The 56,849-nt window shown below is 61.7% G+C and carries 51 protein-coding genes, 1 tRNA gene and 2 rRNA genes (2 of these 54 cut by a window edge); 34 read left to right on the forward strand and 20 right to left on the reverse strand.

Annotated elements, in window-relative coordinates:
- From I6L48_RS03915 to I6L48_RS03990, 16 genes are all read left to right on the forward strand, one after another.
- Window positions 1–2,340: ribosomal RNA gene (locus tag I6L48_RS03915) — 23S ribosomal RNA — on the forward strand (it extends 549 nt beyond the left edge of the window).
- An 81-nt stretch (window positions 2,341–2,421) separates the two neighbouring features.
- A 5S ribosomal RNA gene (gene rrf / locus I6L48_RS03920) occupies window positions 2,422–2,536 on the forward strand.
- Window positions 2,537–2,583: 47 nt separating this feature from the next.
- Window positions 2,584–2,659, forward strand: a tRNA-Thr gene (locus I6L48_RS03925).
- Window positions 2,660–2,869: 210 nt separating this feature from the next.
- Window positions 2,870–4,135, forward strand: a complete 1,266-nt coding sequence (locus I6L48_RS03930) for a cytosine deaminase (protein ID WP_113069291.1) — start codon at window positions 2,870–2,872, stop codon at window positions 4,133–4,135.
- 87 nt (window positions 4,136–4,222) lie between these two features.
- Complete coding sequence (gene crcB, locus I6L48_RS03935) at window positions 4,223–4,600, forward strand: fluoride efflux transporter CrcB (protein WP_010672354.1); 378 nt, start codon at window positions 4,223–4,225, stop codon at window positions 4,598–4,600.
- Window positions 4,601–4,665: 65 nt separating this feature from the next.
- Window positions 4,666–5,418, forward strand: coding sequence for a bifunctional demethylmenaquinone methyltransferase/2-methoxy-6-polyprenyl-1,4-benzoquinol methylase UbiE (ubiE, locus tag I6L48_RS03940; RefSeq protein ID WP_010672355.1), 753 nt, complete (start codon window positions 4,666–4,668; stop codon window positions 5,416–5,418).
- 8 nt (window positions 5,419–5,426) lie between these two features.
- Entirely contained in the window at window positions 5,427–6,035 is a 609-nt protein-coding gene (locus I6L48_RS03945; RefSeq protein ID WP_114523029.1) for an SCP2 domain-containing protein, read from the forward strand.
- The gene (gene ubiB / locus I6L48_RS03950; RefSeq protein ID WP_201985742.1) at window positions 6,035–7,675 is read left to right on the forward strand and encodes a ubiquinone biosynthesis regulatory protein kinase UbiB; all 1,641 of its coding nucleotides are present in this window, start codon (window positions 6,035–6,037) and stop codon (window positions 7,673–7,675) included. Before I6L48_RS03945 ends, ubiB begins: the two co-directional genes overlap by 1 nt.
- A gap of 39 nt (window positions 7,676–7,714) precedes the next feature.
- Window positions 7,715–7,963 carry a Sec-independent protein translocase subunit TatA gene (gene tatA / locus I6L48_RS03955; protein WP_010672358.1) on the forward strand — a complete coding sequence of 83 codons (249 nt, stop codon included), beginning with the start codon at window positions 7,715–7,717 and terminating at the stop codon, window positions 7,961–7,963.
- A gap of 3 nt (window positions 7,964–7,966) precedes the next feature.
- On the forward strand, window positions 7,967–8,422 hold the full coding sequence (tatB, locus tag I6L48_RS03960) for a Sec-independent protein translocase protein TatB (RefSeq protein ID WP_201872758.1): 456 nt from the start codon (window positions 7,967–7,969) through the stop codon (window positions 8,420–8,422).
- Window positions 8,419–9,171, forward strand: a complete 753-nt coding sequence (tatC, locus tag I6L48_RS03965) for a twin-arginine translocase subunit TatC (protein ID WP_010672360.1) — start codon at window positions 8,419–8,421, stop codon at window positions 9,169–9,171. The genes tatB and tatC overlap by 4 nt, the downstream gene beginning before the upstream one ends.
- Window positions 9,172–9,282: 111 nt before the next feature.
- On the forward strand, window positions 9,283–10,068 hold the full coding sequence (locus I6L48_RS03970; protein WP_049636359.1) for a TatD family hydrolase: 786 nt from the start codon (window positions 9,283–9,285) through the stop codon (window positions 10,066–10,068).
- Between the two features lie 3 nt (window positions 10,069–10,071).
- The gene (hemB, locus tag I6L48_RS03975; protein ID WP_039041081.1) at window positions 10,072–11,091 is read left to right on the forward strand and encodes a porphobilinogen synthase; all 1,020 of its coding nucleotides are present in this window, start codon (window positions 10,072–10,074) and stop codon (window positions 11,089–11,091) included.
- 221 nt (window positions 11,092–11,312) lie between these two features.
- Window positions 11,313–13,355 (forward strand): oligopeptidase A, encoded by a 2,043-nt coding sequence (gene prlC, locus I6L48_RS03980; protein WP_042864699.1) that lies wholly within the window; start codon window positions 11,313–11,315, stop codon window positions 13,353–13,355.
- 234 nt (window positions 13,356–13,589) lie between these two features.
- Window positions 13,590–16,157, forward strand: a complete 2,568-nt coding sequence (locus I6L48_RS03985; protein WP_039041083.1) for a bifunctional diguanylate cyclase/phosphodiesterase — start codon at window positions 13,590–13,592, stop codon at window positions 16,155–16,157.
- Between the two features lie 60 nt (window positions 16,158–16,217).
- On the forward strand, window positions 16,218–16,967 hold the full coding sequence (locus I6L48_RS03990) for a class I SAM-dependent methyltransferase (RefSeq protein ID WP_029313422.1): 750 nt from the start codon (window positions 16,218–16,220) through the stop codon (window positions 16,965–16,967).
- 70 nt (window positions 16,968–17,037) lie between these two features.
- On the opposite strand, the gene I6L48_RS03995 is transcribed toward I6L48_RS03990, so the two are convergent.
- From I6L48_RS03995 to rhlB, 3 genes are read right to left on the reverse strand one after another with little or no spacing between them, the layout of a single operon-like run.
- Window positions 17,038–17,298, reverse strand: coding sequence for a Rho-binding antiterminator (locus I6L48_RS03995; protein ID WP_069784334.1), 261 nt, complete (start codon window positions 17,296–17,298; stop codon window positions 17,038–17,040).
- A gap of 12 nt (window positions 17,299–17,310) precedes the next feature.
- Window positions 17,311–18,801: a guanosine-5'-triphosphate,3'-diphosphate diphosphatase gene (gene gppA, locus I6L48_RS04000; protein ID WP_049636360.1), complete on the reverse strand. Its 1,491-nt coding sequence runs from the start codon at window positions 18,799–18,801 to the stop codon at window positions 17,311–17,313.
- A gap of 13 nt (window positions 18,802–18,814) precedes the next feature.
- Complete coding sequence (gene rhlB / locus I6L48_RS04005; RefSeq protein WP_049636361.1) at window positions 18,815–20,104, reverse strand: ATP-dependent RNA helicase RhlB; 1,290 nt, start codon at window positions 20,102–20,104, stop codon at window positions 18,815–18,817.
- Between the two features lie 113 nt (window positions 20,105–20,217).
- Here rhlB and trxA point away from each other — a divergent pair, with 113 nt between their 5' ends.
- From trxA to fre, 5 genes are all read left to right on the forward strand, one after another.
- Window positions 20,218–20,544 carry a thioredoxin TrxA gene (gene trxA, locus I6L48_RS04010; RefSeq protein WP_010672369.1) on the forward strand — a complete coding sequence of 109 codons (327 nt, stop codon included), beginning with the start codon at window positions 20,218–20,220 and terminating at the stop codon, window positions 20,542–20,544.
- A gap of 207 nt (window positions 20,545–20,751) precedes the next feature.
- Window positions 20,752–22,017, forward strand: a complete 1,266-nt coding sequence (gene rho, locus I6L48_RS04015; protein WP_010672370.1) for a transcription termination factor Rho — start codon at window positions 20,752–20,754, stop codon at window positions 22,015–22,017.
- Window positions 22,018–22,123: 106 nt separating this feature from the next.
- Entirely contained in the window at window positions 22,124–23,131 is a 1,008-nt protein-coding gene (locus tag I6L48_RS04020) for a hypothetical protein (RefSeq protein WP_045522595.1), read from the forward strand.
- A 33-nt stretch (window positions 23,132–23,164) separates the two neighbouring features.
- The gene (gene ubiD, locus I6L48_RS04025; RefSeq protein ID WP_010672372.1) at window positions 23,165–24,634 is read left to right on the forward strand and encodes a 4-hydroxy-3-polyprenylbenzoate decarboxylase; all 1,470 of its coding nucleotides are present in this window, start codon (window positions 23,165–23,167) and stop codon (window positions 24,632–24,634) included.
- A 155-nt stretch (window positions 24,635–24,789) separates the two neighbouring features.
- Window positions 24,790–25,488: an NAD(P)H-flavin reductase gene (gene fre / locus I6L48_RS04030; RefSeq protein ID WP_010672373.1), complete on the forward strand. Its 699-nt coding sequence runs from the start codon at window positions 24,790–24,792 to the stop codon at window positions 25,486–25,488.
- 138 nt (window positions 25,489–25,626) lie between these two features.
- Here the strand turns inward: fre and I6L48_RS04035 are convergent, their stop codons facing one another.
- Window positions 25,627–25,884 (reverse strand): accessory factor UbiK family protein, encoded by a 258-nt coding sequence (locus I6L48_RS04035; protein ID WP_010672374.1) that lies wholly within the window; start codon window positions 25,882–25,884, stop codon window positions 25,627–25,629.
- A gap of 301 nt (window positions 25,885–26,185) precedes the next feature.
- Here I6L48_RS04035 and I6L48_RS04040 point away from each other — a divergent pair, with 301 nt between their 5' ends.
- Window positions 26,186–28,603, forward strand: coding sequence for a VolA/Pla-1 family phospholipase (locus I6L48_RS04040; RefSeq protein WP_113069285.1), 2,418 nt, complete (start codon window positions 26,186–26,188; stop codon window positions 28,601–28,603).
- 288 nt (window positions 28,604–28,891) lie between these two features.
- Here the strand turns inward: I6L48_RS04040 and glpG are convergent, their stop codons facing one another.
- Both glpG and glpE read right to left on the reverse strand, forming a co-directional pair.
- Window positions 28,892–29,725 (reverse strand): rhomboid family intramembrane serine protease GlpG, encoded by an 834-nt coding sequence (gene glpG / locus I6L48_RS04045; protein ID WP_049636383.1) that lies wholly within the window; start codon window positions 29,723–29,725, stop codon window positions 28,892–28,894.
- Between the two features lie 29 nt (window positions 29,726–29,754).
- A complete protein-coding gene (glpE, locus tag I6L48_RS04050; protein ID WP_005307320.1) occupies window positions 29,755–30,078 on the reverse strand; it encodes a thiosulfate sulfurtransferase GlpE in 324 nt (107 codons plus the stop codon).
- A 163-nt stretch (window positions 30,079–30,241) separates the two neighbouring features.
- Between glpE and I6L48_RS04055 the strand changes: the two genes are divergently transcribed.
- On the forward strand, window positions 30,242–30,835 hold the full coding sequence (locus I6L48_RS04055) for a LysE family translocator (protein WP_010672378.1): 594 nt from the start codon (window positions 30,242–30,244) through the stop codon (window positions 30,833–30,835).
- Here I6L48_RS04055 and I6L48_RS04060 read toward each other — a convergent pair.
- The 6 genes from I6L48_RS04060 to I6L48_RS04085 form a co-directional block, all read right to left on the reverse strand.
- On the reverse strand, window positions 30,814–31,659 hold the full coding sequence (locus I6L48_RS04060; RefSeq protein ID WP_113069283.1) for an AraC family transcriptional regulator: 846 nt from the start codon (window positions 31,657–31,659) through the stop codon (window positions 30,814–30,816). The genes I6L48_RS04055 and I6L48_RS04060 overlap by 22 nt on opposite strands.
- Before the next feature lie 82 nt (window positions 31,660–31,741).
- Complete coding sequence (locus tag I6L48_RS04065) at window positions 31,742–32,443, reverse strand: ABC transporter ATP-binding protein (protein ID WP_010672380.1); 702 nt, start codon at window positions 32,441–32,443, stop codon at window positions 31,742–31,744.
- Between the two features lie 10 nt (window positions 32,444–32,453).
- Window positions 32,454–33,227 carry a high-affinity branched-chain amino acid ABC transporter ATP-binding protein LivG gene (livG, locus tag I6L48_RS04070; protein WP_010672381.1) on the reverse strand — a complete coding sequence of 258 codons (774 nt, stop codon included), beginning with the start codon at window positions 33,225–33,227 and terminating at the stop codon, window positions 32,454–32,456.
- The gene (locus I6L48_RS04075; protein WP_039041002.1) at window positions 33,224–34,492 is read right to left on the reverse strand and encodes a high-affinity branched-chain amino acid ABC transporter permease LivM; all 1,269 of its coding nucleotides are present in this window, start codon (window positions 34,490–34,492) and stop codon (window positions 33,224–33,226) included. The genes livG and I6L48_RS04075 overlap by 4 nt, the downstream gene beginning before the upstream one ends.
- Window positions 34,493–34,574: 82 nt before the next feature.
- Window positions 34,575–35,501, reverse strand: a complete 927-nt coding sequence (gene livH / locus I6L48_RS04080; RefSeq protein ID WP_010672383.1) for a high-affinity branched-chain amino acid ABC transporter permease LivH — start codon at window positions 35,499–35,501, stop codon at window positions 34,575–34,577.
- 66 nt (window positions 35,502–35,567) lie between these two features.
- Window positions 35,568–36,689, reverse strand: coding sequence for a branched-chain amino acid ABC transporter substrate-binding protein (locus I6L48_RS04085; RefSeq protein ID WP_039041003.1), 1,122 nt, complete (start codon window positions 36,687–36,689; stop codon window positions 35,568–35,570).
- A 435-nt stretch (window positions 36,690–37,124) separates the two neighbouring features.
- Here I6L48_RS04085 and I6L48_RS04090 point away from each other — a divergent pair, with 435 nt between their 5' ends.
- The gene (locus tag I6L48_RS04090; protein ID WP_216987788.1) at window positions 37,125–38,129 is read left to right on the forward strand and encodes a substrate-binding domain-containing protein; all 1,005 of its coding nucleotides are present in this window, start codon (window positions 37,125–37,127) and stop codon (window positions 38,127–38,129) included.
- A gap of 83 nt (window positions 38,130–38,212) precedes the next feature.
- Here I6L48_RS04090 and norR read toward each other — a convergent pair whose 3' ends face one another.
- Window positions 38,213–39,739, reverse strand: coding sequence for a nitric oxide reductase transcriptional regulator NorR (norR, locus tag I6L48_RS04095; protein WP_139737139.1), 1,527 nt, complete (start codon window positions 39,737–39,739; stop codon window positions 38,213–38,215).
- 170 nt (window positions 39,740–39,909) lie between these two features.
- Here norR and norV point away from each other — a divergent pair, with 170 nt between their 5' ends.
- From norV to I6L48_RS04135, 8 genes are all read left to right on the forward strand, one after another.
- The gene (norV, locus tag I6L48_RS04100) at window positions 39,910–41,394 is read left to right on the forward strand and encodes an anaerobic nitric oxide reductase flavorubredoxin (RefSeq protein ID WP_216987789.1); all 1,485 of its coding nucleotides are present in this window, start codon (window positions 39,910–39,912) and stop codon (window positions 41,392–41,394) included.
- Window positions 41,391–42,557 (forward strand): NADH:flavorubredoxin reductase NorW, encoded by a 1,167-nt coding sequence (gene norW / locus I6L48_RS04105; protein ID WP_216987790.1) that lies wholly within the window; start codon window positions 41,391–41,393, stop codon window positions 42,555–42,557. Before norV ends, norW begins: the two co-directional genes overlap by 4 nt.
- Before the next feature lie 51 nt (window positions 42,558–42,608).
- Window positions 42,609–42,947 carry a DUF1971 domain-containing protein gene (locus I6L48_RS04110; RefSeq protein WP_167826497.1) on the forward strand — a complete coding sequence of 113 codons (339 nt, stop codon included), beginning with the start codon at window positions 42,609–42,611 and terminating at the stop codon, window positions 42,945–42,947.
- A 122-nt stretch (window positions 42,948–43,069) separates the two neighbouring features.
- Complete coding sequence (locus I6L48_RS04115; RefSeq protein WP_216987791.1) at window positions 43,070–44,287, forward strand: 4Fe-4S binding protein; 1,218 nt, start codon at window positions 43,070–43,072, stop codon at window positions 44,285–44,287.
- 189 nt (window positions 44,288–44,476) lie between these two features.
- A complete protein-coding gene (tnaC, locus tag I6L48_RS20945; RefSeq protein ID WP_223302601.1) occupies window positions 44,477–44,548 on the forward strand; it encodes a tryptophanase leader peptide in 72 nt (23 codons plus the stop codon).
- Window positions 44,549–44,751: 203 nt separating this feature from the next.
- The gene (tnaA, locus tag I6L48_RS04125) at window positions 44,752–46,218 is read left to right on the forward strand and encodes a tryptophanase (RefSeq protein ID WP_010672391.1); all 1,467 of its coding nucleotides are present in this window, start codon (window positions 44,752–44,754) and stop codon (window positions 46,216–46,218) included.
- Window positions 46,219–46,287: 69 nt separating this feature from the next.
- Window positions 46,288–47,502, forward strand: a complete 1,215-nt coding sequence (locus tag I6L48_RS04130; RefSeq protein WP_216987792.1) for an aromatic amino acid transporter — start codon at window positions 46,288–46,290, stop codon at window positions 47,500–47,502.
- A 198-nt stretch (window positions 47,503–47,700) separates the two neighbouring features.
- Entirely contained in the window at window positions 47,701–48,921 is a 1,221-nt protein-coding gene (locus I6L48_RS04135) for an aromatic amino acid transporter (protein WP_216987793.1), read from the forward strand.
- 93 nt (window positions 48,922–49,014) lie between these two features.
- Here the strand turns inward: I6L48_RS04135 and I6L48_RS04140 are convergent, their stop codons facing one another.
- On the reverse strand, window positions 49,015–49,419 hold the full coding sequence (locus tag I6L48_RS04140; protein WP_010672394.1) for a hypothetical protein: 405 nt from the start codon (window positions 49,417–49,419) through the stop codon (window positions 49,015–49,017).
- A gap of 104 nt (window positions 49,420–49,523) precedes the next feature.
- Here I6L48_RS04140 and I6L48_RS04145 point away from each other — a divergent pair, with 104 nt between their 5' ends.
- The gene (locus tag I6L48_RS04145) at window positions 49,524–49,700 is read left to right on the forward strand and encodes a hypothetical protein (protein WP_154670450.1); all 177 of its coding nucleotides are present in this window, start codon (window positions 49,524–49,526) and stop codon (window positions 49,698–49,700) included.
- Window positions 49,701–49,757: 57 nt separating this feature from the next.
- Here I6L48_RS04145 and I6L48_RS04150 read toward each other — a convergent pair whose 3' ends face one another.
- The 5 genes from I6L48_RS04150 to glyQ form a co-directional block, all read right to left on the reverse strand.
- Window positions 49,758–50,531 carry a hypothetical protein gene (locus I6L48_RS04150; protein WP_069784347.1) on the reverse strand — a complete coding sequence of 258 codons (774 nt, stop codon included), beginning with the start codon at window positions 50,529–50,531 and terminating at the stop codon, window positions 49,758–49,760.
- Between the two features lie 165 nt (window positions 50,532–50,696).
- Window positions 50,697–51,461, reverse strand: coding sequence for an EAL domain-containing protein (locus tag I6L48_RS04155; RefSeq protein ID WP_113069281.1), 765 nt, complete (start codon window positions 51,459–51,461; stop codon window positions 50,697–50,699).
- Window positions 51,462–51,688: 227 nt separating this feature from the next.
- Entirely contained in the window at window positions 51,689–52,390 is a 702-nt protein-coding gene (locus I6L48_RS04160) for a hypothetical protein (RefSeq protein WP_216987794.1), read from the reverse strand.
- 305 nt (window positions 52,391–52,695) lie between these two features.
- Window positions 52,696–54,765: a glycine--tRNA ligase subunit beta gene (glyS, locus tag I6L48_RS04165; RefSeq protein ID WP_216987795.1), complete on the reverse strand. Its 2,070-nt coding sequence runs from the start codon at window positions 54,763–54,765 to the stop codon at window positions 52,696–52,698.
- A gap of 9 nt (window positions 54,766–54,774) precedes the next feature.
- Window positions 54,775–55,704: a glycine--tRNA ligase subunit alpha gene (glyQ, locus tag I6L48_RS04170; RefSeq protein WP_010672400.1), complete on the reverse strand. Its 930-nt coding sequence runs from the start codon at window positions 55,702–55,704 to the stop codon at window positions 54,775–54,777.
- Between the two features lie 187 nt (window positions 55,705–55,891).
- Between glyQ and I6L48_RS04175 the strand changes: the two genes are divergently transcribed.
- Window positions 55,892–56,470 (forward strand): DNA-3-methyladenine glycosylase I, encoded by a 579-nt coding sequence (locus I6L48_RS04175; protein ID WP_113069267.1) that lies wholly within the window; start codon window positions 55,892–55,894, stop codon window positions 56,468–56,470.
- Window positions 56,471–56,525: 55 nt separating this feature from the next.
- Here I6L48_RS04175 and I6L48_RS04180 read toward each other — a convergent pair whose 3' ends face one another.
- Window positions 56,526–56,849, reverse strand: the 3' portion of a protein-coding gene (locus I6L48_RS04180; protein ID WP_113069265.1) for a cysteine hydrolase family protein. 237 nt of this gene lie beyond the right edge of the window; the window shows 324 of its 561 coding nt (coding positions 238–561); its start codon lies off the right edge, out of view; the stop codon is at window positions 56,526–56,528.

Here is a 56,849-nt window from a genome sequence, read left to right on the forward strand (position 1 = left end):
GTACCTTTTGTATAATGGGTCAGCGACTTACATTTTGTAGCGAGGTTAACCGTATAGGGGAGCCGTAGGGAAACCGAGTCTTAACTGGGCGTCTAGTTGCAAGGTGTAGACCCGAAACCGGGTGATCTAGCCATGGGCAGGTTGAAGGTTGAGTAACATCAACTGGAGGACCGAACCCACTAACGTTGCAAAGTTAGGGGATGACCTGTGGCTGGGGGTGAAAGGCCAATCAAACTCGGAGATAGCTGGTTCTCCCCGAAAGCTATTTAGGTAGCGCCTCGGACGAATACTACTGGGGGTAGAGCACTGTTTGGGCTAGGGGGTCATCCCGACTTACCAACCCCATGCAAACTCCGAATACCAGTAAGTACTATCCGGGAGACACACGGCGGGTGCTAACGTCCGTCGTGAAGAGGGAAACAACCCAGACCGCCGGCTAAGGTCCCAAAGTTCTGGTTAAGTGGGAAACGATGTGGGAAGGCTCAGACAGCTAGGATGTTGGCTTAGAAGCAGCCATCATTTAAAGAAAGCGTAATAGCTCACTAGTCGAGTCGGCCTGCGCGGAAGATGTAACGGGGCTCAAACCAGGCACCGAAGCCGCGGATTCACACTAAGTGTGAGTGGTAGGGGAGCGTTCTGTAAGTCTGCGAAGGTGTGTCGAGAGGCATGCTGGAGATATCAGAAGTGCGAATGCTGACGTAAGTAACGATAAAGGGGGTGAAAAGCCTCCTCGCCGGAAGACCAAGGGTTCCTGTCCAACGTTAATCGGGGCAGGGTGAGTCGACCCCTAAGGTGAGGCCGAAAGGCGTAATCGATGGGAAGCAGGTTAATATTCCTGCACGACTTGTAATTGCGATGGGGGGACGGAGAAGGCTAGGTGGGCCAGGCGACGGTTGTCCTGGTGAAAGTGCGTAGGTGGTGTTTCTAGGCAAATCCGGAGACACAACACTGAGACACGAGACGAACGCACTACGGTGCGGAAGCCATTGATGCCCTGCTTCCAGGAAAAGCCTCTAAGCTTCAGATTACAAGTCATCGTACCCCAAACCGACACAGGTGGTCGGGTAGAGAATACCAAGGCGCTTGAGAGAACTCGGGTGAAGGAACTAGGCAAAATAGAACCGTAACTTCGGGAGAAGGTTCGCTCTTGATGGTGAAGTCCCTTGCGGATGGAGCTGTCGGGAGTCGCAGTGACCAGATGGCTGGGACTGTTTATCAAAAACACAGCACTCTGCAAACACGAAAGTGGACGTATAGGGTGTGACACCTGCCCGGTGCCGGAAGGTTAATTGATGGGGTTAGCGCAAGCGAAGCTCTTGATCGAAGCCCCGGTAAACGGCGGCCGTAACTATAACGGTCCTAAGGTAGCGAAATTCCTTGTCGGGTAAGTTCCGACCTGCACGAATGGTGTAACCATGGCCATGCTGTCTCCACCCGAGACTCAGTGAAATCGAATTCGCCGTGAAGATGCGGTGTACCCGCGGCTAGACGGAAAGACCCCGTGAACCTTTACTACAGCTTGGCACTGAACATTGAACCTACATGTGTAGGATAGGTGGGAGGCTTTGAAGGCGTGACGCCAGTTGCGCTGGAGCCGTCCTTGAAATACCACCCTTGTATGTTTGATGTTCTAACGCAGGGCCCTGAATCGGGCTCGCGGACAGTGCCTGGTGGGTAGTTTGACTGGGGCGGTCTCCTCCCAAAGAGTAACGGAGGAGCACGAAGGTTGGCTAATCCTGGTCGGACATCAGGAGGTTAGTGCAATGGCATAAGCCAGCTTAACTGCGAGACGGACAGGTCGAGCAGGTACGAAAGTAGGTCATAGTGATCCGGTGGTTCTGAATGGAAGGGCCATCGCTCAACGGATAAAAGGTACTCCGGGGATAACAGGCTGATACCGCCCAAGAGTTCATATCGACGGCGGTGTTTGGCACCTCGATGTCGGCTCATCACATCCTGGGGCTGAAGTCGGTCCCAAGGGTATGGCTGTTCGCCATTTAAAGTGGTACGCGAGCTGGGTTCAGAACGTCGTGAGACAGTTCGGTCCCTATCTGCCGTGGGCGTTGGATGATTGAAGGGAGTTGCTCCTAGTACGAGAGGACCGGAGTGAACGAACCTCTGGTGTTCGGGTTGTCACGCCAGTGGCACTGCCCGGTAGCTAAGTTCGGAATCGATAACCGCTGAAAGCATCTAAGCGGGAAGCGAGCCCTGAGATGAGTCATCCCTGACCCCTTGAGGGTCCTAAAGGGCCGTTGGAGACCACAACGTTGATAGGTGGGGTGTGTAAGCGTAGCGATACGTTGAGCTAACCCATACTAATTACCCGTGAGGCTTAACCATACAACACCCAAGAAGTGTTCTAAGGCTTGTAGCAAATACGAACGAATTACTTACATCAGCTTTTTCAGATTGAAGATTTTGCCTGGCGGCAATAGCGCAGTGGAACCACCTGACCCCATGCCGAACTCAGAAGTGAAACGCTGTAGCGCCGATGGTAGTGTGGCATTCGCCATGCGAGAGTAGGACACTGCCAGGCACCCAATTTTAGATTACGCATTGAGCGTGGTCTTTACCGGTTAGTGTGCTGATATGGCTCAGTCGGTAGAGCGCATCCTTGGTAAGGATGAGGTCCCCAGTTCGATTCTGGGTATCAGCACCATTAAATAAAAAAGCCTCCCAATCGGGAGGCTTTTTTGTGTCTGCCTTTCAGCCATCCATCGCAAATTGCAGTCCTGCAATGTCACACCTTCTTGCTGACATCCCTTCCCTTTCTATCCCGTATGCATTCCGAGCGGCGCTTCTCTATTAAAGGGATCCGGGCTAAGTTGTGGATTGGCAAAGACAACCACGCTTTCGAAGGGGAAAGAACATGCTGATTAGGAATGTGCGTCTGGCGGGCAGGGAAGGGATGTGGCAAATCCTGTGTCAGGGAGGCGTGATCCGGGCCATCGAGCCCATGAGCACTCAGCTGCTCTCTGCTCGCGAGCTTGATGGTGAGCAAGGCCTTGTCATCCCCCCCTTTATCGAGCCTCACATCCATCTTGATACCACCCAGACGGCTGGCGAGCCGAGTTGGAACCTCTCCGGCACCCTGTTCGAGGGGATTGAACGCTGGGCTGAGCGCAAGGCGCTGCTGACCCATGAGGATGTGAAACAACGCGCCATCCAGACACTGAAATGGCAGATTGCCAACGGCATCCAGTTTGTCCGTACCCACGTGGATGTCTCCGACCCCAATCTGGTTGCTCTGAAGGCGATGCTGGAGGTGCGGGAGGAGATGAAGGAGTGGGTGGAGCTGCAGATAGTGGCCTTCCCACAGGAGGGGATCCTCTCCTACCCCAACGGCAAGGCATTGCTGGAAGAGTCCCTCAAGCTGGGGGCCGACGTGATTGGTGCCATCCCCCATTTCGAGTTTACCCGGGAGTACGGGGTCGAAAGTCTGCACTACGTCTTCGATCTTGCGGAGAAATATCAGGTTTTGGTGGATGTGCATTGCGACGAAATCGATGACGAACAGTCCCGTTTTATCGAGACGCTGGCAACCCTGACCTACGAGCGCGGCATGGGCCATAGGGTGACCGCCAGCCACACCACCGCCATGCATTCCTATAACGGTGCCTATGCGTCGCGACTGTTCAGGCTGCTGAAGATGGCGGACATCAACTTCGTCGCCAATCCGCTGGTGAACATTCACCTGCAGGGGCGCTTTGACAGCTATCCCAAGCGCCGTGGCATCACCCGGGTGAAGGAGATGCTGGAGGCGAACATCAACGTCTGCTTCGGCCACGACGACGTGTTCGATCCTTGGTATCCCATGGGCACGGCCAACATGTTGCAGGTGCTGCACATGGGGCTCCATGTCTGCCAGATCATGGGCTATGAACAGATCAACGACAGTCTCAAGCTCATCGGCAACCACAGCGCCCGCACCCTGAACGTGCAGGATCGCTACGGCATCGAGGTGGACAAGCCCGCCAACCTGCTGATCCTTCCTGCTGAGAATGGTTTCGATGCGGTGCGCCGCCAGGTGCCGGTGCGTTATTCCATCCGCCATGGCAGAGTCATCGCCGATACTCGCCCGGCCGAGACGACCCTCCATCTTGTGAATGCAGAATCGGTAGACTTTCGCCGCTAGGGTCTAGCCGGGTCGATTAATTGCCCGGCTGTCCCCTGCTGCCGACATTTTGCATAATGCCAACCTGACACTCTTGGAGCCTGCTTGATGCAAACCTGGTTATTTGTCGCTGCCGGAGGCGCCTTCGGTGCCTGCCTGCGTTTTGGCATCGCCGAACTGATGGCCTGGCTGCTGGGACGCCACTTTCCCTATGGCACCCTGGTGGTCAACGTGGTCGGTTCCTTCATCATGGGGATTGCCTATGCCCTGATCAGCCATGGTCACGTGGTGGAACATCCGATGAAGCCACTGCTGATGGTGGGTATCCTCGGCGCCCTGACCACCTTCTCCTCCTTTGCCCTCGATACGGTCGTGCTGGCCCAGCAAGGTGCCTATCTGAAGGCGCTGCTCAATATCGGTCTCAATCTGTTCCTCTGTCTGGCCATGGTCGTGCTGGGGATGCAGTTGGTCGCAAGCCGGGTTTGAGGTGTCCGCACGCCATCGGCTCTGGTAAACTGGCGGCCATTCTTTGCTCTATGGGTATTTGAGGGATGTCGGAACAGACTACTACTACGCATTTTGGCTATAAAACCGTGGCAGCGACCGAGAAGGAAACTCTGGTTGCCGGTGTCTTTCATTCGGTAGCGGCCAAGTATGATCTGATGAACGATCTGATGTCGTTCGGCATCCATCGCCTCTGGAAGCGCTTTACCATCGACTGCTCCGGTGTCCGCAAGGGACAGAAGGTGCTGGATCTGGCTGGCGGCACAGGGGATCTGACCGCCAAGTTCTCCCGCATCGTGGGTGAGACCGGCCAGGTGGTCCTGGCGGACATCAACGACTCCATGCTGAAAGTGGGCCGCGACAAACTGCGCAACCTGGGGGTGGCCAACAACGTCTCCTACGTGCAGGCCAACGCCGAGGCGCTCCCGTTCCCGGACAACCACTTCGACGTCATCACCATCGGCTTCGGCCTGCGCAACGTCACCGACAAGGACAAGGCGCTCGCCTCCATGTTCCGGGTGCTCAAGCCGGGTGGCCGCCTGCTGGTGCTGGAGTTCTCCAAGCCGGTGAGCGAAGTGATCGCCAAGCTGTATGATCTCTACTCCTTCAAATTGCTGCCGAAAATGGGCGAAATCGTCGCGAATGACAGCGAAAGTTACAAATACCTGGCGGAATCGATCCGCATGCACCCGGATCAGCAGACCCTGGCAGGCATGATGGAGCAGGTCGGTTTCGAACAGGTCGAGTTTTACAACCTGACCCAGGGCGTGGTTGCCCTGCACCGCGGTTACAAGTTTTAAGGTCGCCTATGCCGATGGATGCCATGGTCACCGCGGTGATCGAAACCAGCCTCAACCAGTTGCTGGCTCTGGACAAACAGAGCCCGGAGCGGCTGCGCAAGCTCGCGGGCAAGGTGCTCAAACTGGAGCTGCGCGAGCTCAAGCCGCTCTGGTTTGTCTTCTCGGAGCGCCGTCTGGATGTGCTGGCCAGGTTTGAAGGGGAGGCGGATGCGGTGCTGAGTCTCTCCCTGACCGCCCTCGGCCTGCTCAAGGAGCCTTCCGCCCTGACCCGCTACATCCGCGAGGAGAAGCTGGACCTGAGCGGTGACCCCCAGCTGGTGCAGGCATTCAGCGCCCTGCTTGGCGAGCTCGATATCGACTGGGAAGAGGAGCTGTCCCGCTACACCGGCGACGTGGTGGCCCACACCCTGTGCAGTGGTGCCCGTCAGGCTCGCCGTTTTGTGGGGCGAGAGTTGTGCCGTTCCCAGCGTCAAGTGGCCGAGTATCTGACCGAGGAGGCGAGGCTTGCCCCGGGTCCGCTGGAAGTGGCGAGCTTCAATGACGATGTCGAAGAGCTGGCCCAACAGATGAAGGCGATCGAGTTGCGGCTTGCCCGCCTCGAACAGCAGGTGAGCTGATGACCCCGAAGGAGTTCAAACGCCTCTATCGCATCGTCAGCATCCTGCTGGAACAGGGCATCGACGAGCTGGTGCCCGCCCGTTATCAGCCCTGGCCTGGCCGTCTGGCCCGTCGCAGTCTGTTCTGGCTCAAGAACAAGCAACAAGGCATGAGCCGTGGTGCCCGTATTCGCCTCGCCTTTGAGGCCCTCGGTCCCATCTTCATCAAGTTCGGCCAGATGCTCTCGACCCGCCGAGACCTGCTGCCCCCCGACATTGCCGAAGAGCTGGCCCTGCTGCAGGACAGGGTGCCTCCCTTCTGTGGTCAGGCCGCCCGTCGCCAGATTGAAGAGAGCCTGGGTTGCCCCGTCGAGGCCCTGTTCGATGACTTCGATGAGACGCCGCTGGCGTCCGCCTCCATCGCCCAGGTGCACACCGCCCGGTTGAAGGAGAACGGCCGCGAGATCGTCATCAAGGTGATCCGTCCCGATATCGAGCCGGTCATCGAGGCCGACCTGCGCCTGATGCAGGCCCTGGCCCGTCTGGTGGCCCGTTTCGTGCCCCAGAGCGGACGACTGCGCCCCGTCGAGGTGGTGGAGGAGTATCGCAAGACCATACTCGACGAGCTCAACCTGATGCGCGAAGCGGCCAACGCCATCCAGCTGCGCCGCAACTTCATCGGTTCCGAGGCGCTCTATGTGCCCGAGGTGTTCACCGAGCACTGCCGCGAGCAGGTGCTGGTGATGGAGCGGATCTACGGCATTCCGGTCTCCGACATTGCGGCGTTGGAAGCCAACGGCACCAACATGAAGCTGCTGGCCGAGCGCGGAGTGGAAGTGTTCTTCACCCAGGTGTTCCGCGACAGCTTCTTCCACGCCGACATGCACCCGGGCAACATCTTCGTCTCTTTCGAACACCCGGAGAATCCGCTCTGGATCGGCATCGACTGCGGCATCGTCGGCACCCTCAACCGGGAAGACAAGCGCTACCTGGCGGAGAACTTCCTCGCCTTCTTCAATCGCGACTACCGCCGTGTGGCCGAGCTGCACGTGGAGTCAGGCTGGGTACCGCCCGATACCAAGGTGGACGAGTTCGAGTTCGCCATCCGCACCGTGCTGGAGCCTATCTTCGAGAAACCGCTCTCCGAGATCTCCTTCGGCCACGTGCTGCTCAATCTGTTCAACACCGCCCGTCGCTTCAACATGCAGGTGCAGCCGCAGCTGGTGCTGCTGCAAAAGACCCTGCTCTATGTGGAAGGGCTGGGTCGCCAGCTCTATCCCCAGCTGGATTTGTGGCAGACCGCCAAGCCCTATCTGGAGAACTGGATGCATGAGCAGGTCGGCCCCAAGGCGGTGTGGAATGCCATCAAGGAGAAGGCGCCGTTCTGGGCGGAGAAACTGCCGGAGCTGCCGGAGCTGGTTTATGAGACCCTGCGTCAGGCCCGCCATCAGCAGCACCACTTCGACCAGATGTTTGCCGATTTCCGTCGCCACAGTCGCTGTCAGGGGCAGGCCCGCTACCTCTTAGGGGTTGGAGCCAGTCTGCTGCTCGCGGGTGTATTCTTGCTGACCCAGAAACAATACATTGAGTGGGGACAAATCAGCCTCGCTGGCGCCGGGTTATGCTGGCTGCTGGGTTGGTTGCGAACCCGTTCCCATTAAATAACCTGCGCCATCGGGCGCCTATCCGGAGAGAAAGTCATGGGTGGTATCAGTATTTGGCAGTTGTTGATCATCGCAGTCATCGTCGTGCTGTTGTTCGGCACCAAGAAATTGCGCGGTATCGGCGGCGATCTGGGCGCGGCGGTCAAAGGGTTCAAGAAGGCGCTCTCCGATGAGCCGGCCGACACCAAACCCGAACAAAAAGATGCCGAGTTCCCGACCAAGCAGTTGAACGAGACGGCCAGCAACGCCGAAGCCGCCAAGCAGAAAGACAAAGATCAGGCCTAAGCCATGTTCGACATCGGTTTTTGGGAGCTGGTCGTCATCGGCGTCGTCGCCCTGGTGGTGCTGGGTCCCGAGCGGTTGCCGGTCGCGATCCGCACCGCCAGCCACTGGATAAGGCTGATCCGCAGCACCGCCAACTCGGTCAAGGCCGAGCTGGAACAGGAGCTCAAGTTGCAGGATCTGCACAACGATCTGAAGAAGGCCGAACGGTTGCAGATGAACAACCTGAGCCCCGAGCTGCAGGAGTCCATCGAGCAGTTGAAAGCGGCCGCCCAGTCGGTGAATCGTCCCTATCAGGGGGAGAACGAGATCCGCCCGCCTCGGGAGCCCGCCCAGGCTGAGCCAGCCACTCCGGTGGCGGCCCCGGCGCCCACCCCAGAGGTGCCACCGGTCAACAGCCAGCGAGAGAGCGAGCCTGTGCCCGCCAGCGAGTCCGCAGCCAAAGGGGAGGGTAAGCCATGAGTCAGGCAGAACAGCCCCTCATCAGCCATCTGGTGGAGCTGAGAACCCGTCTGCTGCGCGCGATCTCCGCCATCCTGCTGGTGTTCATCGCGCTCATCTACTTCTCCAACAACATCTACGACTTCGTGGCCCAGCCGCTGCTCAGCCAGTTGCCGGCAGGCACCAGCATGATAGCGACGGATGTGGCGACACCCTTCATCACGCCCATCAAGCTGACCCTGGTGGTCTCCTTCTTCGTGGCGATCCCCTATCTGCTCTATCAGGCCTGGGCTTTCATCGCACCCGGTCTGTACCAGCACGAACGGCGGCTGATCCTGCCCCTGGTGGCCTCCAGCGCCGTGCTGTTCTATGCGGGGATGGCGTTCGCCTACTACGTGGTGTTCCCCCTGGTGTTCGGCTTCTTCACCAGTACCGCCCCCGCCGGGGTGACGGTGGCGACCGACATCGCCAGCTACCTGGACTTCGTGCTGACCCTGTTCTTCGCGTTCGGGGTGGCGTTCGAGATCCCGGTGGCCACCATACTGCTCTGCTGGACCGGGGTGACCACCCCCAGGAGCCTGAAGGAGAAGCGCCCCTACGTCATCGTCGGGGTCTTCGTGGTCGGCATGTTGCTGACGCCGCCCGATGTCTTCTCCCAGACCCTGCTCGCGATCCCCATGTGGGGCCTGTGGGAGATAGGTCTGTTCTTCGCCCGCTTCTACGTGAAGAAAGAGGACGAAGAGCAGCAACAAACGGAAGAGGGGAGCTGAGGCTCCCTTCCTCTTTTCATGCATCCGTTCGAGGCGTATGGTAAGGCCCCATCGAGTAGATGGTTTTCAAATGCCTGATATGCACCTCGTTTGTCCGGAACCCCTGACTCCATGATCGACATCGGTTTGAACCTGACCAGCAGCCAGTTCGCAGGCGAACAAGCCGACCTGGTGGAACGCGCGCGCGCCGCCGGGGTGGAAGCTCTGATCCTGACCGGCACCGATCTGGCCGGCAGCCGCGAAAGTGCCGCATTGGCCGCCCGCTGGCCCGGTTACTGCTTCTCCACCGCCGGGGTACATCCCCATGATGCCAAAAGCGTCAATGAGGCGACCCTGCCCGCCCTGCGGGAACTGGCGGCCCTGCCCCAGGTGGTGGCGATCGGCGAGTGCGGTCTCGACTACAACCGGGACTTCTCCCCCCGCCCGGTGCAGGATGCGGTGTTTGACGCCCAGCTGGCGCTCGCCGCCGAGCTCGGGATGCCGGTGTTTCTGCACTGCCGCGATGCCCATGACAAATTCGTCGAGATCCTGCGCCCCTGGTTGCCCCGCCTGCCGGGGGCCGTGCTGCACTGCTTCACCGGCTCCGACGCCGAGCTGGACGAGTGCCTGGCGCTGGGGCTGCATATCGGGGTGACCGGCTGGCTCTGTGACGAGCGCCGTGGCCAGCTGCTGCGCGAGCAGGTGGCCCGCATTCCGGCGGGTCGCCTGATGATAGAGACGGACGCCCCCTACCTGGTGCCGCGGGATCTGAAACCCAGGCCCAAACGCAACGAACCCGCTTTTTTGCCGCACATCGCCCAGGTGGTGGCGGCCTGCCGTGGTGAAGCGCCCGAGGCCTTGCTGGCCCATACCCGGGCCACCTCCGCCGCATTCTTCCAACTTCCGCTTTTGGAGTGATTCATGGCCACAACTCTTCCGGGGGCCTTCCCGGGCCGTCGCCTGCGCCGGGTGCGCAAACATGACTTCAGCCGCCGCCTGGTGCGCGAGAACGTACTGACCGTCGACGATCTCATCTATCCCGTGTTCGTGCTGGAGGGAGAGGGTCAGCGAGAGGCCGTTGCCTCCATGCCGGGGGTGGACAGGCTCTCCATCGATCTGCTGCTCGAAGAGGCCGCCGAACTGGTGGCCCTGGGTGTGCCGGCGGTGGCCCTGTTCCCGGTGACGCCGCTGGAGAGAAAGAGTCTGATGGCGGAAGAGGCCTACAACCCGGATGCCCTGGCCCAGCGGGCGACCCGTGCCCTCAAGGCTCGCTTCCCGGAGCTCGGGGTCATCACCGATGTGGCGCTCGACCCCTTCACCACCCATGGCCAGGACGGCATCATCGATGACGAAGGCTATGTGCAGAACGACATCACCACCGAGATCCTGGTGAAGCAGGCGCTCTCCCATGCCGCCGCCGGGGCCGACATGGTGGCACCGTCCGACATGATGGACGGCCGCATCGGTGCCATCCGCGCGGCGCTGGAGGAGAATGGCTTCGTCAACGTGCAGATCATGGCCTACTCCGCCAAGTACGCCTCCCACTACTACGGCCCGTTCCGCGATGCGGTGGGCTCCGCCGCCAACCTCGGCAAGAGCAACAAGGCCACCTACCAGATGGACCCGGCCAACGGCAACGAAGCCCTGCACGAGGTGGCCCTCGACATAGCCGAAGGGGCGGACAGCGTGATGGTCAAGCCGGGCATGCCCTACCTGGACATCATCCGCCGGGTGAAGGATCAGTTCGGCGTGCCGACCTTCGCCTATCAGGTGAGCGGCGAGTACGCCATGCACATGGCGGCGATCCAGAATGGCTGGCTCAAGGAGAAGGAGTGCGTGATGGAATCCCTGCTCTGCTTCAAGCGGGCCGGGGCCGATGGCATCCTCACCTATTTCGCCAAGCGGGTCGCCCAGTGGTTGAAAGAGGACGCCCGACGCTGAGGCGGGGAGTGTCCATGCCCTCACAATGCCGGCCCTCGGGCCGGCATTGTCGTCTCTGGCAGATGAAGTGCTGGTTTTATGAACAAAATGCCTGAAAAAGTGGGCAACAAGCCCGTCTCTTGGCGGCAAAGGCTTGATAAATGGGGTTTCTGCCTACATCTTAGATGGTCCAAGCAGGCTTCTGGACGGCAGGGGCTGCAGAGCATTTAGAGGTACCGCAGATGACTAACCCTTTGCTGACAATGGACTCGCTGCCTCCCTTCAGCCAGATCCAGCCCGATCAGGTGCAACCTGCCGTGACGCAGGCCATCGCTGATTGCAAACAGAAGATTGAGGACGTGCTGGCCCAGAAGGAGCCTCACACCTGGGACAGCCTGATCGCCCCGCTGGAAGAGGTCAACGACCGCCTCTCACGGATCTGGTCCCCCATCAGCCACCTCAACGCCGTGCAGAACAGCGAGGCGCTGCGGGCGGCTCACGATGCCTGCCTGCCGCTGCTGTCCGAATTCCAGACCTATGTCGGTCAGCATGAAGGGCTCTATCAAGCCTATCTGGCCCTCTCCGAGAGCGATGACTTCCCCCGGCTCGATGATGCCCAGCGCAAGGAGATCCTGAACACCCTGCGCGATTTCCGCCTCTCCGGCATCGGTCTGCCTGCCGAGGCGCAGCAGCGTTACGGCGAGATCCAGGCCCGCCTCTCGGAGCTCGCCTCCCGTTTCAGCAACAACGTGCTGGACGCGACCCAGGGCTGGCACAAGCTGGTGACCGACGAGGCCGAGCTGGCCGGTCTGCCCGCGAGCGCCCAGGCTGCCGCGCGCCAGATGGCCGAACTCAAGGGCAAGGAGGGGTGGTTGTTCACCCTGGACATCCCCTCCTACCTGCCGGTGATGATGTACGCCGACAGCCGCGCCCTGCGTGCCGAGCTGTATGAGGCCTTCACCACCCGCGCCTCCGACCAGGGCCCCAACGCCGGCAAGTGGGACAACTCCGCCATCATGACCGAGTTGCTCACCCTGCGCCGGGAGCTGGCCCGACTGCTGGGCTTTGCCAACTATGCCGAGCTCTCCCTCGCGACCAAGATGGCGGACAAGCCGGAGCAGGTGGTGGACTTCCTCACCGACCTGGCTGCCAAGTCCCTGCCCCAAGGCAAGGCGGAGCTGGAGGAGATCCGCGCCTTTGCCGCCGAGCAGCACGGTCAGGACGAACTGGCGGCCTGGGATCTTGCCTATTACGCAGAAAAGCTCAAACAGCACAAGTTTTCGGTCTCTGATGAGCAGTTGCGTCCTTATTTCCCCGCCGGTCGGGTCGTGAAGGGGCTGTTCGAGGTGGTCAAGCGGGTGTTCGGCATGAAGGTGCGCGAGCGTCTCGGCATCGACACCTGGCACCCGGATGTGCGCTTCTACGACATCTTTGACGCCGATGACGAGCTGCGCGGCAGCTTCTACCTGGATCTCTATGCCCGCGAGCACAAGCAGGGCGGCGCCTGGATGGATGTCTGCCTGGGTCGCCGCTACCGTCAGGACGGCTCCCTGCAAAAGCCGGTGGCCTACCTGACCTGCAACTTCAACGGCCCGGTGGACGGCAAACCGGCCCTGTTTACCCACAACGAAGTGGTCACCCTGTTCCACGAGTTCGGCCACGGCATTCACCACATGCTGACCCGCATCGATGTGGCGGGTGTGGCCGGCATCAACGGCGTGGCCTGGGATGCGGTGGAGCTGCCGAGCCAGTTCCTCGAGAACTGGTGCTGGGAATCCGAGGCGCTGGCCTTCATCTCCGGCCATTACGAGACCGGGGAGCCGCTGCCCGCCGATCTGCTGGAGAAGATGCTGACCGCCCGCAACTTCCAGGCGGCGATGCAGATGCTGCGCCAGCTGGAGTTCGCCCTGTTCGACTTCCGTCTGCACCAGACCTTTGACCCGACCAGAGCGGATCAGATCCCTGCGCTGCTGGCTGAGGTGCGCAGCCAGGTCGCCGTGATGACGCCTCCGGCGTTCAACCGCTTCCAGCACAGCTTCTCCCACATCTTCGCGGGCGGCTACGCGGCGGGCTACTACAGCTACAAGTGGGCCGAGGTACTCTCTGCCGACGCCTTCTCCCGCTTCGAGGAGGAGGGGATCTTCAACCCGGCCACGGGCCACTCCTTCCTGAAGAACATTCTGGAAAAGGGCGGCTCCAGGGAGCCGATGGAGCTGTTCCGTGCCTTCCGTGGCCGGGAGCCCCAGGTGGATGCGCTGCTGCGTCACAGCGGTATCGCCGCGTGAGGTCCCGCCGCCACAGTGGGCCTCGATTGGATGAGCTGCCGCGCCACTGCGGGAGCTTCAAGCAGGTACACATTTGCAGCATAGTGGGATCGAAACGTGATTTTTGATAGAAAAAGGGACCTTTTGGTCCCTTTTTCCAAGCCTTTTTAATATCTTGCGGAGTGCATGTTTGCACTGTCCCCGCCTCTTCAGTAGAGTCGGGTTCTACCTTCCAGGGAGAGAAAGAACCTTGCCATGAGGCGAGCACTCGAGTCTGTCTATCAAATCATCTCCAGCCTGTCTCATTCGAGTGGTCAGGGATATTTTGATGCCTTTGTGAGTGAAATCGCCAATGCGGTGGGGGCTGACTTCGTCCTGGTGTCCGGCAAGGATCAGGCGGGTCTGTTCTTTACCGTGCATGCCGCCTATCCCGCCTCCCTCGACATCAACGCCTACAGCTTCCCCCTCGCCGACACTCCGGGGGAGATCGCCATGCAACAGGGTGAAGCCTGGTTCAGCGATCGCACCCGTCAGCTGTTCCCCCACGCCGCCGTGCTGGAGCGCTGCGAGGTGAGAGCCTATGCCGGCGTCGCGCTCAAGAACGCCGAGGGAGAGACCATCGGCCTGTGCAGCGTCATGTTCAAGCGGGCCATGCCGAGAATGGAGAAGATAGTGGGCCTGCTGCGTCTGCTGGCCCCGCTCGCCGGTCGTGAACTGGCGCTGATGTATCAGCAGCGCCAGAGCCAGGAGCAGCCGGCGCAACCGGAACATCACCACTTCCTGGACACCATGATGTCCCATGCGCCCGTGGGCATCGGCAAGGTGGATCTGGGCGGCAAGATCCTCTGGGCGAACCCGGCCATCGAGAAGATGCTCGGCTACAGCCAGGAGGAGCTGCAACAGCTCACCGTCGCCGAAATCAACCATCCGGACGACTGGCAGACCAGCATTGCGCTCTACGACGCCCTCAAGCGGGGAGAGCGTCCCGCGTTTACCCAGGAGAAGCGTTATCTCCATCGGGATGGGACCGTCCTGTGGGGACGGGTGACGGTGACCCTGATCCGCAACGAGCAGATGCACCCCGACTATCTCATGGTGGTGCTGGAGAACATCGATCCCATCAGGCGCCATGCGGAGCAGCTCAAGCTCTCCCACCGGGTCTATGACAACCTCTCCGAAGCCATTCTGGTGTGCGATGCCGACAGTCGCATCATCTCGGTCAATCCGGCCTTCGAGAAGATCACCGGTTACAGCGAGGAGGAGGCGTGCGGCCAGCGGCCCAGCATGCTCAAGTCCGGACTGCACGATCAGACCTTCTATGCGGACATGTACCACGCCCTGGAGCGGGTGGGGATCTGGCGTGGGGAGGTGTGGAACAAGCGCAAGAACGGCAAGCTCTATCCCCAGCAGCTGATGATCAGCGCCGTGCGGGAAGGGGGCAAGATCAGTCAGTACATCGCCATCTTCAGCGATCTTTCCCAGACCAAGCTGGCAGAGCAGAAGATCGCCGCCCAGGCCAACTACGACAACCTCACCGGCCTGCCCAACCGCTGGCTGTTCGGTCGCTGTCTGGCCCGCTTCTGCGAGCGGGGGGAGCGCTTCGCCCTCATGGTGCTCGACCTCAACAACTTCAAGGCTGTCAACAACAGCATGGATCACCATGTGGGCGACGCCCTGCTGCGGGAGGTATCGGATCGGCTGGTGAGCCGGGTGCGCACCGAGGACCTGGTGGCCCGCATCGGCGGCGACGAGTTTGCCTTCCTGGTGCCCGGCATCGTCAACCGCCGTCAGGCCGAGGTGTTTGCCAAGCAGGTGATCGGCGGCTTTGCCCGTCCCTTCATGCTGGCCAACCAGCACCTCTATGTGACCGCCACCCTGGGGATCACCCTCTGTCCCAATGACGGCGGCGACAGCGACGAGCTCTTGCGCAATGCCGAGCAGGCCCTGTTCGTCGCCAAGCGCCAGGGACGTCCCCTCGGCACCTACAACGCTTCCATGCGGGAAGAGGTGAGCCAGCGCCACCAGATGCAGCACGATCTGGCGGAGGCCATCAAGCTGGGCCAGCTGACCATGGCCTACCAGCCCATCTGGGACAACCGCAGCGGCCGGGTCGCCAAGCTGGAGGCCCTGGTGCGCTGGTATCACCCCCACTGGGGTCAGGTCTCACCGGCGGATTTCATCCCGCTGGCGGAAGAGGCGGGGCTCATCCAGGGGCTGGGTGCCCTGGTGCTGTGGCAGTCTTGCCGGGATCTGGCCAGATTACAGCAGTCCGGCTTCCCGGATCTGCAGATGTCCATCAACCGCTCCACCCTGGAGTTCCAGACCATAGACCCGGAGGCCAACGAGTGGCTCAGGGTGATCCGCCACTTCGAGCTGGATCCGGCGGACATCATCATCGAGATCACCGAATCTCTGCTGATGGAGACCAGCGATCAGCACAGGGTGCGGATCGATGCCCTGCGCGAGGCGGGTTGCAAGCTGGCCATCGACGACTTCGGCACCGGCTACTCGGCACTGAACTACCTGCGTACCTTCCCGGTGGATCTGGTGAAGATCGATCGCTCCTTCGTGCGCCATATTCCCTTCAACGAGCAGGACCGCCTGCTGCTCGACGGCATCATCAACATCGTGCACAACCTCGGCATGCAGGTGGTGATCGAAGGGGTGGAGACCCGGGAGCAGCTCAACTTCCTCTGCCAGAAGGGGTGCGCCTTCACCCAGGGGTATCTGCTCAGCCGCCCGCTGCCCTTCGACGATCTGACCGAGTACCTGAGTCTCAACCGTCAGGGAATGAACCTGGCGAATCTGACCACGGTGAGCTGACCCCCCGCTTCTGCTATCATGCCGGCTTCTGCGCCGTGATGAGTCCATGTTATGCCCCATATTCAGGTTTTCAGTGAAGTGCCCGCCCGCGATGGCGAGCTCGACGCCCTGCGCCAGCGCCTTGCCGACGTGGCGTTTCCCGCTCCCTTCGCCCTGGTGCTGACCGAATCGCGGTTGGAGCTGCGCAAGCTGGACGAACCCAAGCTGGGGGCCGTCTATGTGGACTTCGTGGAAGGGGCGGTGGCCCATAGGCGCAAGTTCGGTGGCGGGCGCGGCCAGTCCATCGCCAAGGCGGTGGGATTGAAGTCGGGAGCCATGCCGACCGTGGTGGATGCCACCGCCGGGCTCGGGCGCGATGCCTTCGTGCTCGCCTCCCTCGGCTGCAAGGTGACCCTGATCGAACGCAGCCCCGTGGTGGCGGCCCTGCTCCAGGACGGTCTGACCCGGGCGGGGCAGGATCCCGAGATAGGCCCCTGGGTGCGCGAGCGGATGCAACTGCTGCAAGGCCCGGCGGTGGAGACCCTGCTGGCGCTGACCGAGCGGCCGGAGGTCATCTACCTGGATCCCATGTTCCCCCACAAGCAGAAGTCGGCGCTGGTGAAAAAAGAGATGCGGGTGTTCCAGTCCCTGGTGGGGGCGGATCTCGACGCGGATGCCCTGCTGCCGGCGGCGCTCAGGATGGCTGACAAGCGGGTGGTGGTGAAGCGGCCCGACTATGCGGGCTGGCTCAACGAGCACAAGCCCAGCATGGCCATCGAGACCAAGAGCAACCGCTTCGACGTCTATGTGATGGCGGCGCTGGCAAGTTGAGTGGCGACTGGCAGGGAGTCTGAGCGTCAAACGAAGAGGGCCAACCTGATCAGGTTGGCCCTCTTGCTATTCATTGGCTGCGGGGTGGGGCGAAGTGGATCCGCTTTTCTTCCCCTTGCCAGACGAGTTCCAGGGTCGCGAGGTCCGCCAGGCTGAGGCGCTCAGCGCGCTCCAGCAGCAGATATTCCACTCCGTCGCTGGCTTCTATGGTGCGGATCCTGTCCGTCCAGGTTCGTCCAGCCCGGTCGGTGATCGTGACGGGCAGTTGCCAGCTTGCGGCGATCTCCAGCCAGTCGTACAGGTCACAGCTGACGGGTTGGTAATCGGCCATGGGGTGTGCGGCTCAGGCTTCCAGCAGCCGGGTGGACCAGCCCATCTTCTGCTGGCGCTCCACCTCGAGGCGCAGCTCGCTGGCGCGCAGGTAGTGCTCGTCCAGCCACCCCTTGGGCAGGGTTAGGGTCAGGGCATCTTCATCGGCTTGCAGCATGAACCTGGGCACAGTGCCCTGGGTACGGCGCATGCAGAGGATGAGGGAGATGCGCAGGATGCGGGCCAACCGGATTGCCTGGCGACCGGTGACGGCGCCCTGTTTCTCCAGCGGCTCCAGCTTGAATTCATCCCGCTGGTTGAACAGCAGGGCCGACAGCAGCTTCTTCTGCGCGGGGGTGAAGCCCGGCATGTCGATGTTGTCGATGATGTAGGCGGCGTGCTGCGGCGCCTTCTTGTACTCGATGCACAGACCGATTTCGTGCAGCAGGGCCGCGTAGCGCAGGATCGGGCGACCGTAGCGCTTGGAGAGGCGCCAGGCCGGCTGCAACTGGGTGAACGCCTCGATGGCGGTGTCGCGGACCCGCTCGGCGTGCTCCTTGTCGAGCTGGTAGCGGCTGATCAGGCTGTCGGCGGTGCGATCCCGGGCATCACAGTCGTGATTGTTGCCTAGCAGGCCGTAGATGAGCCCTTCACGCAGGGCACCGCCCGCCAGGGTCATGCTCTCGATGTCGAGGGTTTCGAAGATGGCGATCAGGATGGCGAGACCGGAAGGAAACACGGTCAGCCGTTCGGCCGCCAGCCCTTCGAGCTGCAACTGATCGAGTCTGCCGCAGGCGATGGCCTGACCCATCAGCTCTTGCAACTTGGGCAGGGTGACCCGCTCGCTCTTGCCCTGGGCCAGCATGATCTCTTGCAGCGCCTGGACGGTGCCGGAGGCGCCGACGCAGGTGCGCCAGCCGAGGACACGGTAGTCCGCAGCCACTTTCTCCAGTACCGCCTTGGCGGCGGCAATGGCCTGGTTGAAGCGCGCCTCGGAGAGCTCGCCATCACCGAAGTGGTTGTTGAGCCAGGTGACGCAGCCCATGTGCAGGCTGTTGAGCAGCTTGGCTTCGCTCTGCTCGCCGATCACCAGCTCGGTGCTGGCCCCGCCGATGTCGATCACCAGCCGGTTGCCTTCCCCTGCCGACGTCCAGGAGACACCTTCATAGATGGTCTTGGCTTCTTCCTCGCCCGAGATGATCTCGATGCTGTGGTTGAGCACCCGTTCCGCTTCGCTGATGAATTCGTCGACGTTGGTGGCCAGGCGCAGGGTGGCGGTGCCCACTACCCGGATATTGTCGGACGGGATGTCCTGCAACTGCTCGGAGAAGAGGCGCAGACAGTCCCAGCCCCGCTCCATGGCGGCACGGTTGAGGCGAAAATCGGCATCGAGGCCGGCGGCGAGGCGTACCTTGCGCTTGACCTTGGTGACGGTGCGCAGGGCACCGGCGACCTCGCGCACCACCAGCATGTGAAAGCTGTTGGAGCCGAGGTCGATGGCGGCATAGAGAGGCGAGTTGTGCAACTTGGCCGATCCCTCAGTTCTTGCGGGGGGGGCGACGACGGTTGTTGCTGTTGCCACCGCCCTGGCGATCCCGCATGTTGCGGTTCACCGGCTGGCGGTTGCGGAACACCCGTTTCGGCGCGGTGACGTCATCCAGCAGCGCCTCGCGGTCATACTTGCTGACCGGGATGGGGTGGTGGATGTACTCCTCGATGGCCGGCAGGTTGAAGGCATAGTCTTCACAGGCCAGGCTGATGGAGTGACCGCTTCTGCCGGCGCGGCCGGTACGACCGATGCGGTGGACATAGTCTTCGGCATCGTCGGGCAGGTCGTAGTTGAAGACGTGGGTCACGTCGGGGATGTGCAGACCACGGGCGGCCACGTCGGTGGCGACCAGGATATCCAGGGTACCCTTGGTGAACTCTTCCAGGATCTTCATCCGCTTCTTCTGCGGCACGTCGCCGGTCAGCAGGCCGACGCGGTGGCCGTCGTTCTCCAGCCAGGCGTGAACGTCTTCACAGACGTGCTTGGTGTTGGCGAAGACGATGGCTTTCTCGGGCCACTCCTCTTCCATCAGGGAGAGCAGCAGCAACATCTTGTCTTCGTTGGAGGGGTAGAAGAGCTCCTCCTTGATCCGCACGCCGGTCATCTGTTCCGGTTCGACCTGCACATGTTCCGGGTGGTTCATGTGTTCATAGGCCAGCTCCTGCACCCGCAGGGAGAGGGTGGCGGAGAACAGCATGCTCAGACGCTCGGTGGCGGGGGGCATGCGGCGGAACAGGAAACGGATGTCCTTGATGAAGCCCAGATCGAACATGCGATCCGCTTCGTCCAGTACCACGACCTGGATGTTGCCGAGATCGATGACCTTGGACTTGAAGTAGTCGATGATGCGACCCGTGGTGCCGATCAGGATGTCGACGCCCTGTTCCAGCACGGCCAGCTGCTTGTCGTAGCCTTCGCCACCATAGGCGAGACCGAGCTTGAGCCCGGTGGAGGCGGACATGCTCTCTGCATCGTTATAGATCTGGACGGCCAGCTCCCGGGTCGGGGCCATGATGATGGCGCGGGGCTGGTTGATGAGGCGCGGCCTGGTCAGCGGATGGGTCAGCAAATAGTTGAATGTCGCCGCCAGGAAAGCCAGGGTTTTGCCGGTCCCCGTCTGAGCCTGACCGGCAAGGTCATGACCTTCAACCAGCAGGGGCAGGGACAGTGCCTGGATGGGCGTACAATAGTGAAATCCCTTTGATTCCAGACCAGCCAGAACTTCGGGTTCGAGGCCCATTTGGGCGAATTTTTCGGTCGTTAGATGTGTTTTGCTCATGGCGGTAGGTTATCAGGTTAGGCTTGCAATAATAAACAGGATCATTTCAAATAGGGCAACTATTGCCTTTGTTGAACCATCAATAAAGCCTTAATTACTGACTGGAGTTGGAGATGAGTGACAAGATTGTTCAGCTGAGCGATGCCAGCTTCGAGGCCGATGTAATCAACGCCGACAGCCCTGTTCTGGTCGATTTCTGGGCCGAATGGTGTGGACCGTGCAAGATGATTGCCCCGATCCTGAACGAAGTTGCTCAGGAATATGAAGGTCGCGTGACCGTGGCGAAATTGAACATTGATCATAACGCCGACACTCCGCCCAAGTACGGCATTCGTGGTATCCCGACCCTGCTGCTGTTCAAGAATGGTGAAGTGGCAGCGACCAAGGTCGGCGCCCTGTCCAAGACCCAACTGAAAGAGTTCTTGGACGGCAACCTGTAATAATCAAGAAGGAGCGCATTGCAATAATGCGCTCCTTGTGTTTTATCACCTAGACGCTCACCCTGATTGGTGCTAGTTTATCGCTCGTTTGCTAACCTTTTTGCCTGACTCTTTGCTTAACTACCAGCCTGGCAAGTCAAATCCGATCAGCATCAATCCAGCAGACTGTCTCCTCATTTCAATCCTTGCTTACAGACTTTCACCACTATGAATCTGACTGAACTTAAGAACACTCCTGTGTCCGAGCTGGTCCAGCTTGGCGAATCCATGGGGTTGGAAAATCTGGCTCGGGCGCACAAGAAAGACATTATCTTTGCAATCCTCAAGGCGCACGCCAAGGGCGGCGAGGATATCTTTGGCGACGGTGTGCTGGAAATCCTGACCGACGGTTTCGGTTTCCTGCGCAGTGCAGACGGCTCTTATCTCGCTGGTCCGGATGACATCTATGTCTCCCCGAGCCAGATCCGCCGCTTCAACCTGCGTACCGGCGATACCATTTCCGGCAAGATCCGGCCGCCGAAAGAGGGCGAGCGCTATTTCGCCCTGCTCAAGGTCAACGACGTCAACTATGACCGTCCGGAAAACTCCCGCAACAAGATCCTGTTTGAAAACCTCACTCCCCTGCACGCCAACGAGCGTCTGCGCATGGAGCGTGGCAACGGTTCCACCGAAGACATCACCGCCCGTGTACTGGATCTGGCATCCCCGATCGGCAAGGGCCAGCGCGGTCTCATCGTTGCACCGCCCAAGGCCGGTAAGACCATGCTGCTGCAGAACATCGCCCAGAGCATCGCCTACAACCACCCGGATTGTGAGCTGATCGTGCTGCTGATTGACGAGCGTCCGGAAGAAGTGACCGAGATGCAGCGCATGGTGAAGGGCGAAGTGATCGCCTCCACCTTCGACGAGCCGGCCTCCCGTCACGTCCAGGTCGCCGAAATGGTGATCGAGAAGGCCAAGCGTCTGGTCGAGCACAAGAAGGACGTGGTGATCCTGCTGGACTCCATCACCCGTCTGGCCCGCGCCTACAACACCGTCATCCCGTCTTCCGGCAAGGTGCTGACCGGTGGTGTGGATGCCAACGCACTGCACCGTCCGAAGCGTTTCTTCGGTGCGGCGCGCAACGTCGAAGAGGGCGGCAGCCTGACCATCATCGCCACCGCGCTGATCGATACCGGCTCCAAGATGGATGAAGTCATCTACGAAGAGTTCAAGGGTACCGGCAACATGGAACTGCACCTCTCGCGCAAGATTGCCGAGAAGCGCGTCTACCCGGCCATCGACATCACCCGCTCCGGCACCCGCAAGGAAGAGCTGCTGACCGCACCGGACGAGCTGCAGAAGATGTGGATCCTGCGCAAGATCATTCACCCCATGGGCGAGATCGACAGCATCGAGTTCCTCATCGACAAGCTGGCTGCGACCAAGACCAACGACGAGTTCTTCGACTCCATGAAGCGTCAACAGAAGTAACAGCCTCTTCAATGACAAAACCGCGGCCCAGGTCGCGGTTTTTGTTTATCTATTTCACGGCTGGCTTAGTAGTATGAAGCCTCGATGTCACAAGGAAAGGGACGTCATGAAGCTGGTGTTGTTCATATGGATGGGTTGGTTGTGGCTGGCGGCCCCGGTGCATGCCGACTCCCCGCCGCAATTGCAGGCTCCCCTGGTGGCGGACGAGGGACTGGAGGGGCATCGGGCATACCTGGACGGCCGCATGGCGCTCGGGCAGTTTGATGCCATGGACTCGTTGCTCGAAACCCTGTCGGTGGGGCAGCGGGAGTTCCTGTTGTTCCAGTTGCTGGGTGAGCTCAAGTCATCGGGCGCACCGAGCCCGGCGCTGCTGGCCTGGGTGCGGGCACAAGCGGCCAAGGCGCCACAATGGCTGGTGGAAGGGAAGGTGGACGGTTTCCTGGTGCAGCTACCCGCCTACGACTTCCCCGCCGAGGCCCGGCTGGTGCTGAGCCACTGGCAGCAGCTGGCCTGGCAGGACAACTATCGCCAGTTGCTGGAGCAGGATCGCTTCGACTTCAAGCAGGTCTACTACAGCCGCAATCCCGAGCTGACACAGCAGCAGCAGGCCCTGCTGGCGGTGCTCGATCGGCAGCCGGTATCCGTGCTGCGTCGGGAGGCGCAGCGGCTTGCCGCCCTCAATCTCTTCCTGCCGGACAACCAGTTGCTGCTGCACTTCATCGAACAGACCGGGGAGACGGCACTCTACCTCAAGCTGTGGCGTCAGCCAGTGGATCACGACAGCCTGACTGCGCTACACACCATTTCCCGCTTTTATTCAGGGCAGGAGGCGAGCGATCTGCTGATCGCCGCCAGCCAGAACAGCCGCCTGATGGTCCCCGCCCTGCACCAGCTCAGCCGCCTCTCCCCCTTGCCGGACGGGGCCCAGCAGTTCCTCCTGGCCGAACTCGGCAAGCACCAGTATGGCGGGCTGGTGGCCGGCCTGTTGTTGCAGATGGACGAGCCCAGGCTCCTGGGTCAATTGGCAAACCGGCTGACGCTTCAGGAGCGGCGACACGCTTCGTCCGTCATGAGGTCCGATACGGGTACACCGGATACGCCGCCAGGGTTATAATGCGGGACCACCTGATCCCGCTGGGGTACTTGCATGAAATACAAGGACTTGCGTGATTTTATCGCGCAGTTGGAACAAAACGGACAGCTCAGGCGCATCAGTCGCGAGATAGACCCCTATCTGGAGATGACCGAGATCAGCGACCGTACCCTGCGTGCGGGGGGGCCTGCCCTGCTGTTTGAGAATCCCAAAGGCTACACCATGCCGGTGTTGACCAACCTGTTCGGCACGCCGGACCGGGTTGCCATGGGCATGGGCCAGCCCAACGTCAGCGCCCTGCGCCAGGTGGGGACCTGGCTCTCCTATCTGAAAGAGCCGGAGCCGCCTCGCGGGCTCAAGGAGCTGATGGAGAAGCTGCCCATCTTCAAGCAGGTGCTCAACATGCCGACCAAGCGGCTCTCTTCGGCCCCCTGTCAGCAGGTGGTGCTGGAAGGGGACGCGGTGGATCTGGATCAGATCCCCATCCAGCACTGCTGGCCCGGGGATGTGGCGCCCCTGGTCACCTGGGGTCTGACCATCACCCGCGGTCCCTACAAGAAGCGGCAGAACCTTGGCATCTATCGCCAGCAGAAGATCGGCAAGAACAAGCTGATCATGCGCTGGCTGGATCATCGGGGCGGCGCCATCGATTTTCGCGAGTGGCAGGAGGCCCACCCGGGCGAACGCTTCCCGGTGGCGGTGGCGCTGGGCGCCGATCCGGCGACCATCCTGGGCGCGGTGACGCCGGTGCCGGACAGCCTCTCCGAATACGCCTTTGCCGGTCTGCTGCGGGGCAGCCGTACCGAGGTGGTGAAGGCGCTGAGCTGCGATCTGGAAGTACCCGCCAGCGCCGAGATCGTGCTGGAAGGCTATCTGGAGCCGGGGGAGATGGCCCCCGAAGGGCCTTACGGCGATCACACCGGCTACTACAACGAAGTGGACGAGTTCCCGGTCTTCACCATCACCCACATGACCATGCGCCGGGATGCCATCTACCACAGCACCTACACCGGCCGTCCGCCCGATGAGCCGGCGGTGCTCGGGGTGGCGCTCAACGAGGTGTTCGTGCCGCTGTTGCAGAAGCAGTTCCCCGAGATCGTGGATTTCTACCTGCCGCCGGAGGGGTGCTCCTACCGGATGGCGGTGGTGACCATCAAGAAGCGTTACCCCGGCCACGCCAAGCGGGTGATGCTGGGGGTCTGGTCCTTCCTGCGCCAGTTCATGTACACCAAGTTCGTGATCGTCTGCGATGACGACATCAACGCCCGGGACTGGAAGGACGTGATCTGGGCCATCACCACCCGGATGGATCCGGCCAGGGACACCACCCTGATCGAGCACACCCCCATCGACTACCTGGACTTCGCCTCGCCGGTCTCCGGGCTCGGCTCCAAGATGGGGCTGGATGCCACCAACAAGTGGCCGGGGGAGAGCAACCGGGAGTGGGGGCAGCCCATCGTCCAGGACGAGGCGGTAAAGCAGAAGATCGATGCCATCTGGGACGAGCTGAAGATCCTCGACTGAGGGATCCCCGATGCGGCGCGGCCATTGTGACGCAAAAGTGCGGTATTGCCGTGCCGAATTGGGTATGCTCGACGGACCTGACCACCAACTGGTCGCCATAAAAACAGTGAAACCATGAGCGAAGCGGGCCGGGCAGGCCCCTCACAAGGACAAGAATGCAACGTATCAAGTGCCGCGTAGAGGAACTGCGCGAATATGTCGACACCATCTGGCACGTGGCGCTGGCGCCGCAGCAGGAGGTGAGCTTCAAGCCGGGCCAGTATCTGCTGGTGGTGATGAGCGATTCGGACAAGCGCCCCTTCTCCATCGCCAACTCGCCGACCCGCTCCGGCGTGCTGGAGCTGCAGATCGGTGCCACTCCCGAGAATGCCTATGCCGGTCAGGTGCTGGCCCGCATGCGCGAGCAGGGAGAGATCGAGGTCGAGCTGGCCGCCGGCAAAGCGTTCCTGCGCGACGAATCCCCCCGACCGCTGATCCTGATGGCGGGCGGCACCGGCTTCTCCTATGCCCGCGCCATCCTGGAATACCTGATCGGCAGTGGCAGCAAGCGTCCGGTGTTCCTCTACTGGGGGGTACGCCAGGCGCACTGGCTCTACGAGCTGGAGCAGATGCAGCAGTGGGAGCGCGACTACGCGCCGCTGACCTTCATTCCCGTGGTGCAGGAGCCCGAGAGCGACTGGACCGGCAGGACCGGGCTGGTGCACAAGGCCATCATGGATGACTTCGTCAGCCTGCATGACTACGACATCTATGTGGCGGGCCGATTCGAGATGGCCGGTGCCGCGCGGGAAGAGTTCAAGGTGCTGGGCGCCGAGCCAGAGCGCATCTTCGGCGATGCCTACGAGTTTATCTGACCACGGCCAACCGCAGTGCGTCGATCTGCCCCCTTATCGTCTTGCGAGAGAGGGGGGATGAGAAACTCGTTGTCCCCATGAAAACGACAAACCCCAGCCTGGCTGGGGTTTGTGCTATCTACGGCGGGTCACGCCGGATCATTCGCCCTTGGCGGCGAGCTGCTGCTCGAGCTGGGCCAGCTTGGCCTCGAGGGCGGTCAGCTTCTCCCGGGTGCGCAGCAGCACCTTGGTCTGCACGTCGAACTCCTCGCGGCTCACCAGATCCAGCTTGTTGAGCTGGGCCTGCAAGACCTGACGGGTCTTTTTCTCCACCTCTTCACCCATGCTGCGAATGCCGGGGGGCAGGGCGTTGTGTATCTGTTTGGCGATCTCTTCCAGTTTTTTCGGGTCGATCATGGGGGTCTCCTTAAGCAATGGCGCCATTCTACCGACAAATCGTCTCCTTTGCCGAGATCGGAGCGGCTTTTTGCGCCATGGATCCCATCGGGCTCTGGTCGGGTCTGGTTGATGCACCCTGGCTGCTACCCTGTGACGCCGGGGATCAATTCCAATTCCTTGATGGTGTACACAAAAAAATCAGATCAGATGACTGACCAGAGGCTTATTAATTGTTGCGTTGCTGTTAATATGATTCGGTCGGGTTTGAACCCTACCCCGTCAGGCTCATCATGGATAACAACATAAAAGAGATAAGGATATGAAGAAAAAGCTAATTTACGCGGCCGTCGTCAGTGCGCTGCTGAGCGGTTGTGGTGGCAGTGACGACAACACAGGCGATACCTCAAGCTATCTCGATTATCTGCTGAGCGGCTCCAATGCAGTCCGACCCAGCGCCCTGGCAGCCCGTGCGACCGACGGTACCCTGAAATTCTCCACGGAAACGGCGGATCTCTCCAACCCGGTGTCCGCCCTCTCCACCCTGGATGGCTGGTCGACTACCCAGGCGATCCAGATCGTGCCGGTGACGGCCTCCGGCATCCAGGTCAAGGCGCCGGCCGCTGCTGAATTCGCAGCCTCCGTGGCACCCCTCTACCTGATGGAGCTGGAGTTTGACAGTGCGGCCCTGCGTCCGAGCGGCGTGAAAAAGGTGCTGACCTACGGGGTGGACTTCGTGGTGGCCGAGACGACCGGCAAGCTGAATCTGGTGCCGCTCAAGCCGCTCAACCCCTCTTCCTACTACATGATAGTGGCGACCGATACCCTCAAAGACAGCACTGGCGCCCCCCTGCGACCGGGTAGCGACTACAGCAACTACAAGACCAGCACCGGCAGCAACGCCCAGGAGCAGACCATCAGCGGCCTGATTGCGCTGCAGGAAGGTCTGTTCAAGACTGCCACCGGTATCACCAGCGACCACGTGATCTTCTCCGACTGGTTCGGTACCCAGTCCGGCGCCGACGTGCTGGTGGCGGTGAAAGGGGCGGCCGCATCCGTGCTCAAGAGCCCGACCCTGGACGCCGCCGCTCTGTGGAAGCAGGACGCCCTGGGCAATACCAGCCTGCCTGGCACCTATACCCTGTCGGTGAGCGGCGGCAGCCCCTTCCTGACCCAGCTGGACGCCGAGAACTTCCTGCCCCAGGAGCAGAAGGATGCGATTGCCGCCGCTTTTGGTGACGGCACTCCACTCCACAATCTGGCCTTGGGTACCACCGTCTACAGCGGTACCGTCAAGCTGCCCTACTTCCTCTCCTCCCCGGCCACCGCCGGCTCCTGGGACAAGGCGAAGACCCAGTCCTGGCACGGTGCCATCCCCAGCCTCTACGCCATCGCGAACGCCCTGAAGGCCCAGGATGCCGAAGTGATCGGCGGCCTGGTGGGGGCGGGTGTGGATCCGGCCCTGCTGGGCGAACTCATCGCCGATCCGAGCCGTCAGGCCGAGCTGCTGGCGGAGGCGAGCAAGCTGATCGGGGTGACCCTCACCTCCGGCGGCAAGGCGCTGGATCCCGAGATGAATATCGGGCGCTTCAACCCGCTGCCGGCACTGGAAGAGGTGCAGTCCGTCCCGATGCGGATCTTCGCCGCCGCACCGCTGGCGAACATCACCGACGTGATCATCTATCAGCACGGCGTCACCTCGGTGAAGGAGAACGCCTATGCCCTGGCCCTTGGCCAGATTGGTGCCGGTGCCCAGGCGAGCAAGAACGTGGCCGTGGTGGTGATCGATCATCCCCTGCATGGTGAACGCGGCTTCGCCCTGACCGGCAGCATGGACTCGGTAACCACCTCCGACAACCCGACCCCCTACCTGAACCTGAGCTACCTGACCGTGGCCCGCGACAACCTGAAACAGAGCGTGGCGGATCTGCTGGGCCTGCGTCTGGCAGTGGGGCTGGCCAATGCCAAGGGCGCCATCGGCACCGCAGGCAGCCTCAAGGTGCACTTCCTGGGTCACTCTCTGGGTGCCATCGCGGGGGCCAACCTGCTGGCGGTGGCCAACCAGTCTGTTGGCAACCCGACGGCAGACGCCCTGTTCAAGTTCGACACTGGCGGCCTGGCCATGCCGGGTGGCGGCATAGCGCCGCTGTTGCTGAACTCGCCGACCTTCGGTCCGACCATCCAGATGAGCGTGCTGACCGCTGGCAGTGCGGCCCTGAAGGCAGCTTTCACCGCCTACGCCCCGAACTGCAAGACGGCAGTACCGACCTGCTTCGTCAACGAGTTCCTGCCGAGCCAGGATGCGGCCACCCAGGCCACGGCGGCCAGCACCCTGCAGAGCTACAGCTTCGCGGCGCAGTCGGTGCTGGATTCGGCAGACCCCATCAACCTGGGGAGCGGTATCGCGGCGGACTTCCCGCTGTTTGCCACCGAAATCGTCGGCGACGGTGCCCTGAGCCTGTCGGATCGGGTGATCCCGAACAGCATCGCCACCGCCCCCCTGGGTGGCACCGAGCCGCTGTTCAAGGTCCTGGCCCTGCAACCGCTGACCGCCACCGGCGCCGCCAACCACAGAGCGGCCCGCTTCGTGGCCGGGGGTCACAGCTCGCTGCTGGCACCGGACGAGAACTTCGATCCGACCGGCGCCGTCACCACCGAGATGCAGACCCAGTTCGGCAGCTTCTTCGCAAGCGGCGGTACCGCGGTCAAGGTGACCGACGGCAGCCTGCTCAAGCAGTAAGCCGGCCGACCAATAAAAACGCCGCCCCTTGGGGCGGCGTTTTTTTATGGCAAATCGGCTCAGGCTGGCCTGTGATGCCTGTCCAGCCAGCCCTGGGCAAGGCCGACCAGCAGGCCCGTGAGCCATGTTGGTGGTCGCTATGGTTGCCGAGCCGTTGCCGGCAACCAGGCCTCACCCCGGCCTGTGGTGTTTGTCCAGCCAGCCCTGGACAAGGCCGACCAGCAGGCCTGCCAGGTGAGCCAGGTTGGTGGTGGCTTTGGTTGCCGAGCCGTTGCCGGCAACCAGGCGTCACCCCGGCCTGTGGTGTCTGTCCAGCCAGCCCTGGGCAAGGCCGACCAGCAGGCCGACCAAATGGGCCATGTTGGCGGTGGGGGTGCCGAGCATGTCCAAGAAGCCGAGCACCAGCCAGACCAGCATGAAGCCCATCAGGGCTGGCGGCATGGCGAGGCCGCAATCCGGTTGCAGCCTGGTTCGCAGCCAGCTGTAGCCGAGCAGGGCATAGACCACCCCGGAGAGGCCGCCAAAGCGCGGGCCGCTGGCAAAGAACTCGGCGATATTGGGCAGGGCCGCCCCGACGATGAGCAGGATGAACAGCTTGCCGCTGCCGAGGCGCTGCTCTATCTGGCCACCGAGATACCACCACCACAACAGGTTGAACACCAGATGCAGCACCGAGAAGTGGATGAAGGCCGGAGTGACGTAGCGCCAGGCCTGCCAGTCGGTGAACTGGGCCAGGGTGGGGTGGAAGGCGAGTTCGTCGAAGATGGGCAGGCCGATGGCATCCAGAGCGTAGATGGCCAGGCAGGCGATGATGACCACCAGGGTCAGGGGGCCCGCCTGGTGGAGGAAGTCGGTGACCGGATCCGTCATCCCCTTGCTGTAGTCGATCCGGGCATCGGCATGGCCGGATTGCCAGGAGGCCTCCATGTAGCGGGGATGATTGGGTTCGCTCAGGAAGCGTTTGACCTCCTGCTGGGCCTGGGCGAGGCGCCGTTCGTCCGCCAGCCAGACCGAGACGCCGAGCTCGGACTGGGTCAGCTCGCACGGAATGCCCAGGGTAGCGAGATAATCCACCAGCGCCTGGGCCATGCGGGCGTCGCCCAGCACCAGCAGCTGGATCATGCCGGTCGAGGAGGAACGACCCGCCTCTGTCATGCGTCCCCCGCCTGGATGGGGAACTCCCTGCGCCAGGCCTCGAAACCGCCATCCAGGCTATAGACCTCGTCATAGCCTTGTTGCAGCAGGTACTGGGCCGCCCCCTGGCTGCTGTTGCCGTGATAGCACATCACGATGACAGGGGTATCGAAGTCCACCTCGTTCATAAAGCGAACCAGGGTGCCGTTGGTGAGGTGGAAGGCGCCGACCGCGTGGGCCGTCTCGAAGGATTGGGGATCGCGAATGTCCACGAGACGGGCTTCGCCTGCGCTCAGCTTCTGGTGGGCATCATGGGCGCTGATATGGGCAAACTGGTCCATTGAGATGTCCTGAAAATGGAAGGTTGAAGGGCAGTTTACCGCAAGCGGCGGTTTGCGCTAAGTGTGCAATGGAGGCGGCATCCAGGGGATCGCAATTTTCTTCAATATCGGGCCGCCCGGGCCGGGTAGGCTCGGGCTTCCCTCAATTGAACGAGCATCATCCATGGAATTCAGTCTGCTGTTATCCATGGCCGGGTTTGCCCTGGCCATGTCCATCTCCCCGGGGCCGGTCAATCTGGTCGCCCTTGGCACCGGCGCCCGGTACGGTTTCACGGCCAGCCTGCGCCACGTGGTGGGGGCCACCCTCGGCTTCATCCTGCTGCTCCTGCTGATGGGGCTGGGTCTTGGCGGTGCCCTGTCCCGCTGGCCTGTGGCGCTGGGGGCCATTCACTGGGGCGGCGTGCTCTTTCTCGGCTGGATGGCCTGGCAGTTGCTGGTGGACAGCGGCGAGGTGGAGGAAGTGGAGGGCGTACCCCCCGCCTTCTGGTACGGGGCCTTGATGCAGTGGCTCAATCCCAAGGCCTGGCTCGCCGCCAGCATGGGGATGGGAGCCTATGGGATCGCGGGCGGCATGAGCCAGATCGCCCTCTTTACCGGCATCTATCTGGTGATCTGCCTCGGCTCCATCGCCTGCTGGGCCTATGCGGGCAGCCGATTGCAGGGGTGGCTGGTCTCTCCTCGCCGGTTGCGCTGGTTCAATCGGGCCATGGCGCTCTTGCTGCTGCTCAGCGCCGCCTATCTGGTGCGCTCGTCCTGAGGGGCGAGCTGCGCTCTGTACTGGCCCGGGGTGGCGGCCACCCGGCGTTTGAACTGGCGCTGGAAGTGGGCCTGATCGGCAAAACCGCTGGCAAGGGCCACTTCCGCCAGGGGCTGCCCCTGGCGCAGCAGGGTGCGGGCGTGGCGAATGCGCTGATCGAGCAGGTAGGCGTGGGGCGTCATGCCGTAGTGGCGGCTGAAGGCGCGCACGAAGTGGGAAGGGGTAAGCCCGGCCACCGCACTCAGCTGTGCCAGGGTGAGGGCGCAAGTACTCTCGTCCTGCATCAGCTCGGCGGCTCGCTGCAGGTGCTGGGGAGGGCGGTCATCCCACTTGGCCGGGGTGAGCCTGGCCAGAAGCTGGCGGCTGAAGAGGTGGCAGGCCACTTCGCGAGCCAGGGGATCCGGCTCCTCCACCAGTTGCCGATGAAGCCGGCAGAGCCCCTGGTAGAGCAGGGGATCCCGGCTTGCGGTCATGTCGAAGGGGCGAAACGCGTTGCCGAGCCCGGCCTCCTCCTGCTGGCGCTGCAACCAGAGGTTGTCGATGTAGAACATCAGATAGGACCAGGGCTGGTCAGCGACGGGATTGCAGGCGTGCACCTCTTCCGGGTTCATCAGCACCAGGCTGCCGCGGCCGACCTCTTGCAGGCTGCGCTGGTTGAGGTAGTGGCTGTGGCCGCCGGTGATGGCGCCGATGGAGAAGTGGGGGTGGCTGTGCTTGTCGTAGCAGACGCGCCGGCCATCCTGCACCGCCCGCGCCTCGATGAAGGGCAGGGCGGGATCGTGCCAGAAGTGGTGCTGATCCTGCGTCGCCCGCGCACGGCTCACAATGTGCTCCTCGGCGGGGGGCTGTTCCCCTGCCGGGCTCGGGGAGCGCGGCAGGGGAAGGGTGACGATGGTTGCTGCATCCTCAGCCGCCGAGATAGGCCTGGCGGACGGCGGGGTTGGCCAGCAGGGCCTCTCCCGTGTCTTGCAGCACCACCCGGCCGTTCTCCAGCACATAGCCGCGATCCGCCAGCTTGAGCGCCTGGTTCGCGTTCTGCTCCACCAGGAAGATGGTCATCCCCTTCTGGCGCAGCTGCTCTATGGTGTCGAAGATCTGCTGGATGACGATGGGCGCGAGTCCCAGGGAGGGTTCATCCAGCAGCAGCAGGCGCGGCTTGCTCATCAGGGCGCGGCCGATGGCCAGCATCTGCTGCTCGCCGCCGGACATGGTGCCTGCCCGCTGCTCCAGCCGCTCGTGCAGGCGGGGGAACAGGGTAAAAATCTGATCCAGCAGGCCGCGCTGCTCCGCCTTGTCGACGAAGAAGGCCCCCATCAGCAGGTTCTCCTCCACCGTGAGGCGGGCGAAGATGCGGCGCCCCTCCGGCACCACGGCGATGTCCTTGCGCATGATGCGGGCGGTGGTGAGGGAGTCTATCTGCTCCCCCTCGAACCAGATGGAACCGCTGCTGGGCTTGGGCTCGCCACACAGGGTCATCAGCAGAGTGGTCTTGCCGGCGCCGTTGGCGCCGATCAGGGTGACGATTTCCCCCTCTTTCACCTCGACGCTGACGTCGTGCAGCGCCTGAATTTTGCCGTAATGGGTCGATACGTTGCGAAGTTCTAACATCTTTTTGTCCTTACGACTCGCCCAGATAGGCCTTGATCACCGCCGGATTGCTGCGGATTTCGTCCGGTTTGCCGTGGGCCAGCGGGGTGCCCTGGTTGACCACGAAGATGCGGTTGGAGATCTCCATCACCAGCTTCATGTCGTGCTCGATCAGCAGCACCGAGACCCCGAACTCGTCCCGCAAGTTGGAGATGAGCTCGTTGAGCTCGTCGGTCTCCTTGGGGTTGAGGCCTGCGGCCGGTTCATCCAGCATCAGCAGCTCGGGCCGGGTCGCCATGCAGCGGGCGATCTCGAGGCGGCGCTGCTGGCCGTAAGCCAGGTTGCCCGCGGCGCGGTTGGCGAGATCCTTGAGGCCCACCTTTTCCAGCCAGAAGGCGGACTGCTCCAGCCCCTCTTTCTCGGCGCGGCGGAAGGAGGGGGTCTTGAACAGGCCGGCGATGAAGCCGGTATTGAGATGCCTGTGCTGGGCCACCAGCAGGTTTTCCACCGCCGTCATCTCCTTGAACAGGCGCACGTGCTGGAAAGTCCGCACTATGCCCTTGCGGGCGATGAGGTGGCCGGGCAACCCCTGGATCTCCTCACCCTTGTAGCGAATGACACCGCCACTCGGGCGATAGAAGCCGGTCAGGCAGTTGAAGATGGTGGTCTTGCCCGCCCCGTTGGGGCCGATGATGGAGATCACCTCCCCCTTTTCCACATCCAGCTTGACGCCGTTGACTGCGAGCAGGCCGCCAAAGCGCATCGACAGATCTGAGACATCCAACAATGGTTGATTGTTGCTCATTTACGCAGCTCCATATGGGGTCGACTCATGGGCAGCAGTCCCTGCGGCCGCCAGATCATCATGAATACCATCAAGAGACCGAACATCAGCATGCGATATTCGTTGAACTCGCGGGCGAGCTCCGGCAGCACCGTCATCACGATGGCCGCCAGCACGACCCCGATCTGGGATCCCATGCCTCCCAGCACCACAATCGCAAGGACGATGGCCGACTCGATAAAGACGAAGGATTCCGGGCTGATGAAGCCCTGGCGGGAGGCGAAGAAGCTGCCGGCAAAGCCCGCGAAGCAGGCGCCTATGGTGAAGGCGGTCAGCTTGATGATGGTGGGGTTGAGCCCCAGGGACTTGCAAGCGATCTCGTCTTCCCGCAGCGCCTCCCAGGCACGGCCGAGCGGCATGCGCAGCAGGCGGTTGATGACGAACAGGGTCGCCACTACCAGCACCAGGGCCATCAGGTAGAGGAAGATCACCTTGTGGTTGGCGTTGTAGGCGATGCCGAAGAAGTCGTGGAAGGTGCCAAAGCCCCCATCCTTGACGGTGCGGTTGAACTCGAGCCCCCCCAGGGTCGGTTTCGGAATGCCGGAGATCCCGTTCGGACCGCCGGTCAGGGTGGTCATGTTGTTGAGCAGGATGCGGATGATCTCGCCAAAGCCCAGGGTGACGATGGCCAGGTAGTCCCCCCGCAGCCGCAGCACCGGGAACCCGAGCAGGAAGCCGAAGGTGGCCGCCAGCAGACCTGCGATGGGCAGACACTCCCAGAAGCTCAGACCGAAGTAGGTGTTGAGCAGGGCGTAGCTGTAGGCGCCGACCGCATAGAAGCCGACGTAGCCGAGGTCGAGCAGACCGGCGAGGCCCACCACCACGTTCAGTCCCAGCCCCAGCATGATGTAAATCAGGGTGAGGGTGGCCAGATCGATGGCGCCGCGAGAGGCCATGAAGGGCCAGCTCACCGCAAACAGCAGCACCAGCACGGCGGTGAGGTTATAGAGCTTGGGGGCCTCTTCGGGGCTTGGCAGCACCAACTTGGTGAAGCCGACGGAGAAGCCGCTGATGGAGGCCTGGAACAGCCGGCTTATCTGGCCGCGCAGCATCTGGAACCAGAAGACGATGGTGGCGCCCCCCAGCAGCCAGGCCAGCGACACATCGAGGCGGCTCACCACCAGCAGGCGGGAGCCATCGGTCTCCAGCTTGAAGCCGAGCAGCCAGAAGGAGAGCACCAGCAGCACCAGGCTGGCGATGCAGGCATGGATAAATTGACGTTTCATCAGACTTTCTCCACTTCCGGACGGCCGAGAATGCCAGTGATGGTCATGAACAGCAGCACGAGGGCATGCATAGATTGGTTTTTCATACCTTCTCGACCTCCGGACGACCCAGGATGCCGGTGGGCATGAAGAGCAACACGAAGATGAGCAGGGCAAAGGCCATCACATCCTTGTACTCGGTGCTGAGATAGCCCGCGGTGAGCGCTTCCACCACGCCGAGCAGCAGGCCGCCCAGCACGGCACCGGGAATGCTGCCGATGCCGCCCAATACCGCGGCGGTGAAGGCCTTCAAGCCCGCCATGAAGCCGAGATAGGGGTTGATGACACCGTAGTACATGCCGAGCAGCACCCCCGCGACGGCGGCCAGGGCGGCCCCCAGCACGAAGGTGATGGAGATGACCACATGGGTGTCTATCCCTAACAGGTTGGCCATCTTGATGTCTTCGGAACAGGCACGGCAGGCACGCCCCATGCGGGAGCGGCCGATGAACTGGGTCAACGCCAGCATGGTGACGAAGGTCACCACGAAGATGATGAGCTGCATGTAGGAGAGGCTGGCCTGGAAGCCATCCTCGCCGCCGAGGGTCCAGCCCCCGGAGATCAGAGTGGGCATGGCGATGTCACGCGAGCCCTGGGCCATCCGCATCATGTTCTGCAGGAAGATCGACATGCCGATGGCGGAGATGAGGGGGATCAGGCGGTTGCCGCCCCGCAGTGGACGATAGGCCACCCGTTCTATGGACCAGCCATAGCTGCCGGTGATGATGATGCTGACCAGGAAGGCTCCCCCCAGCAGCAGCACGGTGCTGTCGATGCCCATCATCATGAGCCCGGCCATCACCATGAAGGCGACATAGGAGCCGATCATGTAGACCTCGCCGTGGGCGAAGTTGATCATGCCGATGATGCCGTAGACCATGGTGTAGCCGATGGCGATCAACGCATAGGTGCTGCCTATGGTCAATCCGTTCAGCAACTGCTGAACCAGATAAAGAAGGTGTTCGGACATACCGCGTTCCCTGTGTACTTGCCCGCAAAGAAAGGAGGGGTGACTCACGTCACCCCGACCGGCAGATTATTTGAGTTGAGTGGAGGTACCGTCGGCGTGCCACTGGAAGACACCGAATTCGAAGCCTTTCAGGTCACCGTTCGGTGCCCAGGTCAGGGGGCCCATCACGGTGTCGATCGGTGCGGCCTTGATGGCGGCAGCGACGGCAGCCGGATCATCCTCGCCCGCCTTGGCGATACCGGCCGCCAGGGCCTGCATGGCGGCGTAGGTGGTCCACACGAACGGACCGGAGGAGTCCTGACCCTTGGCCTTGAACGCTTCTACGATGGGGGCGTTGGCCGGCACCAGGTCATATTTGTTCGGCAGGGTCACCAGCAGGCCTTCGGAAGCCGGGCCGCCGATGGCGGAGATGTCCTTGTTGCCCACGCCTTCCGGACCCATGAACTTGGCCTTCAGACCCTTCTCGCCAGCCTGGCGCAGGATCAGACCCAGCTCGGGGTGGTAGCCGCCGTAGTAGACGAAGTCGACGTTCTCTTTTTGCAGCTTGGCGATCAGGGCGGAGAAGTCCTTGTCGCCGGCGGTGATGCCCTCATAGGCAACGACCTTGACGCCTGCCTTGTCCAGCGCGGCTTTCACGCTGGAGGCGATGCCTTCACCGTACTGTTTCTTGTCGTGGATGACGGCCACGCGCTGGGGTTTGACCTGCTCGATGATGTACTTGGCGGCGGTCGGGCCCTGGTCGCTGTCCAGACCGATGGTGCGCAGGGTCAGCTGGTAACCGCGCTCGGTGATCTTGGGGTTGGTGGAGGCGGGAGTGACCATCAGGACCCCTTCATCTTCATAGATGTCGGAGGCGGGCAGGGTGTTGTCGGAGCAGAGGTGGCCGACCACGAACTTGACGCCGTCGTTGATCACCTTGTTGGCGATGGCCACGGCCTGCTTGGGATCGCAGGCATCGTCATAGATGACGGCTTCGATCTGCTTGCCCTTGATGCCGCCCGCCTTGTTGATCTGCTCGACCGCCATCTTGCCGCCGGTGAACTGCATGTCACCGTACTGGGCGACCGGGCCGGTCAGGGGGCCGGCGATGCCGATCTTGATGGTATCGGCCGCATTGGCCATGGAAACTGATCCAAACAGAGCCAAAGAAACCGCTGCTCTGACTGCCATTTTGCTGAAGTTATGCATTGATTCGTCCCTTAATCAGTGAATTGTTTCATTTTATGCACGTCATTCCGAGCCTGTATCCCGCCAGCCCGGCGATAGATAAGGTTCTATCATTCCTCGCCGGGCAATAACAAGATGTTAAAGATACTAACCGGAGCAGGCGCGAGAGGGGTTTTGTGAAACTAACACGCAGTTTATTGCTGTTTACTGGATTTTAATGTCGTTAATGTGGTGCAACATACAGATAACAAATTGTCATGGTGACAATTTCCAGAGTAAAAAACTGACGATATTTCATTCTGCGTCCGCTCTCATTTTGACCAAAATCCGTTTGCGCAAAAAGAAATGACCGCATAGATTAGCCAGCATTGATAATTCACTGGCAGCGCCCGTTAAAACCAAGCCTTTATTCGGGAAATCTGCTACTGTTCCGCCTTTGTTATTCAGGAGACAGAGATGGCAACTATCAAGGATGTCGCCTCGCGCGCAGGCGTATCCATCTCCACCGTCTCACATGTACTCAATCACACCCGTCGGGTCAGCGAAGACGCAACCCAGAAAGTGCTTGAGGCGGTGGCAGAGCTGAACTACGCGCCCAACTCGGTGGCGCGCAGTCTCAAGATCAATTCGACCAAGACCATTGGCATGCTGGTGACCACCAGTGCCAACCCCTTCTTCGCGGAAGTGGTACAGGGGGTGGAAGCCTACTGCTTCGAGCAGGGTTACAGCCTGATCCTGTGCAACACCGAGAACCAGCCGCCCCGCCAGCAGCACTATCTGCGCATGCTGATGGAGAAGCGGGTCGACGGTCTGCTGGTGCTGGGGACCGATATCGACACCCAGTTCAGGGACATGCTGCGTATCCACAAAAACGTGCCGCAAGTGGTGCTGGACTGGGGCAACGAGTGCGATTTCGCCAACGTGATCAACGACAACGCCCGCATCGGCGCGCGTCTGGCGGTGCGCCATCTGCTGGAGCAGGGCCACACCAACATCGTCTGCATCACCGGCCATCTCGCCAAGCCGACTACCCAGCAACGGCTGGACGGGGTGCGCGATGCCCTGGCTGAACAGGGGATGACCCTGAAAGAAGAGCAGATCATCGAAGGGGACTACGAGAGCCAGAGCGGCTTCGATGCCATGCAGCGCATCCTGGCCCTCACCCCTCGCCCGACCGCGGTCTTTGCCTTCGATGATCCCATGGCCATCGGTGCCATCTGCGCCGCCTGGGAGGCCGGGGTCAAGGTGCCGGACGATATCTCCATGATCGGCTATGACGACGTGGAGATGGCGCGCTTCTCCAGCCCGCCGCTCACCACCATCCGCCACCCCAAGGCCGAGCTCGGTCTGCTGGCGGTGCAGCAACTGGTGAGCCGGATCCGCAACAAGGAGCTGGAAGTGGAGTCCATGACGGTCCAGCCCGAGCTCATCGTCCGTCGCTCGGTCAAGTCCCTGCGCTGACGGCGCCACGGGTGCCATGAACAAGAAACCCCCTCGCCAGCGAGGGGGTTTCTGTTTTTGGGCCCCTATGGTATCTGGGGGCGTCAGGCCTTGAGGCCGAGCCGCCTGGCGAGGCGGTGCAGGTTGCCGCCGTCCAGATCCAGCGCCCGGGCGGTGGCGGCCCAGTTGCCGTCATGGGCGGTCAGGGTCTGCTCGATGAGCTGGCGCTGGAACAGATCGGTGGCGGCGCGAAGGCCCAGGCCGGCAATGGCCGGGGAGGCGGGCTGGCTGACGGTGTCGGCGGGCAGGGATGAGCCCGTCGGTCCCAGGTTGAAGTGATGGGGTTTCAGGGTCGGCGAGGGGCTGCCCTGTTCGGCCCTGGCCAGCACGGCGGCGCGGTGGATGGCGTGCTCCAGCTCCCGCACGTTGCCGGGCCAGTCGTGGCGCTCGAGCAGTTGCAGCGCTTGTGGCTGGATACGCAGCTGCTCCAGCCCCAGGCCGAGCCGGCAGCGTTCGCAAAAATAACCGGCTAGCAGGGGAATGTCGCCTGGGCGTTCCCGCAGTGCCGGGGCGTGGATCGGGAACACGCTCAGCCGGTGGTAGAGGTCGGCCCGAAACTGCCCCTCGACCACCGCCTGTTTCAGATCCCGGTTGGTGGCCGCCAGGATGCGCACATTCACCTTGAGCGGGGTGTCGTCACCGATCCGCTGCAGATCGCCGTATTGCAGCACCCGCAGCAGCTTGGCCTGCAGCGCCAGGGAGAGCTCCCCTATCTCGTCGAGAAACAGAGTGCCCTTGTCCGCCAGCTCGAACTTGCCCGCCCGATTGTGGATGGCGCCGGTGAAGGCCCCCTTCACGTGACCGAACAGCTCGCTCTCGGCCACCGACTCCGGCAGGGCGGCGCAGTTGAGGTAGACCAGGGGGGCATGGGCGCGGGGCGAGCCGCCATGCACCGCCTTGGCGATCAGCTCCTTGCCGACCCCGGTCTCCCCCAAAATCAGCACATTCAGCTCGGAGCTTGCCACCACGTCTATCTCGTGGCGCAACCGGGCCATGGCGGGGGAGCGGCCAATCATCTCGGGCTGGCCCGGCCCATTCTGGGTGGAGGGAGCGAGGGGTTCGCTGCTCTGGCGGGCGAGCCGCTCCAGCAGCAGGGCGTTGTCGAGGGCGGCGGCGGCCAGAGCCCCCACCAGCCGCAGCTCCTCGTCGCTGATGCCGTCGAACTGGGTCGGGTTCATGCCGTCTATGGTCAGGGCGCCGATCAGCGCCTGATCCGAGAAGAGCGGCAGGCCGACGCAGGCGTGTACCTTGAAGTCGTCGTGATCCGGCAGCAGGCCGTCATAGGGGTCGGGCAGGGCGCTGTCGGCAGGGAAGCGCACCACATCCCCGGCGCGGGCGATGGCCTCGAGGCGCGGGTGATCCTTGAGGGCGAAGCGGCGCCCCAGCACGTCCTGCATCAGGCCGTCGATGGCCAGCGGGATGAACTGGCCCCCCTCGTAGCGCAGCAGGGCCGAGGCATCCGAGTTCAGCAGGCTGCGCACGCTCTGGATCAGGCGGTGGAAGCGGTCCTGATGGGAGATGCCGAGTTGCAGGTCGAGGGCGATGCGCGCCAGGCTGTCGGTCGAGATCACGATAATTGTCCAAATGACAGTATGTTTGTGATTTTGACTATAAAGGTCTGGTGTCTTAATGACAACGAGTGATATGCGAAGCCATTAAAAACAATGGGTTACAATTTGGCACGTCCGCTGCATTAGCTGGTTCAGTTGAACATCCACTATTGCATTCGAGGAACTGCCTGATGAGCATTCACGTCAAGAACAACATCCACTGGGTCGGCCAACGGGACTGGGAGGTACGCGACTTCCACGGCACCGAGTACAAGACCCACAAGGGCACCAGCTACAACAGCTACCTCATCCGCGAAGGGAAGAACGTGCTGATCGACACCGTCGATCACAAGTTCAGCCGGGAGTTCGTGCAGAACCTGGCGGCCGAGATCGATCTCGCTTCCATCGACTACGTGGTGATCAACCACGCCGAGGAGGATCACGCCGGCGCCCTGACCGAGCTGATGGCCCGCATTCCCGGCACCCCCATCTACTGCACCCACAACGCCATCGATTCCATCACCGGCCACCACCACCACCCGGAGTGGAACTTCCACCCGGTCAAGACAGGTGACAGCCTGGACATCGGCAACGGCAAGCAGCTGGTATTCATCGAGACCCCCATGCTGCACTGGCCCGACAGCATGATGACCTATATGACCGAGGACGCGGTGCTCTTCTCCAACGACGCCTTCGGCCAGCACTACTGCGACGAGCACCTGTTCAACGACGAGGTGGATCAGACCGAGCTGATGGAGCAGTGCCAGCGCTACTACGCCAACATCCTTACCCCCTTCAGCCCGCTGGTGACCGCCAAGATCAAGGAAGTGCTCGGCTTCAACCTGCCGGTGAGCATGGTGGCCACCTCCCACGGCATCGTCTGGCGCAAGGACCCCACCCAGATCATCCTGAAATACCTGGAGTGGGCCGACCACTATCAGGAAGACCGCATCACCCTCTTCTACGACTCCATGTCCAACAACACCCGCATGATGGCCGACGCCATCGCCCAGGGCATCCACGAGGTGGACCCCGGCGTGGCAGTGAAGATCTACAACGTGGCCCGCCACGACAAGAACGAGATCCTGACCCAGGTGTTCCGCTCCAAGGGGATACTGGTGGGTTCCTCCACCATGAACAACGTCATGATGCCCAAGGTGGCGGGCATGCTCGAAGAGATCACCGGCCTGCGTTTTCGCAACAAGCGCGCCTCGGCCTTCGGCAGTTACGGCTGGACCGGTGGCGCGGTGGACCGGATCCAGACTCGCCTGATGGATGCGGGCTTCGATATCAGCATCTCTCTCAAGGCCAAGTGGCGGCCGGATGGCTCGGCGCTGGCCGAATGCCGCGAGCATGGCCGCCAGCTCGCCCGTCAGTGGGCGTTGCACCCGCTGGACGCACCCCGCCCGATCACCACAACCCAGACAACCGTGACGCCCGTCCCCGCGATGCCTGCTGTTGAGCCGCAAGCCGCAGCGGCCGCCGCCGAATGGGATGACGACCAGGCCATGCTCTGCACGGTCTGCCAGTGGGTCTATGACCCGGCCCAGGGCGAGCCGGATCAGCTGGTGGCGCCGGGCACCCCCTGGGCCCAGGTGCCGGACAGTTTCCTCTGCCCCGGCTGCGGCATTGGCAAGGAGGTATTTGAACCCTGCGCCGTGGAGGCCTGTGTATGAGCGCAGCAACGCAGAGTGACGCCGGCATCAGCCGGGAGATAGTGGTGATCGGCAGCGGCTTCGCTGCCCAGCAACTGGTCAAGAGCCTGCGCAAGCTTAACGCCGAGCAGCCCATCCGCCTCATCACCGCCGACAGCGGCGATGAGTACAACAAGCCCGACTTGAGCCACGTGGTGAGTCGGGGCTGCCCTGCCGCAGCCATGACTCGTCAGAGCGGCAGCGATTTTGCCGAGCAGCAGCGCATCGCGCTGCTGCCCCACTGCCCGGTGCATGGCATCGACCCTGCCCGGCGGTTGGTGCTGACCGAACGAGGGGAATTCCCCTACGGCCAGCTGGTGCTGGCCACCGGTGCCAGTGCGGCGCGCCCCGATCTGCCGGGCAGCGAATCCCTGGTCACCCTCAACAGCCAGCAGGAGTTCGCCGCCATCGAGGCGCAACTGCGCCAGGCCCGCCGCATCCTGGTGCTGGGGGCGGGGCTCATCGGCTGCGAGCTGGCGATGGACATGGCGAGCGCAGGAAAAGAGGTGACGCTGGTGGATCTGGCCGACAGCCCCTTAAGCGCCCTGCTGCCCGCCACCCTGACCCAGCCGCTGCAACAGGCCCTGCGCAGCCAGGGGATCAGCCTGCAGTTCGGGACAGGTCTCGCCAGGATAGATGCCCAGCCGGGGGATGGCTGGCGGGTGACCCTGACCGATGGCCGTACCAGCGAGCAGGATCTGGTGATCGCCGCCATCGGCCTGCGGCCGAATCTGGCCCTGGCCCTCGGGGCCGGGCTGGCAGTGGAGCGCGGTATCCTGGTCGACGATCGGCTGCAGACCAGCGACCCCCATATTTTCGCGCTGGGGGATTGCGTGCAGTGGCAGGGTCAGTTGCTCCCCTTCCTGCAACCCATAGTGCTGGGGGCCAATGCGCTGGCGCGCACCCTGCTCGGGACGCCAACCCCGCTGACCCTGCCGCCCATGCTGGTGAAGGTGAAGACGCCGCGCTACCCGCTGCAACTGGCCGGTCGCACCCGGGGCGAGGACCTTGCCTGGCAGTGCCGCTGGAACAGCCACGGCATGGTGGCCGAGGCGCACGGCGAAGATGGCAAGCTTTGCGGCTTCGTGGTGGGTGGGGATCAGATGAGTGCCGCCTTCCCGCTGCTGCGCCAGCTGCCCCGTTAACCCCTTTCATTGCACCGGCCGGGTCGACTCGGCCACACGAGGAGAACCGATATGGCCATGCAACTGATCCCGTCTCACTGGGTGGTGCGCCGCTCCACTCCCTTCTTTACCCGCGAGAATGTGCCCCAGGCCCTGCTCACCCATCACAACACCGCGGCCGGGGTGTTCGGCCAGCTCTGCGTGATGGAGGGCACCGTCACCTATCACGGCTTTGCCGACGAACAGGCCGAGGAGCCCGAGGTGAGCCTGGTGATCCGGGCCGGGGAGTTTGCCACCAGCCCGCCCCAGTACTGGCACAGGGTCGAGCTGTCGGAGGATGCCCGCTTCAACATCCACTTCTGGGCCGAGCAGGCAGAATCCGACCAGCCGCTGTTCCACAGCCGCAAATAACGGGGTTTAAGGCTGAGGGGGCGGAGCGGGCGAATGCCCCCTCTGCCCATGCAGATCAAAATCATCAACTCAGATGTTGGTTATCCTGCCCCCTCGATTCGGATGAGCACAGTGAGGGAAACATGAGCCTGTTGGAAGCCCTGACCATGACCTCGGGTCTGGTCTATCTGGTTCTGTTGTTGTGGCAGGGCCGCAGCGGTTGGGGTTGGACGCTCTCTCTGTTGTTGGCCGCCGCGCTCTGGCTGCTGGTGGCGGATTCGGTACTCTGGCTCGCACTGGGGCTGGTGGCCACGACCCTGGCGCTCTGGCTGCGCTATCGCCCCCTACTCATGCTGGCCCACATAGACAGTCAACGTCTCAGAATGGCCACCAGGCAGCTATTGCTGCTGTGTTGGGGGTTGGTGGCGGTTCAATATGTTGTTCATATCGGACAGTTGGGGCTGGGGATGACCCCCTGGCTGGTGCGCCCCGATGTGGTGGACGGTTTCCTGCCCATCGCAGGTGGTCTCGGGCTGCGGGCCTGGCTCGGGCAGGGGCTGACGGACCCCCACCACCCGGCGGCCACCGTCACCGTGCTGGTGCTCTCCCTGTCGGCCCTGCTGCTGGGTCGGGCGTTTTGTGCCTGGTTCTGCCCGCTCGGGCTGGTGGGGGAGTGGCTGCACGGCCTGCGCTCGCGCCTGTTGCCGGGGGAGTGGACCCCGCCGCGCTGGCTCGATGCCGTGTTGCGCGGCCAGAAGTTTCTGGTGCTCGGCTTTCTGCTCTTCATCATATTGCTGGCGGTACCCGCCGCCGCCCTGCCCGGCTACCTCGCCAGCCCCTACCATCAGGCGGCGGACATGAAGATGGGGGCCTTCTTCTTCAACCTGACCCTGATCTCGGGCCTGTGCCTTGGCTGGGTGCTGCTGCTCACCGCCACCTTCCGGCAAGGGTTCTGTCGCTATCTCTGCCCCTATGGCGCCTGGTTCGCCCTGCTCGGCCTGCTGACCCCAGTGCGCATTCGCCGCGACCCGGACCGCTGCCTGCGAAGCGCGGGCCACGACTGTGACAAGTGCAGCCGGGCCTGCCCCTCGCGCATCCAGGTGCACCAGCTCATCGCGGTGCAGAGCCTCGAGTGCACCAGTTGCCAGAGCTGCGTGGCCGCCTGCCCCAAGCGGGCCGATGCCCTGCATCTTGGCACGCGAGGGCTGCGACTCGCCCCCCGTCAGCTGCTGGGGCTGCTCTGTCTGTTGCTGCTGGTGTTGCCGCTGCTCGCTTACGGCTTGCTGGATCTCTGGGTCAGCCAGACACCGATCCCTGACCGTTACGAGCTTTTGCAGCGGCTGCCCTGGTTGAGCCACTGAGGGGGGAAAGGGCAAAAGGTGGATGATGGGGGGATCTTTCGGATTGGCGATAACAAGCTGTATAAAAATCCCCCGCCAAATTGTTAGCGCCATCCCACTTTGCTCATATTGCAATTGATCATATAGCGCTCCCCACCATAATGGGTGCTGTTATTTGGCGTTGTTAATATCAATTGGATGAGCAACAACATGAATATCAAGGTCAGCTATCCCAAGTGGTTTACCCTGGACCATAAGATCGCGTTCTTCTTCCCGCTGTAATTCCCCGCAGCGGCGCGGCATGCCTGCCATGCCACGAGCCCGCCTCCATTCCTGAACTGAAATAGCTGCACCCGTCTTCGCCTGTTTATTCTGGCGAGGCGATGTCGTGCACCCATTTCCCAATATTTCCCACCTGCCGGACATTTTATTTTCGGCGGGGGAAGAGACTCATTCTAAATATTTAAATCTGGGGTGTTTATATTATGGAAAACTTCAAGCATCTGCCCGAACCCTTCCGTATTCGTGTCATCGAGCCGGTCAAACGCACCACCCGTGCCTATCGGGAAGAGGCCATTGTCCGGGCGGGCATGAACCCCTTCCTGCTGGACAGCGAAGACGTCTTCATCGACCTGCTGACCGACAGCGGCACCGGCGCCATCACTCAGGACATGCAGGCCGCCATGCTGCGCGGTGACGAGGCCTACAGCGGCAGCCGCAGCTACTATGCCCTGCAACAGGCGGTGCAGGAGATCTTCGGCTACTCCCTGACCATCCCCACTCACCAGGGGCGCGGCGCCGAGCAGATTTACATCCCCGTGCTCATCAAGAAGCGGGAGCAGGAGAAGGGGCTGGATCGCAAGAAGATGGTGGCCCTCTCCAACTACTTCTTCGACACCACCCAGGGCCACACCCAGATCAACTGCTGCGTGGCGAAGAACGTCTACACCAGGGAGGCGTTCGATACCTCGGTCACCGCCGACTTCAAGGGCAACTTCGATCTGGTGAAGCTGGAAGAGGCCATCCTGGAGGCGGGCCCCGCCAACGTGCCCTACATCGTCAGCACCATCACCTGCAACTCCGCCGGGGGGCAGCCGGTCTCCATTGCCAACCTGAAGGCGGTGTACGAGATCGCCAGAAAGTACGACATCCCCGTCATCATGGACTCCGCCCGCTTCGCCGAGAACGCCTACTTCATCCAGCAGCGGGAGCCCGGCTACGCGAACTGGACCATCGAGGAGATCACCAGGGAGTCCTACAAGTACGCCGACGGCCTCGCCATGTCGGCGAAGAAGGATGCCATGGTGCAGATGGGGGGGCTGCTGTGCTTCAAGGATGACAGCATGCTGGACGTCTACACCGAGTGCCGCACCCTGTGCGTGGTGCAGGAGGGCTTCCCGACCTATGGCGGCCTGGAAGGGGGCGCCATGGAGCGCCTGGCGGTGGGCCTGCGAGACGGCATGCGCCAGGACTGGCTGGCCTATCGCATCGGCCAGGTGCAGTACCTGGTGGACGGGCTGGAGGCCATCGGCGTGGTGTGCCAGCAGGCAGGGGGCCATGCGGCCTTCGTGGATGCGGGCAAGCTGCTGCCCCACATCCCGGCGGATCAGTTCCCGGCCCACGCCCTGGCCTGCGAGCTCTACAAGGTCGCCGGCATCCGGGCGGTGGAGATAGGTTCCCTGCTGCTGGGGCGCGACCCCGCCACCGGCAAGCAGCACCCCTGCCCGGCGGAGCTGCTGCGCCTGACCATCCCCCGTGCCACCTATACCCAGACCCACATGGACTTTGTCATCGAGGCCTTCGGCGAGGTGAAGAAGAACGCCCACCGGGTGAAGGGGCTGGACTTCATTTACGAGCCGGCCGTGCTGCGCCACTTCACCGCCAGACTGAAAGAGGTCGAGCATAACGACCCGTCAGCCGGCAAGACGCAGAAAAAATTGATAGAAGCATAACGAGTCAAGGGCACAGATTTTTCTGTGCCTTTTTTTTCACTGCTCTGTGAAAGATTTGGAGTGACACACATGACATCAACACCGTCCGTCATCGGAGGGGCCTGCATCATTGCCAGCGTCTGTGTCGGTGCCGGCATGCTGGGGCTGCCGAGCGCGGGAGCCGGGGCCTGGACCAGCTGGTCAACCCTCGCCATCATTCTTACCATGGTCATCATGACGGTTTCAGGCTGGATGCTGCTGGAAGCCCTGAAACCCTACGCATTGACCGCCTCCTTCAACTCGGTGACCAAGGATCTGCTCGGTCACAGGATCAATCTCTTCAACAACCTCACCGTCTATTTCGTGGGCGGCATTTTGCTCTATGCCTACATCACCTCGTCGGGTCTCATCCTGGGCGGCCTGCTGGGCATCAATAGCCAGCTGGCCTCGGTGTTGTTCGTGCTGGTGTTCTCCTGGTTCGTCTGGCATTCGACCCGGGCGGTTGACAGGATTTCGGTCGTCCTGATCGTCTTCATGGTGCTGAGTTTCGTGTTCGGGGTCTCCGGGCTTGCCAGCAAGGTCGACACCGCCAAGTTGTTCAACTCCTTTGCCGAGGAGCTGGGCCGCGCCCCTTACGCCCTGGCCATGTTGCCGGTGGCGCTCACCTCGTTTGGCTACCACCACTCGGTGGCATCGATGCGCGCCTATTACGGCGAGGAGCAGAAAGCCAGGCAGGCGATCCTGGGGGGGACCCTGATCGCCCTGGTGCTCTATCTGCTGTGGCTGCTCAGCATCTTCGGCAACCTGCCTCGTCCCGCCTTCGGCCCCATCATCGCCAAGGGGGGCGACGTGGATGTGCTGCTCGGGGCGCTGGCCTCGGTGATCGAGTCCAGGCAGGTCTCCCAGGCCATCAACCTCTTCTCCATGGCGGCCATCCTCTCCTCCTTCATCGGGGTGGGGCTCGGGGTGTTCGACTATCTGGCGGATCTGTTCCGGTTCGACAACAGCCGCGCCGGTCGCACCAAGTCCTGGGCGGTGACCTTCCTGCCTCCTCTGGCGCTCTCCCTGATGTTCCCGTTCGGCTTCGTGGTGGCCATCGGCTATGCCGGGGCCGCGGCGACCGTCTGGGCCTGCATCATCCCGGCCCTGCTGGCGAAGAAGTCCCGGGAGTTGGCCCCGGACGAGACGGGGTTCAAGGCTCCCGGCGGCCAGCCCATGGTGGTGGCCGTCATCGTCTTCGGGGTGCTTACCGCCATCTTCCACCTGATGGCCATGGCGGGTCTGCTGCCCGTCTACACCGGCTGACCCTGGTGTGCTGAACTTGGCCCCATCCCGAACATATTCCACGGATGGGGCGCAGAATCCGGCCCGTTTCCCCCCATTTTCCCTCCGGATTTGATACCCGAAGGCATGCAGGGTAAAGTCCCCCGGCGCCAGCAGTGGCGAACGCAGGAGAAGCACGGCGGTGTGCCGTGACCAGTCGACAATCCGTTTGGGGGAGTAATGGAACAGAAACCATCGTTGGTGGGCGGGGCATGCATCATTGCCGGCGTCTGTGTGGGGGCCGGCATGCTGGGACTGCCGAGTGCGGGGGCGGGCGCCTGGACCCTCTGGTCCATGCTCGCGGTAGCACTGACCATGGTGGTGATGACGGTCTCCGGCTGGATGCTGCTGGAGTCCTATCGGGGCTATCCCCTGCGCGTCTCCTTCGATACCGTGACCCGGGATCTGCTGGGGGAGAAGGTCAACGCCCTCAACAATCTCAGCGTTTATTTCGTCGGCGGCATCCTGCTCTATGCCTACATCACCTCGGCCGGTCTCATCATCAACGGCATGACGGGGATGGGCAGCCAGTGGGCGTCCGTGCTCTTTACCCTGGCCTTCTCCCTGCTGGTGTGGCACTCCACCCGGGCGGTGGACCGCATCTCGGTGTTGCTGGTGATCCTGATGGGGCTGAGCTTTGCCTTCGGCATCTCGGGCCTGTCGATGAACGTGCGCCTCGATCTGCTGCTCGACCGGGTGGGCAGCGAAGTGAGCTACGCCCCCTATGCCCTGGTGATGCTGCCGGTGGCGCTCACCTCGTTCGGCTACCACCATTCGGTCTCCTCCATGCGCGCCTACTACGGTGAAGAGCGCCGTGCCAGCCGCGCCATTCTGGGGGGCACCCTGATCGCGCTCGCGTTTTACCTCATCTGGCTGGTGAGCGTCTTTGGCAACCTGCCCCGCAGCGAGTTCGGCCCGGTGATCGCGGAGGGGGGCAACGTGGATGCCCTGCTCAAGGCTCTCGGTTCGGTGATCGAGTCCAAGGCGGTGGCCAGCGCCCTCAACGCCTTCTCCATGGCGGCCATCCTCTCCTCCTTCATCGGGGTGGGGCTCGGGGTGTTCGACTACCTGGCGGATCTGTTCAAGTTCGACAACAGCCGGGGTGGCCGCGCCAAGTCCTGGGCGGTGACCTTCCTGCCGCCCCTCATGCTCTCCTTGCTGTTCCCGTTCGGTTTCCTGGTGGCCATCGGCTATGCGGGCGCCGTAGCGACCCTGTGGACCTGCATCATCCCACCCCTGCTGGCCTGGAAGGTACGGGCGGCCCGGCGCGAAGAAGGTGGCGAGGGCTTCCGCGCCCCCGGCGGCCTCTTCATGATCGTCCTGGTGATCCTGTTCGGCGTGCTGACCGCCGCCTTCCACCTGCTCAACATGGTGGACCTGCTGCCCGCCTACAAGGGCTGAGCCGTTACCCGGGTCGCAGTGCCAGCACACAATGACAAAGAAGGAGCCTCATGGGCTCCTTCTTGCTTGTCACACAGGCAATATTGGCGTCGGTTACTGAATGCCGACCGACAGGGAGTGGGGGACCTTGGCGCCTTTACGGGCGGTGGCGCGCATCTGGTAGACCTGGATCAGGTACTTGCCCGACTTGGGCAGGGTGCCTTGCCATTTTGTGTCCACGTTGCCGCCGCCCAGTGCCTCGGCCTGACCCGGGATGGCGCCCGGTGCGAAGACGTTGAAGTTGGCATTGGTGCTGCCGGTGATGGCGACCGTCATGGTCTGGCCTTCTTTGGCGCCCAGGGTGTAGTTGATGGTGTCATAACCGGAGAAGGTGCCGTCAACCTTGGCGCTGTGCGCGCCTTTGGCGAAGTGCACCGGCACCGTGGTCACCTTGTCTGCCGCCTGAACCGAGGCCGCCATCATCATGGCCAGCAAGGCGGCCGTTACTGCTTTTTTCATTATGTATTGCTCCTGTGATCGGGCCCTGGCACGGGCCTCGAGGGGAAGATATGCCTGAACGATGACGCGACTCCATCGAAATGATGAGGCTGTCGGAGCGGGGGATGTTGCAAGATTTGGGGTATGCACAGACGGACATGGTGCCTTTTGGCCGCAAGCCAGATGAACACAAGGTCGATGGGGTTTTATATGGCGAGTTCCCTGATACAGGGGGCGTTTTTGTCAACGTGGTGTTGACGAACAGGGTGCCCGCTGCGGCCATGACTCTGCGACAGAATTGATCGCCCCGGGTCTCCTGCATGGTCAGGGCGCGGGAGGGCGTGCGGAAAAAGAGGACGTTAAGGTTGGCTGGTGCCCTCAGCCGCCATGGCCTGCTGCTCATAGCGCGCCACCGTGCCGTCCTGTTTCATTTGCCGGATCACGCTGGCAAGGGGGGCCAGCAGATCCTGATGCCGTTCGTGCAGATAGACGTAAGAATCGGCCAGCTCCATCACCCCGGCGGAGTAGATGCCGGCATAGCCCGGGTCCTGGCGCGTCAGGGCGGCCAGGGCCTGGCTGGCAATCAGGGTCTGCTCCACATAGAGGTCACTGCGCCCCTTGAGCAGCTTGCCCATCCCCTGCTCGGCGGTGGCGATGGCAAAGAGCCGGTCCGGTGCCACCACCTTGCCCAGCATCATCTCCGGCAGCTTGGCGCCACGGCGAAACTCGACCCGATAACCGGTGCCCTGCAGGCTGTGCCACCCCTGCAACTGGATCCCGGGCTGGTGGGCATAGGCCTGATAGGAGACGGCGAAATGGGGCTCGGGCACGCGCTGGAGGGTGCGGGTCTGCTGCTGGTAGCTGGCGGCGCGGTGGATCTCGCCATCGACCTGTCCCTGCTCTGCCAGCAGGGGGGCCCGTCCCCCGGGGTAGCCCTGGTACTGGAAGTCATAACCCAGGCGGGCGAACGCATCCCGATAGATGAGATCGAGCCAGCGACCATAGGGGGACTCCCTGGTTTCAAGGGAGCTTACCAGTGTGATGTTGCCCCTGCCTTGCGCCCCCCATACCTGGAAGGCCAGCAGCAAGAGCAGTGAAAGAGCGAAGAAGCGGTATCCTGAAACCTGCGCCATGGTGTCCCTGTCAGAGCGGTGGTTGCAAAGAGTGACAGTCCTATCCTAGCCCAGGGGGTTGCCCGGTCCAGCGCTTTCTGCCGTCCGCCCGTGGATACCCTCCGGGCCGCCTCCCGTCCCGCCTTTACCGAATGAACGCCAACAAAGGGAGATGGCCAGCGCCGCTCACAGGCTGGCGAAATCCACCTCGGGCAGGGTTTCGAAGCCGGGGCGGGCAAACAGATAGCCCTGCATCAGGCTGACGCCCATCTCCCGCAGGCAGGCCATCTCGTCGCGGGTCTCGACCCCCTCCGCCAGCGGGGTGATCTGCAACTCCGTAAACAGCGCCAGACAGTGGCGAACGATGGCCTGACGGATCGGGTCCTGGTCGATGCCGCGCAGCAGGTGCATGTCGAGTTTGATGATGTCGGGGCGAAAATCGGCCAGCAGGCTCAGGCCCGAGTAACCGGCGCCAAAGTCGTCGATCGCCGTCTTGAAGCCAAGGGCCTGATAGTGATCCACGATGCCGCGAATATGGCGGTTGTCCTGCACCTGTTCCACCTCGGTGAACTCGAACATGATCTGCTCGATGGGAAAGAGATGCTCGCGGGCCGCCTGCAACGTGGTGCGGATGCAGCGCTCCGGGCGATAGACCGCATTGGGCAGGAAGTTGATGCTCAGCATGCCCCGCATGTCGAGGCGGGCGGCCAGCGCGATGGCCTTGATGCGGCACAGCTGATCGAAGCGGTAGCGGTTGTCGTCGTTGACCCGGGCAATCACGCTCTGCGCCGGTTCGTTGTTGATCCCCCGCACCAGCGCCTCATAGCCGAATATGGTGCGCTGGCTGCAATCGACGATGGGCTGGAAGGCCATGGTGAAATCGAAGTCGAGATCCACCTGCTCCTGACACAGCTGGCAGATGGCGGGGGACGGGGCGGCAGGTATATCCATGACTTTCCTCTTGGGCGTGGCGGCGCTGGGCACTGTCTCAAATGATAACAGCTCATTACCCCCCTGTAGGTTCGATTAGCAAAGCGTAATCAGACGATCGAGAGGCTTTGATTACGGTTGTTGCCGTGTAACCGTGTCGGCCAACCGGAGGGAAGAATTCGGCTGGCCGTTATGGCGGGAGAATCCATTTACGCGAACGTCCGATTACGCCTGACGGCTAATCGAACCTACGAGCTAAATGGGCTTGGCGTGACGTTTATTCTCTCTACTAAGGAGAGAATATCATTAACTTTTATACTATATTCTCCACCAATGGATTTAAGAATTTCTACTGTTCGAGAAGTAGTAAAGTCAGATATGTAGCAAGGTTTCCCTAGGATATTATCCTCAATGGTTGTTTTAATTCTCTCCAATATTGGTGTTAGATCAAAGTTGTGTTCAGTTGAACCAAGAATATGGTTCATTTTAATACTGGCCTCCAATGATTCCAACTGCGCCAGTAAAACGTTATTGTAAACCTTTTTTAAATCCCAAAGGCGTTCTTCTACAGAGCGAAGGTTTAGTTCTTGGGAGTATTCATTGTATTTAATTGTTTTGTTTTGCAGGGAGAGTTCGATTTTTATTTTTGATATTCCAGATTTTATTTCATTAAGTTCGCTGGAGTAATCCTCAATTGAATTATAAATTTTATCTATTCTTTCATTGGTGCTTTTTAGTGAGGCTAAGAGGTTATCTACGTTTTTAGAGTTTTTTTCATCAACTATTCCTGCAATCTTTATTTCTGATTCAATGATAAGTCTGGAAGTTTCGTTTAGTAGTGTTGATTTATCTTTTTCATGTATTTTAAAATTTGACCACCATCCGAAACCAAATAATAATGCTGATACTCCCAAAACAGCACCTATAGCCCAGTACACTGTGCTTAACAATGAGTCATGGTACTCTTTAATTATTTTGTTTTCAATTTTAAGCTCTTCAAATGCTTTTAGTTTGTAAATTGTTTCATAATTAATAAGAGAACCATTCTCTACGCTGCTCTGAGAGTTTTTTCTGCATGTGCATTTATCACAACAGAGAAAAACAATAAAAAAAAGACAATGAAAAATTTATTCATGAAATTGCTCTCTTTGATTTTTATGAAATAAATGTCACATAATTTAAATATAAAAACTGTGAACCTAATCAAAACGGCGCCTCGCGGCGCCGTTTTTAATATCAATCAACCCAACCAAGATCACTGCAGCAGGGAGATATCCGCGACTTGCAGGAACAGGTTGCGCAGGTTGTTCAGCAGCGCCAGACGGTTGGCCTTGAGGGCTTCGTCGTCGGCCATCACCATCACCTCGTTGAAGAAGGTGTCGACCGGCTCGCGCAGGGCGGCCAGACGGGTGAGGGCAGCCTGATAGTCACCGGCAGCGAACAGCGGGGCCAGTTCGGCTTGCAGTTCGGCAACCTGGGTGGCCAGCGCCTTCTCGGCGGCATCGACCAGCAGTTCCGGTTTGACGGCAGTGGGCAATGGAACCTCGACCTTGGCCAGAATGTTGCTCACGCGCTTGTTGGCGGCAGCCAGGGCCAGTGCGGCATCCAGCGTGCGGAAGTGGCTGACGGCCTTGACGCGACGATCGAAGTCGAGCGGACGGGTCGGGCGGCGGGCCAGTACGGCCAGCACCACGTCGGCACCGATGCCTTCGTCCTGATAGGCGGCGCGGAAGCGGCCCAGCATAAAGTCGACCACGTCGGTAACGACGGTCTTGTTGGTCAGCTTGTCGCCGTAGACGCGTACCGCTTCTTCAACCAGTTCAACCAGATCCAGATCCAGCTGCTTCTCGGTCATGATGCGCAGGGCACCGATGGCGGCGCGACGCAGGGCGAACGGGTCCTTGTCACCCTTGGGCAGCATGCCGATGCCGAAGATACCGGCCAGGGTGTCGAACTTGTCGGCCAGCGCGACGGCGCAGGCAACCAGACCGGACGGCAGGGCATCACCGGCAAAGCGCGGCATGTACTGCTCGTTGAGGGCCACGGCCACTGCTTCGTCTTCGCCATCGTGACGGGCGTAGTGCATCCCCATGACACCCTGGGTGTCGGTGAACTCGCCGACCATGTTGGTCATCAGGTCACACTTGGAGAGCAGACCGGCACGCTTGGCCTGAGTGACATCAGCACCGATGCGCTCGGCGATAAAGCCGGCGACGGTCTCGATGCGCTCGACCTTGGCCTTGACGGTGCCCAGCTGTTGCTGGAACAGCACGGTTTCAAGGCGCGGCAGGCGGGAGGCCAGAGTTTGCTTGAGGTCAGTCTTGAAGAAGAACTCGGCGTCAGAGAGACGGGGGCGAACCACCTTCTCGTTGCCGCTGATGATCTGGCTCGGGTCTTTGGACTCGATATTGGTGACGAAGATGAACTTCGGCAGCAGCTTGCCGTTCTTGTCGTAGACCGGGAAGTACTTCTGGTCACCCTTCATGGTGTGCACCAGCGCTTCAGCCGGCACGGCCAGGAACTTCTCTTCGAAGTTGGCGGTCAGCACCACGGGCCACTCGACCAGTGCGGTCACTTCTTCCAGCAGGGCGTCGTCCAGATCGGCCACGCCACCGAAGGCGGCAGCGGCCGCTTCGACGTCAGCCTTGATCTTGGCCTTGCGCGCCATAAAGTCAGCAATCACCATGCCACGCTCCTGCAGGAGCTGCGGGTACTGGCTGGCGTTGTCGATGGTGAATTCGCTCTCGCCCATAAAGCGGTGGCCGCGGATGGTGCGGGCAGAGTCGATACCCAGAATGTGAGCGGGAACCAGCTCGCCATCCAGTAGCAGGGTCACGGTGAAGACCGGACGCACGAACTGGATGGTCTTGTCGCCCCAGCGCATCATCTTCGGGATCGGCAGTTTGGCCAGCGCAGAGGCGACCAGTTCGCCCAGCAATTCTTTGGCCGGACGGCCTTCGACCTTGGCGGTGTGAACCAGCCACTCGCCTTTGTCGGTGACCAGACGCTCGGCCTGCTCAACGGTGATGCCGTTGCCACGGGCCCAGCCTTCGGCAGCCTTGGTTGGCTTGCCTTCGGCATCGAACGCTTGAGCGACGGCAGGGCCGCGCTTCTCGACGCTCTTGCTCGGCTGTTCGCCAGCCAGCTCGCTTACCTTCAGCGCCAGACGGCGCGGTGAAGCAAACCACTCGACGTCGCCGAAGGCCAGATCGGCCTTGGTCAGTTCGGCTTTGAAGTTGTCGGCAAAGGCTTCGGCCAGGGAGCGCAGGGCTTTGGGCGGCAGCTCAGCAGTACCGATCTCTACCAGAAATGTATGTTGTGCCATGTCCGTTCCTTAACCTTGCTTGTTCTCGTTGCTGCCACGTTGGCACATCGGGAAGCCCAGCGCTTCGCGGGAGGCGTAGTATGCCTCTGCCACGGCCTTGGTCAGGGTGCGAATGCGCAGGATGTAGCGCTGACGCTCGGTGACCGAGATGGCCTTGCGGGCATCCAGCAGGTTGAAGGAGTGAGCGGCTTTGAGGATGCGCTCGTAGGCAGGCAGCGGCAGCGGTTTTTCCAGTGCCAGCAGATTCTGGGCTTCCTTCTCGTACTGCTCGAAGCAGTGGAACAGGAACTCCACATCGGCGTGTTCGAAGTTGTAGGTGGATTGCTCCACTTCGTTCTGGTGGAACACGTCGCCGTAGGTGGTCTTGCCCAGGGGGCCGTCAGACCAGACCAGATCGTAGACGCTGTCCACGCCCTGAATGTACATGGCCAGACGCTCGAGACCGTAGGTGATCTCGCCGGTGACCGGCTTGCACTCGAGGCCGCCAACCTGCTGGAAGTAGGTGAACTGGGTCACTTCCATGCCGTTCAGCCACACTTCCCAACCCAGACCCCAGGCACCCAGCGTCGGGTTTTCCCAGTTGTCTTCCACGAAGCGGATGTCGTGGATCTCGGGATCCATACCCAGTTCTTTCAGGGAGCCCAGATAGAGTTCCTGAATGTTGTCGGGGGAGGGCTTGATGATCACCTGGAACTGGTAGTAGTGCTGCAGGCGGTTCGGGTTCTCACCGTAGCGGCCGTCAGTCGGACGGCGGGACGGTTGTACGTAGGCGCAGGCGATGGGCTCCGGGCCCAGGGCGCGCAGGCAGGTCATGGGGTGGGAGGTACCGGCACCCACTTCCATATCCAGCGGCTGAATGATGGTACAGCCCTGGCGGGACCAATAGTCCTGCAACTGCAGGATCAGGCCCTGAAAGGTTTTGACATCGAATTTTTGCATAGTGTTTTTCGCGCGAAATGAAATCAGAGCAAGATTTGCTGAATGTGAACCGAGGGAGTATACCGTCTGGCATGGTCGGATAATAGGCGAAATTACAGGGGATTAGTGGGGCTATGTTGCCGCTTGCCCTATGATGTCGCCGACGCAAGCGGCCTGCCGATGGCCGATGAAAAACAGGGGAGAGGAAATGGAACTACGCTGCGCCTGGGTGACCAGAGACCCGGAATACATCGAATACCATGACAAGCAGTGGGCCAGGCCGGTGTATGACGCCCGCGAGTTGTTTGCCAAGCTCTGCCTCGATGGCCAACAGGCGGGGCTGTCGTGGATCACCATCCTCAAGCGCACCGAGAGCTACCATCGCGCCTATGCGGATTTTGATCCGGTGCGCATCGTGCAGTTCGACGAGCAGGATGTGGAACGGCTGATGCAGGACAGCGGCATCATCCGCAACCGGCTCAAGGTGCAATCGATCATCAAAAACGCCCGCGCCTATCTGGCGCTGGAGGCGGAAGGCATCGACTTCGTCGATTATCTGTGGGGCTTCGTGGGCGGCGCCCCCATCGTCAACCAGCGTCAGGGCAACGGCGACATTCCGGCGACCTCGCCGGAGTCGGATGCCATGTCCAAGGCCCTCAAGAAGCGCGGCTTCACCTTCGTCGGCAGCACCATCTGCTACGCCTTCATGCAGGCGGTGGGCATGGTGAACGATCATCTGGTGACCTGCCCCTGCCATGCCGAGTGCCAGCAAGCAGCGGTGACGTGAAGGGGAAATGCACGAAGAAGGGAGGCTCAGGCCTCCCTTCTTTTTTTGCTCTGAATCAGCAGGGCTCAAGGGGGCGGCCGAGCGCCTCGCACACCTCGTCGCTGCTCATCAGCCGCACGAAGGGGCCAGCCAGGGTGGCATTGTGATGGGCGATGATCTGGGCGGCGGTCAGTAGCGGTGTGTCCATGCAGGTGTGGGCATCGCTCACCAGCACCACTGTGTAGCCGAGATCTGCCGCCGCCCGGCAGGTGGTGTCGATGCAGTACTGGGTCTTCATGCCGGTGACGATCAGGGTCTGCACGCCGTCCTCTTTCAGCCAGCCATCGAGACCGGTGCCATGGAAGGCGCTGGGGCGCTGCTTGTCGAACACCCGATCGGC

The sequence above is a fragment of the Aeromonas sp. FDAARGOS 1418 genome (genome assembly GCF_019048585.1).
GTDB lineage: Bacteria > Pseudomonadota > Gammaproteobacteria > Enterobacterales > Aeromonadaceae > Aeromonas > Aeromonas caviae.

Coding starts and splice junctions, on each gene's coding strand:
- I6L48_RS04020 (WP_045522595.1), top strand. CDS start 22,124: ATGAAGCTGGTGTTGTTCATATGGATGGGTTGGTTGTGGCTGGCGGCC.
- ubiB (WP_201985742.1), top strand. CDS start 6,035: ATGACCCCGAAGGAGTTCAAACGCCTCTATCGCATCGTCAGCATCCTG.
- I6L48_RS03930 (WP_113069291.1), top strand. CDS start 2,870: ATGCTGATTAGGAATGTGCGTCTGGCGGGCAGGGAAGGGATGTGGCAA.
- I6L48_RS04150 (WP_069784347.1), bottom strand. CDS start 50,531: ATGGCGCAGGTTTCAGGATACCGCTTCTTCGCTCTTTCACTGCTCTTG.
- I6L48_RS04140 (WP_010672394.1), bottom strand. CDS start 49,419: ATGAAAAAAGCAGTAACGGCCGCCTTGCTGGCCATGATGATGGCGGCC.
- I6L48_RS04085 (WP_039041003.1), bottom strand. CDS start 36,689: ATGCATAACTTCAGCAAAATGGCAGTCAGAGCAGCGGTTTCTTTGGCT.
- glpG (WP_049636383.1), bottom strand. CDS start 29,725: ATGATCCAGCTGCTGGTGCTGGGCGACGCCCGCATGGCCCAGGCGCTG.
- I6L48_RS04115 (WP_216987791.1), top strand. CDS start 43,070: ATGAGCCTGTTGGAAGCCCTGACCATGACCTCGGGTCTGGTCTATCTG.
- I6L48_RS04090 (WP_216987788.1), top strand. CDS start 37,125: ATGGCAACTATCAAGGATGTCGCCTCGCGCGCAGGCGTATCCATCTCC.
- I6L48_RS04040 (WP_113069285.1), top strand. CDS start 26,186: ATGAAGAAAAAGCTAATTTACGCGGCCGTCGTCAGTGCGCTGCTGAGC.
- tatC (WP_010672360.1), top strand. CDS start 8,419: ATGAGTCAGGCAGAACAGCCCCTCATCAGCCATCTGGTGGAGCTGAGA.
- rhlB (WP_049636361.1), bottom strand. CDS start 20,104: ATGAGCAAAACACATCTAACGACCGAAAAATTCGCCCAAATGGGCCTC.
- I6L48_RS04155 (WP_113069281.1), bottom strand. CDS start 51,461: ATGGATATACCTGCCGCCCCGTCCCCCGCCATCTGCCAGCTGTGTCAG.
- I6L48_RS04065 (WP_010672380.1), bottom strand. CDS start 32,443: ATGTTAGAACTTCGCAACGTATCGACCCATTACGGCAAAATTCAGGCG.
- I6L48_RS04110 (WP_167826497.1), top strand. CDS start 42,609: ATGGCCATGCAACTGATCCCGTCTCACTGGGTGGTGCGCCGCTCCACT.
- ubiE (WP_010672355.1), top strand. CDS start 4,666: ATGTCGGAACAGACTACTACTACGCATTTTGGCTATAAAACCGTGGCA.
- crcB (WP_010672354.1), top strand. CDS start 4,223: ATGCAAACCTGGTTATTTGTCGCTGCCGGAGGCGCCTTCGGTGCCTGC.
- livG (WP_010672381.1), bottom strand. CDS start 33,227: ATGAGCAACAATCAACCATTGTTGGATGTCTCAGATCTGTCGATGCGC.
- livH (WP_010672383.1), bottom strand. CDS start 35,501: ATGTCCGAACACCTTCTTTATCTGGTTCAGCAGTTGCTGAACGGATTG.
- trxA (WP_010672369.1), top strand. CDS start 20,218: ATGAGTGACAAGATTGTTCAGCTGAGCGATGCCAGCTTCGAGGCCGAT.
- I6L48_RS03970 (WP_049636359.1), top strand. CDS start 9,283: ATGATCGACATCGGTTTGAACCTGACCAGCAGCCAGTTCGCAGGCGAA.
- glpE (WP_005307320.1), bottom strand. CDS start 30,078: ATGGACCAGTTTGCCCATATCAGCGCCCATGATGCCCACCAGAAGCTG.
- I6L48_RS04130 (WP_216987792.1), top strand. CDS start 46,288: ATGACATCAACACCGTCCGTCATCGGAGGGGCCTGCATCATTGCCAGC.
- prlC (WP_042864699.1), top strand. CDS start 11,313: ATGACTAACCCTTTGCTGACAATGGACTCGCTGCCTCCCTTCAGCCAG.
- I6L48_RS03985 (WP_039041083.1), top strand. CDS start 13,590: ATGAGGCGAGCACTCGAGTCTGTCTATCAAATCATCTCCAGCCTGTCT.
- I6L48_RS04075 (WP_039041002.1), bottom strand. CDS start 34,492: ATGAAACGTCAATTTATCCATGCCTGCATCGCCAGCCTGGTGCTGCTG.
- fre (WP_010672373.1), top strand. CDS start 24,790: ATGCAACGTATCAAGTGCCGCGTAGAGGAACTGCGCGAATATGTCGAC.
- I6L48_RS03995 (WP_069784334.1), bottom strand. CDS start 17,298: ATGGCCGATTACCAACCCGTCAGCTGTGACCTGTACGACTGGCTGGAG.
- tatA (WP_010672358.1), top strand. CDS start 7,715: ATGGGTGGTATCAGTATTTGGCAGTTGTTGATCATCGCAGTCATCGTC.
- I6L48_RS04055 (WP_010672378.1), top strand. CDS start 30,242: ATGGAATTCAGTCTGCTGTTATCCATGGCCGGGTTTGCCCTGGCCATG.
- I6L48_RS03945 (WP_114523029.1), top strand. CDS start 5,427: ATGCCGATGGATGCCATGGTCACCGCGGTGATCGAAACCAGCCTCAAC.
- norW (WP_216987790.1), top strand. CDS start 41,391: ATGAGCGCAGCAACGCAGAGTGACGCCGGCATCAGCCGGGAGATAGTG.
- glyS (WP_216987795.1), bottom strand. CDS start 54,765: ATGGCACAACATACATTTCTGGTAGAGATCGGTACTGCTGAGCTGCCG.
- I6L48_RS04175 (WP_113069267.1), top strand. CDS start 55,892: ATGGAACTACGCTGCGCCTGGGTGACCAGAGACCCGGAATACATCGAA.
- glyQ (WP_010672400.1), bottom strand. CDS start 55,704: ATGCAAAAATTCGATGTCAAAACCTTTCAGGGCCTGATCCTGCAGTTG.
- rho (WP_010672370.1), top strand. CDS start 20,752: ATGAATCTGACTGAACTTAAGAACACTCCTGTGTCCGAGCTGGTCCAG.
- tnaA (WP_010672391.1), top strand. CDS start 44,752: ATGGAAAACTTCAAGCATCTGCCCGAACCCTTCCGTATTCGTGTCATC.
- norV (WP_216987789.1), top strand. CDS start 39,910: ATGAGCATTCACGTCAAGAACAACATCCACTGGGTCGGCCAACGGGAC.
- ubiD (WP_010672372.1), top strand. CDS start 23,165: ATGAAATACAAGGACTTGCGTGATTTTATCGCGCAGTTGGAACAAAAC.
- hemB (WP_039041081.1), top strand. CDS start 10,072: ATGGCCACAACTCTTCCGGGGGCCTTCCCGGGCCGTCGCCTGCGCCGG.
- tatB (WP_201872758.1), top strand. CDS start 7,967: ATGTTCGACATCGGTTTTTGGGAGCTGGTCGTCATCGGCGTCGTCGCC.
- I6L48_RS04135 (WP_216987793.1), top strand. CDS start 47,701: ATGGAACAGAAACCATCGTTGGTGGGCGGGGCATGCATCATTGCCGGC.
- I6L48_RS04035 (WP_010672374.1), bottom strand. CDS start 25,884: ATGATCGACCCGAAAAAACTGGAAGAGATCGCCAAACAGATACACAAC.
- I6L48_RS04145 (WP_154670450.1), top strand. CDS start 49,524: ATGTTGCAAGATTTGGGGTATGCACAGACGGACATGGTGCCTTTTGGC.